Origin of the sequence: Sphingopyxis sp. J-6, from assembly GCF_046603995.1 — a bacterium.
Taxonomy (GTDB): domain Bacteria; phylum Pseudomonadota; class Alphaproteobacteria; order Sphingomonadales; family Sphingomonadaceae; genus Sphingopyxis.
Genome location: NZ_CP145810.1, coordinates 3,448,760 through 3,504,619 on the forward strand (window position 1 = coordinate 3,448,760; position 55,860 = coordinate 3,504,619).

Annotated in this window: 52 protein-coding genes (2 of these 52 only partly in view); 26 read left to right on the plus strand and 26 right to left on the minus strand. The window is 65.9% G+C overall.

What is annotated here, in order from left to right; translation table 11 throughout:
• The 4 genes in view from V6U71_RS16465 to V6U71_RS16480 are tightly spaced (each overlapping or abutting the next) and all read left to right on the plus strand, a layout consistent with a single transcriptional unit that may run on beyond the window.
• A protein-coding gene (locus tag V6U71_RS16465; protein ID WP_411339459.1) for an RluA family pseudouridine synthase crosses the window boundary here: on the plus strand, positions 1 to 461 show its end. 769 nt of this gene lie to the left of the window's left edge; the window shows 461 of its 1,230 coding nt (coding positions 770-1,230); the start codon falls outside the window, past its left edge; it ends in the stop codon at positions 459 to 461.
• Positions 461 to 1,081 carry an FMN-binding negative transcriptional regulator gene (locus V6U71_RS16470; RefSeq protein WP_411339460.1) on the plus strand — a complete coding sequence of 207 codons (621 nt, stop codon included), beginning with the start codon at positions 461 to 463 and terminating at the stop codon, positions 1,079 to 1,081. The genes V6U71_RS16465 and V6U71_RS16470 overlap by 1 nt, the downstream gene beginning before the upstream one ends.
• On the plus strand, positions 1,078 to 1,314 hold the full coding sequence (locus V6U71_RS16475) for a hypothetical protein (protein WP_411339461.1): 237 nt from the start codon (positions 1,078 to 1,080) through the stop codon (positions 1,312 to 1,314). The genes V6U71_RS16470 and V6U71_RS16475 overlap by 4 nt, the downstream gene beginning before the upstream one ends.
• Positions 1,311 to 2,000 (plus strand): ATP12 family chaperone protein, encoded by a 690-nt coding sequence (locus V6U71_RS16480; protein WP_411339462.1) that lies wholly within the window; start codon positions 1,311 to 1,313, stop codon positions 1,998 to 2,000. The genes V6U71_RS16475 and V6U71_RS16480 overlap by 4 nt, the downstream gene beginning before the upstream one ends.
• Positions 2,001 to 2,093: 93 nt before the next feature.
• On the opposite strand, the gene V6U71_RS16485 is transcribed toward V6U71_RS16480, so the two are convergent.
• The 4 genes from V6U71_RS16485 to V6U71_RS16500 form a co-directional block, all read right to left on the minus strand.
• Positions 2,094 to 2,873, minus strand: coding sequence for a crotonase/enoyl-CoA hydratase family protein (locus tag V6U71_RS16485; RefSeq protein ID WP_411339463.1), 780 nt, complete (start codon positions 2,871 to 2,873; stop codon positions 2,094 to 2,096).
• Positions 2,874 to 2,910: 37 nt separating this feature from the next.
• On the minus strand, positions 2,911 to 3,516 hold the full coding sequence (locus V6U71_RS16490; protein WP_411339464.1) for a 2-hydroxychromene-2-carboxylate isomerase: 606 nt from the start codon (positions 3,514 to 3,516) through the stop codon (positions 2,911 to 2,913).
• Positions 3,517 to 3,522: 6 nt separating this feature from the next.
• Positions 3,523 to 5,055, minus strand: a complete 1,533-nt coding sequence (locus V6U71_RS16495; protein ID WP_411339466.1) for an acyl-CoA synthetase — start codon at positions 5,053 to 5,055, stop codon at positions 3,523 to 3,525.
• Positions 5,056 to 5,162: 107 nt separating this feature from the next.
• Complete coding sequence (locus tag V6U71_RS16500; RefSeq protein WP_411339467.1) at positions 5,163 to 5,837, minus strand: winged helix-turn-helix domain-containing protein; 675 nt, start codon at positions 5,835 to 5,837, stop codon at positions 5,163 to 5,165.
• A gap of 126 nt (positions 5,838 to 5,963) precedes the next feature.
• Between V6U71_RS16500 and V6U71_RS16505 the strand changes: the two genes are divergently transcribed.
• Entirely contained in the window at positions 5,964 to 7,508 is a 1,545-nt protein-coding gene (locus V6U71_RS16505) for a class I adenylate-forming enzyme family protein (RefSeq protein ID WP_411339468.1), read from the plus strand.
• Here the strand turns inward: V6U71_RS16505 and V6U71_RS16510 are convergent.
• The 6 genes from V6U71_RS16510 to crtY all read right to left on the minus strand — a co-directional run bounded on the left by V6U71_RS16510 (position 7,484) and on the right by crtY (position 12,827).
• Positions 7,484 to 8,005: an AAA family ATPase gene (locus tag V6U71_RS16510; RefSeq protein WP_411339469.1), complete on the minus strand. Its 522-nt coding sequence runs from the start codon at positions 8,003 to 8,005 to the stop codon at positions 7,484 to 7,486. The two genes, V6U71_RS16505 and V6U71_RS16510, sit on opposite strands and share 25 nt — an antisense overlap.
• Positions 8,002 to 8,571 (minus strand): nicotinamide riboside transporter PnuC, encoded by a 570-nt coding sequence (gene pnuC, locus V6U71_RS16515; protein ID WP_411339470.1) that lies wholly within the window; start codon positions 8,569 to 8,571, stop codon positions 8,002 to 8,004. The genes V6U71_RS16510 and pnuC overlap by 4 nt, the downstream gene beginning before the upstream one ends.
• On the minus strand, positions 8,568 to 9,518 hold the full coding sequence (locus V6U71_RS16520; RefSeq protein ID WP_411339471.1) for a phytoene/squalene synthase family protein: 951 nt from the start codon (positions 9,516 to 9,518) through the stop codon (positions 8,568 to 8,570). Before V6U71_RS16520 ends, pnuC begins: the two co-directional genes overlap by 4 nt.
• Positions 9,518 to 10,099 carry a TIGR00730 family Rossman fold protein gene (locus V6U71_RS16525; protein ID WP_054731063.1) on the minus strand — a complete coding sequence of 194 codons (582 nt, stop codon included), beginning with the start codon at positions 10,097 to 10,099 and terminating at the stop codon, positions 9,518 to 9,520. The genes V6U71_RS16520 and V6U71_RS16525 overlap by 1 nt, the downstream gene beginning before the upstream one ends.
• A 98-nt stretch (positions 10,100 to 10,197) precedes the next feature.
• On the minus strand, positions 10,198 to 11,673 hold the full coding sequence (locus tag V6U71_RS16530; protein ID WP_411339472.1) for a phytoene desaturase: 1,476 nt from the start codon (positions 11,671 to 11,673) through the stop codon (positions 10,198 to 10,200).
• Positions 11,670 to 12,827 (minus strand): lycopene beta-cyclase CrtY, encoded by a 1,158-nt coding sequence (gene crtY / locus V6U71_RS16535; RefSeq protein WP_411339473.1) that lies wholly within the window; start codon positions 12,825 to 12,827, stop codon positions 11,670 to 11,672. Before crtY ends, V6U71_RS16530 begins: the two co-directional genes overlap by 4 nt.
• Positions 12,828 to 12,937: 110 nt before the next feature.
• Here crtY and V6U71_RS16540 point away from each other — a divergent pair, with 110 nt between their 5' ends.
• From V6U71_RS16540 to trmB, 6 genes are all read left to right on the plus strand, one after another.
• Positions 12,938 to 13,672 carry a sterol desaturase family protein gene (locus V6U71_RS16540; protein WP_411339474.1) on the plus strand — a complete coding sequence of 245 codons (735 nt, stop codon included), beginning with the start codon at positions 12,938 to 12,940 and terminating at the stop codon, positions 13,670 to 13,672.
• Positions 13,626 to 14,027, plus strand: coding sequence for a DUF2141 domain-containing protein (locus V6U71_RS16545; RefSeq protein WP_411339475.1), 402 nt, complete (start codon positions 13,626 to 13,628; stop codon positions 14,025 to 14,027). The genes V6U71_RS16540 and V6U71_RS16545 overlap by 47 nt, the downstream gene beginning before the upstream one ends.
• A 33-nt stretch (positions 14,028 to 14,060) precedes the next feature.
• Positions 14,061 to 15,749: an apolipoprotein N-acyltransferase gene (gene lnt, locus V6U71_RS16550; RefSeq protein WP_411339476.1), complete on the plus strand. Its 1,689-nt coding sequence runs from the start codon at positions 14,061 to 14,063 to the stop codon at positions 15,747 to 15,749.
• A 50-nt stretch (positions 15,750 to 15,799) separates the two neighbouring features.
• Complete coding sequence (gene metK, locus V6U71_RS16555; protein ID WP_411339477.1) at positions 15,800 to 17,020, plus strand: methionine adenosyltransferase; 1,221 nt, start codon at positions 15,800 to 15,802, stop codon at positions 17,018 to 17,020.
• 67 nt (positions 17,021 to 17,087) lie between these two features.
• On the plus strand, positions 17,088 to 18,065 hold the full coding sequence (locus tag V6U71_RS16560) for a hypothetical protein (RefSeq protein WP_411339478.1): 978 nt from the start codon (positions 17,088 to 17,090) through the stop codon (positions 18,063 to 18,065).
• Positions 18,066 to 18,127: 62 nt separating this feature from the next.
• Positions 18,128 to 18,871 (plus strand): tRNA (guanine(46)-N(7))-methyltransferase TrmB, encoded by a 744-nt coding sequence (gene trmB / locus V6U71_RS16565; RefSeq protein ID WP_411339479.1) that lies wholly within the window; start codon positions 18,128 to 18,130, stop codon positions 18,869 to 18,871.
• A 16-nt stretch (positions 18,872 to 18,887) separates the two neighbouring features.
• Here trmB and V6U71_RS16570 read toward each other — a convergent pair whose 3' ends face one another.
• Positions 18,888 to 20,702 (minus strand): DUF885 domain-containing protein, encoded by a 1,815-nt coding sequence (locus tag V6U71_RS16570; RefSeq protein ID WP_411339480.1) that lies wholly within the window; start codon positions 20,700 to 20,702, stop codon positions 18,888 to 18,890.
• A 197-nt stretch (positions 20,703 to 20,899) separates the two neighbouring features.
• Here V6U71_RS16570 and V6U71_RS16575 point away from each other — a divergent pair, with 197 nt between their 5' ends.
• Positions 20,900 to 22,147 (plus strand): metal-dependent hydrolase family protein, encoded by a 1,248-nt coding sequence (locus V6U71_RS16575; protein WP_411339481.1) that lies wholly within the window; start codon positions 20,900 to 20,902, stop codon positions 22,145 to 22,147.
• A gap of 208 nt (positions 22,148 to 22,355) precedes the next feature.
• Here the strand turns inward: V6U71_RS16575 and V6U71_RS16580 are convergent, their stop codons facing one another.
• Positions 22,356 to 23,669, minus strand: a complete 1,314-nt coding sequence (locus V6U71_RS16580; protein ID WP_411339482.1) for a spinster family MFS transporter — start codon at positions 23,667 to 23,669, stop codon at positions 22,356 to 22,358.
• Positions 23,670 to 24,027: 358 nt separating this feature from the next.
• Between V6U71_RS16580 and V6U71_RS16585 the strand changes: the two genes are divergently transcribed.
• On the plus strand, positions 24,028 to 25,848 hold the full coding sequence (locus V6U71_RS16585; protein ID WP_411339483.1) for a gamma-glutamyltransferase: 1,821 nt from the start codon (positions 24,028 to 24,030) through the stop codon (positions 25,846 to 25,848).
• Between the two features lie 122 nt (positions 25,849 to 25,970).
• Positions 25,971 to 28,235, plus strand: coding sequence for a TonB-dependent receptor (locus V6U71_RS16590; RefSeq protein ID WP_411339484.1), 2,265 nt, complete (start codon positions 25,971 to 25,973; stop codon positions 28,233 to 28,235).
• 69 nt (positions 28,236 to 28,304) lie between these two features.
• Here V6U71_RS16590 and V6U71_RS16595 read toward each other — a convergent pair whose 3' ends face one another.
• Entirely contained in the window at positions 28,305 to 29,570 is a 1,266-nt protein-coding gene (locus V6U71_RS16595) for a DUF3422 family protein (protein WP_411339485.1), read from the minus strand.
• A 383-nt stretch (positions 29,571 to 29,953) separates the two neighbouring features.
• Between V6U71_RS16595 and V6U71_RS16600 the strand changes: the two genes are divergently transcribed.
• Entirely contained in the window at positions 29,954 to 30,571 is a 618-nt protein-coding gene (locus tag V6U71_RS16600) for a TetR/AcrR family transcriptional regulator (protein ID WP_054731080.1), read from the plus strand.
• Between the two features lie 36 nt (positions 30,572 to 30,607).
• On the opposite strand, the gene V6U71_RS16605 is transcribed toward V6U71_RS16600, so the two are convergent.
• Complete coding sequence (locus V6U71_RS16605; protein WP_411339486.1) at positions 30,608 to 32,017, minus strand: M20/M25/M40 family metallo-hydrolase; 1,410 nt, start codon at positions 32,015 to 32,017, stop codon at positions 30,608 to 30,610.
• Between the two features lie 37 nt (positions 32,018 to 32,054).
• Complete coding sequence (locus V6U71_RS16610; protein WP_411339487.1) at positions 32,055 to 33,650, minus strand: ABC-F family ATP-binding cassette domain-containing protein; 1,596 nt, start codon at positions 33,648 to 33,650, stop codon at positions 32,055 to 32,057.
• 158 nt (positions 33,651 to 33,808) lie between these two features.
• On the opposite strand from V6U71_RS16610, the gene V6U71_RS16615 reads away from it, so the two are divergent.
• Complete coding sequence (locus V6U71_RS16615) at positions 33,809 to 34,234, plus strand: GFA family protein (protein WP_411339488.1); 426 nt, start codon at positions 33,809 to 33,811, stop codon at positions 34,232 to 34,234.
• A complete protein-coding gene (locus V6U71_RS16620) occupies positions 34,231 to 34,797 on the plus strand; it encodes a septal ring lytic transglycosylase RlpA family protein (RefSeq protein ID WP_411339489.1) in 567 nt (188 codons plus the stop codon). Before V6U71_RS16615 ends, V6U71_RS16620 begins: the two co-directional genes overlap by 4 nt.
• Here V6U71_RS16620 and V6U71_RS16625 read toward each other — a convergent pair.
• The 5 genes from V6U71_RS16625 to V6U71_RS16645 all read right to left on the minus strand — a co-directional run bounded on the left by V6U71_RS16625 (position 34,794) and on the right by V6U71_RS16645 (position 42,679).
• Positions 34,794 to 35,765: a magnesium and cobalt transport protein CorA gene (locus V6U71_RS16625; protein WP_411339490.1), complete on the minus strand. Its 972-nt coding sequence runs from the start codon at positions 35,763 to 35,765 to the stop codon at positions 34,794 to 34,796. The genes V6U71_RS16620 and V6U71_RS16625 overlap by 4 nt on opposite strands.
• Before the next feature lie 67 nt (positions 35,766 to 35,832).
• Complete coding sequence (locus V6U71_RS16630) at positions 35,833 to 39,369, minus strand: CHAT domain-containing tetratricopeptide repeat protein (RefSeq protein WP_411339491.1); 3,537 nt, start codon at positions 39,367 to 39,369, stop codon at positions 35,833 to 35,835.
• A 156-nt stretch (positions 39,370 to 39,525) separates the two neighbouring features.
• Positions 39,526 to 41,115, minus strand: a complete 1,590-nt coding sequence (locus V6U71_RS16635) for an MDR family MFS transporter (protein WP_411339492.1) — start codon at positions 41,113 to 41,115, stop codon at positions 39,526 to 39,528.
• A 2-nt stretch (positions 41,116 to 41,117) separates the two neighbouring features.
• Positions 41,118 to 42,230, minus strand: a complete 1,113-nt coding sequence (locus V6U71_RS16640) for an HlyD family secretion protein (protein WP_411339493.1) — start codon at positions 42,228 to 42,230, stop codon at positions 41,118 to 41,120.
• On the minus strand, positions 42,230 to 42,679 hold the full coding sequence (locus V6U71_RS16645) for a MarR family winged helix-turn-helix transcriptional regulator (RefSeq protein ID WP_411339494.1): 450 nt from the start codon (positions 42,677 to 42,679) through the stop codon (positions 42,230 to 42,232). Before V6U71_RS16645 ends, V6U71_RS16640 begins: the two co-directional genes overlap by 1 nt.
• 127 nt (positions 42,680 to 42,806) lie before the next feature.
• Here V6U71_RS16645 and V6U71_RS16650 point away from each other — a divergent pair, with 127 nt between their 5' ends.
• The 4 genes from V6U71_RS16650 to V6U71_RS16665 all read left to right on the plus strand — a co-directional run bounded on the left by V6U71_RS16650 (position 42,807) and on the right by V6U71_RS16665 (position 46,601).
• On the plus strand, positions 42,807 to 43,454 hold the full coding sequence (locus V6U71_RS16650) for a 2-hydroxychromene-2-carboxylate isomerase (RefSeq protein ID WP_411339495.1): 648 nt from the start codon (positions 42,807 to 42,809) through the stop codon (positions 43,452 to 43,454).
• Positions 43,451 to 43,894, plus strand: coding sequence for a GFA family protein (locus tag V6U71_RS16655; RefSeq protein ID WP_411339496.1), 444 nt, complete (start codon positions 43,451 to 43,453; stop codon positions 43,892 to 43,894). Before V6U71_RS16650 ends, V6U71_RS16655 begins: the two co-directional genes overlap by 4 nt.
• Complete coding sequence (locus V6U71_RS16660; RefSeq protein WP_411339497.1) at positions 43,891 to 44,679, plus strand: alpha/beta fold hydrolase; 789 nt, start codon at positions 43,891 to 43,893, stop codon at positions 44,677 to 44,679. The genes V6U71_RS16655 and V6U71_RS16660 overlap by 4 nt, the downstream gene beginning before the upstream one ends.
• Before the next feature lie 74 nt (positions 44,680 to 44,753).
• A complete protein-coding gene (locus V6U71_RS16665) occupies positions 44,754 to 46,601 on the plus strand; it encodes a M2 family metallopeptidase (RefSeq protein WP_411339498.1) in 1,848 nt (615 codons plus the stop codon).
• A 52-nt stretch (positions 46,602 to 46,653) separates the two neighbouring features.
• Here V6U71_RS16665 and V6U71_RS16670 read toward each other — a convergent pair whose 3' ends face one another.
• Positions 46,654 to 46,980: an ArsR/SmtB family transcription factor gene (locus V6U71_RS16670; protein WP_411339499.1), complete on the minus strand. Its 327-nt coding sequence runs from the start codon at positions 46,978 to 46,980 to the stop codon at positions 46,654 to 46,656.
• 49 nt (positions 46,981 to 47,029) lie between these two features.
• On the opposite strand from V6U71_RS16670, the gene V6U71_RS16675 reads away from it, so the two are divergent.
• The 3 genes from V6U71_RS16675 to V6U71_RS16685 all read left to right on the plus strand — a co-directional run bounded on the left by V6U71_RS16675 (position 47,030) and on the right by V6U71_RS16685 (position 49,210).
• A complete protein-coding gene (locus tag V6U71_RS16675) occupies positions 47,030 to 47,512 on the plus strand; it encodes an SRPBCC family protein (RefSeq protein ID WP_054731105.1) in 483 nt (160 codons plus the stop codon).
• Positions 47,513 to 47,643: 131 nt separating this feature from the next.
• Positions 47,644 to 48,240 carry a TetR/AcrR family transcriptional regulator gene (locus V6U71_RS16680; protein ID WP_411339500.1) on the plus strand — a complete coding sequence of 199 codons (597 nt, stop codon included), beginning with the start codon at positions 47,644 to 47,646 and terminating at the stop codon, positions 48,238 to 48,240.
• Between the two features lie 97 nt (positions 48,241 to 48,337).
• Entirely contained in the window at positions 48,338 to 49,210 is an 873-nt protein-coding gene (locus V6U71_RS16685; RefSeq protein WP_411339501.1) for an SDR family NAD(P)-dependent oxidoreductase, read from the plus strand.
• 58 nt (positions 49,211 to 49,268) lie between these two features.
• On the opposite strand, the gene V6U71_RS16690 is transcribed toward V6U71_RS16685, so the two are convergent.
• The 4 genes from V6U71_RS16690 to V6U71_RS16705 form a co-directional block, all read right to left on the minus strand.
• Positions 49,269 to 50,195: an OmpA family protein gene (locus V6U71_RS16690; RefSeq protein ID WP_411339502.1), complete on the minus strand. Its 927-nt coding sequence runs from the start codon at positions 50,193 to 50,195 to the stop codon at positions 49,269 to 49,271.
• A 185-nt stretch (positions 50,196 to 50,380) separates the two neighbouring features.
• Positions 50,381 to 51,151 carry an SDR family NAD(P)-dependent oxidoreductase gene (locus V6U71_RS16695; RefSeq protein WP_411339503.1) on the minus strand — a complete coding sequence of 257 codons (771 nt, stop codon included), beginning with the start codon at positions 51,149 to 51,151 and terminating at the stop codon, positions 50,381 to 50,383.
• Positions 51,148 to 52,632, minus strand: coding sequence for an AMP nucleosidase (locus V6U71_RS16700; protein WP_411339504.1), 1,485 nt, complete (start codon positions 52,630 to 52,632; stop codon positions 51,148 to 51,150). The genes V6U71_RS16695 and V6U71_RS16700 overlap by 4 nt, the downstream gene beginning before the upstream one ends.
• Before the next feature lie 111 nt (positions 52,633 to 52,743).
• A complete protein-coding gene (locus V6U71_RS16705) occupies positions 52,744 to 53,226 on the minus strand; it encodes a peroxiredoxin (protein ID WP_411339505.1) in 483 nt (160 codons plus the stop codon).
• 162 nt (positions 53,227 to 53,388) lie between these two features.
• Between V6U71_RS16705 and V6U71_RS16710 the strand changes: the two genes are divergently transcribed.
• Positions 53,389 to 53,955: a YqgE/AlgH family protein gene (locus tag V6U71_RS16710; RefSeq protein WP_054731118.1), complete on the plus strand. Its 567-nt coding sequence runs from the start codon at positions 53,389 to 53,391 to the stop codon at positions 53,953 to 53,955.
• Here the strand turns inward: V6U71_RS16710 and V6U71_RS16715 are convergent.
• Entirely contained in the window at positions 53,952 to 54,350 is a 399-nt protein-coding gene (locus V6U71_RS16715; RefSeq protein WP_411339506.1) for a hypothetical protein, read from the minus strand. The two genes, V6U71_RS16710 and V6U71_RS16715, sit on opposite strands and share 4 nt — an antisense overlap.
• 403 nt (positions 54,351 to 54,753) lie before the next feature.
• On the opposite strand from V6U71_RS16715, the gene ahcY reads away from it, so the two are divergent.
• On the plus strand, positions 54,754 to 55,860 hold the 5' portion of the coding sequence (ahcY, locus tag V6U71_RS16720; protein ID WP_411339507.1) for an adenosylhomocysteinase. Its footprint extends 309 nt past the window's final position; 1,107 of the gene's 1,416 nt are visible here — the first part of the coding sequence; it begins with the start codon at positions 54,754 to 54,756; the stop codon falls past the right edge of the window.

Consider the following 55,860-nt stretch of genomic DNA (forward strand, 5'->3'; position numbering starts at 1 on the left):
TGGCGGCGATCGGCCACCCGATCGTCGGCGACGGCAAATATGGCGGCAAGGGCGCCTTCCTGACCGGCTCGATCAGCCGCAAGATGCACCTGCACAGCCGCCGGCTGCGCATCGACCACCCCGACGGCGGCGCAATCGATATCAGCGCCGAGGTACCCGAGCATTTCGCCGCGAGCCTCGACGCGCTCGGCTTCGACCTGCTGCTCGGCGAGGTCGGGATCGACGATATCGTCAAGGGCCAGCCCTCCAAAGCGGCAGAAAAGGCGGCAGCGAAGGCGCACAGCAAGCAGATCCGCAAGGCGCGGCGCGGCGAGCGGCGCGGACGCACCGCGACAAGCAAGCCGACCGACCATGTCGGCAAGCCGAAGCCGAAACCGAAGGCCAAAGCGAAGCCGGGCAAGCCCGCAGACAAAAAGCCCGGAACGAAGAAGTCGTCGCCGCGCCCGGCACGGCCCCGCTAATGCACCCCAACAGCGCCTTCCGTCCGAAACAGGACGATCTCGCCGAACTGCTCGTCCGCGAGATCGGCTTTGCCGCCATCTTCGCGGGCACGCCCGACGGGCCGCGCGTCGCGCATACGCCGGTGGTGCTGAGCGACGACCGCGCGACGCTGCAATTCCACCTCGCACGCGGCAACGCGCTGACCCGGCACCTGGAAGGCACGACCGCGCTCGCCGTGGTGCAGGGGCCGGACGCCTATGTCAGCGCAAGCTGGTATGCCGAGGCCGATCAGGTACCGACCTGGAATTATGTCGCGATCGAGATGGAAGGCGCCGTGCGCCGGATCGACGACAGCGCGCTGGTCGCGCTGCTCGACACGCTGTCGGCCGACCATGAAGCGCGGGCCGGCGCCAATCCGCCGTGGACGCGCGCCAAGATGAACCCGGCGCTGTTCGGCAGGATGACCGGCGCGATCACCGGCTTCGAGATGCGCATCGCCGCATGGCGGCCGACGATCAAGCTGTCGCAGAACAAGCCCGCCGACGAACGCGAAAGGGTCGCCGCGGGCGTCGAGGCGACCGGTCACGGCGCGCTCGCACAGTTGATGCGCCACCTTGGCGGCGATAGGGAGGGCGCATGACCCCCGCCGCCGACGCCCTCGCCAAAAAGCGCTTCTTCGCCATCGCCGCGATGCGCGTCATGGGCGCGATCTTCGTGCTCGCGGGCTTCGTGCTGATCCGCGGCGGGCTCGAACTGGCGGGACAGCCCACCGATCGCTGGATCGGAGTCGCCGTCGTACTGCTCGGCGCCTTCGATTTCGCGGTGATGCCGATGCTGCTCGCGCGGCGCTGGCGCTCGCCCAAAGAGCTGTGAAGCGGTTCTGGAAAGAGGTCGCTGCCGTTCGCGAGGACGGTGGCTGGGGCATCGCGCTCGACGGCCGGCCGGTGCGGACGCCGCAGCGCGCGCCGCTGGTGGTCGCGAGCGCCGCGCTTGCCGAAGCGATCGCGGCCGAATGGCAGGCGGTCGGCGAAACGATCGATCCCACCGCAATGCCGATGACCGGCCTCGCCAACGCCGCGATCGACCTTGCATCGCCCGATCCCGCTGCCTTTGCCGAAACTGTTGCCGCCTACGCCGCGACCGACCTTTTCTGCTACCGCGACGACCGCGACGCGGCCTTGCAGGCCGAACAGGCGGCGGCGTGGAACCCGCTGCTCGCCTGGGCCGAGGAACGCTTCGCACTCGAATTCGCGCTGACGCAGGGCATATTGCCGATCGACCAGTCGGCGGAAACCGTCGCCGCGCTGCGCACGGCGGTGTTCGCGCTCGATCCATGGCGGATGACGGCGCTGACCCCCCTGGTCACGATCGGCGGGTCGCTCGTCGCGGGGCTAGCGCTTGCCGAAGCCGCGTTCGATCCCGACCTGCTGTGGCAAGCGGTCAGCCTCGACGAGCTCTATCAGGAACGCCGCTGGGGCGCCGACAGCGAAGCGCAGACACAACGCGCGGCGCACAAGCGCGACTGGGACAATGCCGCGCGTTTTCTGAGCCTCCTGTAAATTTCTTTCCTTCGTCATTGCGAGCGAAGCGAAGCAATCCAGAGTCGCGTAAACCGCCCTGGATTGCTTCGCTTCGCTCGCAATGACGATAATCTAGTCGGTAAAATTCGGCCGGCGCTTTTCCATCCCGGCCATCACCGCTTCGATCTGGTTCGGGGTCCGGATGACCTTCACCTGTTCGTCGCTCTCGGCCTGCAGGATTTCGGCGTCGCTCGCATCGCCCAGCATGTTGCACAGCCGCTTGGCGCCACGGATGGCGTGCGGGTTCTTGTCGGCGATCACCGCCGCCAGTTCCATCGCCCGCGCCAGCGGATCGTCGGAAACATGCGTCGCAAAGCCCAGCAGCTTCGCTTCCGATCCGTTGAATTCGCGGTTGGTATAGATGAGCTCGCGCAGCACATCGTCGGCGACCTGCGTCCGCCACAGCGCCATGCCGGCAACGTCGGGGACCAGCCCCCAGCGCATTTCCATGATCGCGATGCGCGTGTCGGGATGGACGATACGGATGTCGGCGGCCGCCATGATCTGGCTGCCCGCGCCGAACGCGACGCCGTGCACCGCCGCGATCACCGGCACCGGCAGCTCGCGCCAGCCCCATGCCGCATATTGCGCATTGTTCGAAATGCCCTTGGTGCGATCGGCCAGCGTGCCACCGGCGCTGCTCGCGCCCGGGTCGCGCTCGTTGCTGAGGCTCGACAGATCGAGTCCGGCGCAGAAAGCGCGCCCCTCCCCCGACAGTACGACGACGCGCAGCCCCGCCTGGGCTTTCAGCGTGTCGATCGCTTCGACAAGCGCGGCCCACATCGCGGGGTCGAGCGCATTCATCTTGTCGGCGCGGATCAGCCGGACGTCAGCGATGCCGCCATCAAGCATGGTAATCGAAATACGGTCTTGCACGCGGGAGTCCCTTTCAGCGTTTCAACGCGGCTTCGACGAGCGGGAGCTGGTCGTTGCCGAAATACATGTCGGCCCGATCGACGAAGATCGTCGGCGAGCCATAGCCGCCGCGCGCGACGACCTCTTCGGTGTTGGCGCGCAGCCGCGCCTTGACCGCGTCGCTCCCGGCCGCCGCGGCAAGCGCGGCTCCGTCGAGCCCTTCGGCATCGGCGACCGCGGCGAGCACCGCCGGGTCGTCGAGATTTTCCTGCCGGCCGAAATAGCTCGCGAACGCCCCGCGCGCGAAACCGACGAGCGCCGGCTGATCGTCTTCGAGCGCCGCGGCGAAACGCATCGCATGGACGCTCTTCGCCGGATGCCATTGCGAGGGGAAATTCATCGGCACGTCCGCGAGCCGGGCCCAGTCCTGCAGCACCTTCCAGCTATGCTGGAGCCGCCGGTTGTCGGCCTGTTCGCGCGCCGCATAAACGGCGGGGTTCACGGCATTGAACACCCCGCCGACAAGGATCGGCCGATAGATCGCCGCGGCCCCCGTCCGCTCGAGCACGCCCGGCAGGTTATGAAAGGCAAGGCAGGTCCACGGACTCGACAGGTCGAAGAAGAATTCGACGCGCTCCATCACCCGTCAAACCCCTGCCTTGTCTTTCGCCCAATATTGGTCACGCAGCAGGCGCTTGTAGAGCTTGCCCGTATCGTGGCGCGGCAGCGCCTCCATGAAATCGATGCGGCGCGGAATTTTCACGCCCGACAATTTCTCGCGCGCATAGGCGCAGAGTTCGTCGCGGAAGGCGTCGGTCGCATCGGCCATGTCGGCGGGCTGGATAACCGCTATCACCTCCTCGCCCATTTCGTCGTGCGGGCCGCCGACCACCGCGACGTCGGCGACCTTCGGATGGGTGACGAGGTGATTTTCGATCTCCTGCGGGTAGATATTCACTCCGCCCGAGATGATCATGAAGCTCTTGCGATCGGTGAGATAGAGGAAGCCCTCCTCGTCGAGCTTGCCGACATCGCCCAGCGTCGACCAGCCCTTGCTGTTGCGGCTCGACGCGGTTTTTTCGCTGTCGCCGTGATATTCGAAGACATTGTCGCTTTCGAAAAAGACGCAGCCTTCCTCGCCCGTGCCGAGCTCGGTTTCATTGTCCTCGCCGACGATGTGCACCGCGCCGAGGATCGGCCGGCCGACCGATCCCTTGTGGGTCAGCCAGTCCTGGCTCGAGATGAAGGTCATGCCATTGCCTTCGGACCCGGCATAATATTCGAACAGGACCGGCCCCCACCAGTCGATCATCGCCTGCTTGACCGGGACCGGGCACGGCGCCGCGGCATGGATCGCGACCTTCAGCGTACTGTGGTCGTAACGCGCGCGCACCGCCTCGGGCAGCTTGAGCATGCGGACAAAATGCGTCGGCACCCACTGGCTCGCGTTGACGCGATATGTCTCGATATGGGCAAGCGCCGCCTCCTCGTCGAATTTCTTCATCAGCACGACGGTGCCGCCGAGACGATGGATCGTCATCGACCAGCGCAGCGGCGCGGCGTGATACAGCGGCGCCGGCGACAGATAGATGCTGTTTTCGTCGATCTGGAACACTGCGGAGGCGAGCATGACGAGGCTGTTCGTCGCCTCGATCGCCGGATCTTCGGGCAGCGGCACGCGGACGCCCTTCGGCCGGCCGGTGGTTCCCGACGAATAGAGCATGTCGACCCCGGCGCGCTCGTCCGCAACCGGAGTAGCAGGCATGGCGGCGACGGCATCTTCCCAGCTTTCATAGCCGGAAATCGTGCCGCCCATGGCGAAGCGCTTGATCCCCGTCGTCAATTGCTGTGCGGCGGCGGCAAGGCTCGCCGATACGACCAGAATCTGCGCCCCTGAATTTTCGAGAATATAATCGGTTTCGTCCTGCGTCAGCCGCGACGAAATACAGACATAGCGCAGCCCCGAACGCTGCGCGCCCCACGTCAGCCCGTAATAATGCGGCGTGTTGTCGAGCATGAAGGCAACGACATCCTCATGTCCCAACCCGTGCGCGCGAAACAATTGCGCGGCGCGATTCGATGCGGCGTCGAGCTCGCCATAGCTGATCGCCTCGCCCGTCTCGGCAACGATGATCGCGGGCTTGTCGGGGTTGTTTCGGGCATGGACGAAAGGGTGCATCTGGCCATCATCTCCGGAATCGCTGGTTTCTTTATGTCGGAGATCAGTAGCAACCTGAAACTTTCGGTCAAGCAAGCTGGGAGCGGCGACCGGCCAGTTTCTTTCGTCTATTCGGGCCGCGAACGCAGCGCATAGCCCATGCCCTTCACGGTATGCAGCATCGGCCAGTCGAATCCGCGATCCACCTTGGCGCGAAGCCGCGACATATGCACCTCGACCCGGTTGGTGCCGGGATCGAAATCGATGCGCCAGACCGCGCGCAAAAGCGCATCGCGCGATACCGGATGATCGGGCACGCGCGCGAGATTGGTCAACAGGTCATATTCGCGCAGCGGCAGGCGAATGAGCCGTCCGGCACGCTCGACGCGCCGGTCGATCAGATCGATACGCAGTTCGCCCTCGCCGAGCTGTCCCGCCGCGATCCGGCTGCGGCGCAGCAGGCCGGCGACCCGCGCCACCACTTCGGGCAGATTGTCGGTCCAGCCGACCGCGTCGGCGGCGCCGGCGTCGAGCGCCACCATCCGCTCGTCGAGCGAATCGCGATCCGAGACGACGATCAGCGGTCGCCGCCCGACGATCGACACCGCCAGCCGGACGAAATCGAACGGCTCCTGCCAGTCGAGGAACGGGTTGATCAGCAACAGGTCGAAACAACTGTCGATCCACGGACGGAGGTCGTTCGTGTGCGGCGGCAAAAGCTGCGCCGCCATTCCCGCGGCCTCGACCGCATCAACGAGCACCGCCGCCCGCTTTGCCTGCGGATGATAGATGGCGACAAGCAACTTTCTGTCGCGCCTATCCACAATATCCGATGATGCCATCCGCATCCCCCGTCGTCGACGCAACAATTTGTTGCCCCGCCGCCCCACCGGCATTGCACCGCCTTTCGGCTGTGGTACCCCATAGCCATGACCAGTATCGAAATGCTTGACGGCGATTTCGCCACCCTGCCCGACCTTGTCCGTGCCCATGCCGCGGAACGTCCCGATGCCGTAGCGGCTGCCGACCCGTTGCGGCGGTTGAGCTGGTCCGAACTGGATCAATTGACCGACCGAATCGCCGCGCGGCTGCAGCAGGACGGCTTTGCGAAGGGTGACCGCACCGCGATCGCCGGGCTCAACAGCGTCGAACAGATGGCGGTGATCCTCGGTACGCTCCGCGCCGGCGGCGTCGCGGGTCTCGTCACCAACAGCGCGACGGGCGAGCAAATGGCGGCGATGATCGCCGACACCGGCGCGCGCCATCTGTTCCTCGACAGCGCCGCGGCAGCGAACCTCGACGGACAGGTCGTCACCGCGAGCGACCGCATCGCGATGGACGGCAGCGATGCCGGCACCCCGCTCGACGCCTGGCTGGCGCTCGCCGGCGCAAAGCCGGTGCATGTCGAAATCCTGCCCGAAGATGGCTTCAACATCATCTATTCGTCGGGCACCACCGGCACCCCCAAAGGCATTGTGCACAGCCATGCGATGCGCTGGCAGCATATCGTCCGCGGCGCCCCCGCCTATGGCCCGCACGCGGTGACGATCCTCTCGACCCCGCTCTATTCGAACACGACGATGGCGAGTTTCATGCCGACGGTCGGCTCGGGCGGGCAAGTCGTGCTGATGAAGAAATTCGACGCGCGCGGCTTCCTCGAACTCGCCGAGCGTGAGCGCGCAACCAATACGATGCTGGTGCCGGTGCAGTACCGCCGCATCATGGCGCTCGAAGATTTCGGCCGCTTCGACCTGTCGAGCTTCATCATGAAATATTGCACTTCGGCACCGTTTCCTGCGTCGCTCAAAGCCGATGTGCTGAAGCGCTGGCCGGGCGGTCTCGTCGAAATCTACGGCATGACCGAGGGTGGCGCGGCGTTCATCCTCGAGGCGCACCAGTTCCCCGACAAGCTCCACACCGTCGGCCGCCCGGCGCCGGGCCATGTCGCGAAGGTGATCGACGAGGAGGGCAACGAGCTGCCGCAAGGATCGGTCGGCGAAGTCGTCGGCCGCTCGCCCGCGATGATGACCGGCTACAACAACCGCCCCGACGCCACGAAGGCGATGCACTGGCATGATGCCGACGGTAACCTCTTCTATCGCCACGGCGACATCGGCCGCATCGACGAGGAGGGCTTCCTGACGCTGATGGACCGCGCCAAGGACATGATCATCTCGGGCGGCTTCAACATCTTCCCGAGCGACCTCGAAGGCATTTTGCTCGCCGACGACCGCGTCGTCGAAGCAGCGGTGGTCGGGATACCGAGCGAAGAATGGGGCGAAACGCCGGTCGCCTTCGTCGTGCTCAAGGAAGGCGCTGTCGCCGAGGCGGTGCGCGCCGACTGCAACGCAAAGGTCGGCAAGACGCAGCGGCTGAGCGCGATTACCGTGGTCGATGAACTGCCGCGCAGCCCGATCGGCAAGATCCTGAAGCGCGAATTGCGAGATGCCTATTCGGTCAGCCCGGCCGCCTGAATCGCCGCGAGCGCGCTTTCGAGCCGCGCGTCGCCTTCACCCGCTACCCATGCCCATGCCAGTCCTCGCCGATCGAGTTCGCCGATCGCGACCTCCATGAACTGCCGCCGGGCCAGATCGCTGCCGAACAGCCGCGTGCCGTCCTCTTCCCACGGAAGGTCCATTGCCGGTACGAGATAGAGATCCGCCACCGCGCTCCACGCATCGATCCGCGGCAAGCGTTGCCCGAGCAGCATGATCGCCCATGCTTGCGTCATCAGCGGGTCGGTGTCCGAGACGAGCCAGGCGGGATCGCTCGCCATCGCCGCCTCGGTCGCCGCAATATGCCCCTCGAAGATCGCGAGCAGATCGGCAGCGTCGAACTCGGTGCCATGGGCTTCGCTGTAGGTACGGCCATATTCGGGGACGACGACACCGCCGAGACGCGCGGCGAGGCGCGGGGCGAGCGTCGACTTGCCGGTACTTTCGGCGCCGTGCAGACAGATATGGCGCGTCATGCCCGCGTCCGCCGCAAGGCAGCGGCGCGGCGCCACTGGATCAGCCCGTCGATCGACAGACCCAGCAGCACGACATAGACCGCGCTCGTCGCATAAAGGCCGCGCGACGCGAAGAGCGGGATCGCGATCAGATCGACGAGGATCCACAGGTACCAGCTTTCGACGCGGCGCCGCGCGAGCAGCCATTGCGCGGTAATGCTGAGCATCGCGACGGCGCCGTCCACCCATGGCGCCGCGGCGTCCGTATGGCGATGCATCATGGCGCTCCAGCCCGCCCACGCCGCGACGGTCAGCGCGCCCCATACGGCGCGCGCCTGCTGCGTCATCCAGCCGACGGGGACGCCGCTTTCGTCGCGCGCACGCAGCCAGGCGGCCCAGCCGTAAAGATTGAGCGCGAAGAAAAAGCCCTGCAGCAGCATGTCGCTGTAAAGGCGCGCTTCATAGAAAATGACGGCATAAAGGCTGACCGCTACCAGCGCGAACGGATAGTTCCAGACGCTGCGCAGCGCGACCAGCGCGACGTTGATCAGCACCAGCGCCGCGGCGATCCATTCGAGCTGGCTCATGCCTGCCGCGGCCGCGTCCACAGCCCGTCGCGGCTGATCCGGCGCTGCGGGGGACGGCGCAGCACCGACCAGCCGGCGCGCGCGACCCAGCCAAGCTTGGCAAACAGCGAACTGGCGGCACGATGGTCCCACGCATGGTCGCCGCGCGCGCGCACCTCGCGCGCGATGTCGCCATAGATGCCCGCCGCGGCGAGCACCGCCCAGCGGCTACGCGGCGGCAGCTTGCGGGCGCCCCAGCGCGCCGATGCCTCATATTCCTCGGCCATTTCGGCGAGCCATTTCGCCATCACCGACAGGCGCGGACGAAAGGCAGGGTGCATATGCTGGCCGGGTGGGATGTCGAGTTCAACCATCCACTCGACGGGCAGGTAGCAGCGGTCGGCCGCGGCATCCTCGGCGACGTCGCGGGCGATATTCGCAAGCTGGAACGCGATACCGAGGTCGGACGCACGGTCGAGCGTCGCTTCGTCGCCGGGATCCACCCCCATCACCAGCGCCATCGCGACCCCGACCGCGCCCGCGACATGATAGGAGTAGCGGAGCAAATCGTCCTCGCTGCGCGGACGCCAGTCCTTCGCATCGAGTTCGAAGCCCGCGATGATATCGTCGATGACCGCGCGCGGGATGGCGACTTCAGTGAGCAACAGGCCAAGCGCATCGAAGGCGTCTTCGCCGGTCGGCTCGCCCGCGAAGACCCGGTCGGTCTGCGCGCGAATATGCGCGACCGCCGCCACCGGATCATGCCCCGGCTTCATCGCGCCGCCATGATCCTGCCCGTCGGTCAGGTCGTCGGCGGCACGGCACCAGGCGTAGAGCAGCCACACCCGCTCGCGCGTTTCGCGGTCGAAGAGCTGGCTGGCGAGCGCGAAACTTTTCGATCCGCGCGCGATGCTGTCGTGCGCGAAACCGTGGAGGGCGTGCGCATCATAGGCCCCCGCTTCAGCCATTAAAGATCGTCGGCCTTCATCGCAAAAATCGGCGCATGCGGTTCATAAGCCGCCATCTTGGCGAGTAGTTCGTCGAGCCCCGCATCGACGATCATGATCCCGGCGTGCGCCGCGCGGACGAAGCCGACGTCGATCATCTTGCGGTTGAACGCGATGAGGTCGTTATAGAATCCCGCCGTGTTGAGCAGTCCGACCGGCTTGTTGTGATAACCGAGCTGCGCCCAGCTGATCGCTTCCCACAATTCGTCCATCGTCCCGACCCCGCCGGGAATGGTCAGGAAACCATCGCTGAGGTCGGTGAACATGCGCTTGCGCTCGTGCATCCCCGAAACGACGTGCAATTCGGTGCAGCCGCGATGCGCGACCTCGGCGCCGACGAGCGCGTCGGGGATGATCCCGATCACCTCGCCGCCTGCCTCCAAGGCACTATCGGCGACCGCCCCCATCAGCCCCAACCGGCCGCCGCCATAGACGACGCCGATCCCCCGCTCGGCAAGCGTGCGGCCAACGTGGCGCGCGGTCTGAAGATAAACGGGATCCTCGGGGCTGGCGGATCCGCAATAGACGGCAAGGCGTTTCATAAACTCCCCTTACCCGTTCGTGTCGAGCGAAGTCGAGACACCCATCGTCATGGCGGCAAGCCCGATGGGCATCTCGACTTCGCTCGATGCGAACGGAATTATTGGTCCAACATCAAATGGGCCGTCGCCTTGGCGCTGCCGACCACCCCCGGGATACCCGCGCCCGGATGCGTCCCCGCGCCGACGAAGTAAAGGTTCGAAATATCGTCGTCGCGGTTGTGGGCGCGAAACCAGGCGCTCTGCCACAGCAGCGGTTCGAGGCTGAACGCGCTCCCCAGATGCGCCGACAGGTCGCGGCCGAAATCGGCAGGGGTGTAGTGGAAGCGGGTGACGAGATTGGCGCGCAGCCCCGGCAGTACGCGCCGCTCGATCTCCGCGAGGATCGCGTCGGCAAAGCGCTCACCGAACGCACCGTCCCAGTCCGCAGCCGCCTTGCCGAGATGCGCAACCGGCGCGAGTGCATAAAAGGTTGCGTGCCCCGGCGGCGCCATACCGGGGTCGGTAATGCTCGGATGGTGGAGATAGAGCGAGAAGTCGTCGGGAACGACCCCGCCCCGATAGATGTCGTCGAGCAGCCCCTTGTAGCGCGGGCCGAACAAGATGCTGTGATGCGCGATATCGGGATATTCGCCCTTCACCCCGAAATGGACGACGAACAGCGACGGCGACCAGCGCTTGCGCGACAGGCCGCGCGCGACCTTAGCCGCGCGCGGGTGATCGAGCAGGTCGCGGTAGCTGTGCATCAAATCGCCATTGCACGCGATCATCTCAGCCTCGCCGTGCCAGCCGCTTTGCGTCGTGACGCCCGTCGCGCGGTCGCCCGCGGTTGCAATCTTCACGACCGCGTCGCCGAGCCGCAATGTCCCGCCCAGCCGTTCGAACAATCGCACCATACCGCCGACCAGCGCGTTGGTACCGCCGCGTGCGAACCACACGCCGCCTTGCTTCTCGATCGTGTGGATCAGCGCATAGATCGCGCTCGTCGTCATCGGATTGCCGCCGACGAGCAGCGTGTGGAACGACAGCGCCTGCCGCAGCCGCTCGTCCTCGACATAGGAGGACACGACCCCATAGACGCTGCGCCACGCCCGATATTTCATCAGCGCCGGTGCCGCTCTGATCATCGACGCAAAGTCGAGGAATGCGACCGCGCCGAGCTTGACATAGCCCTGCTCGTAAACGCCGCGCGAATAATCGAGGAAGCGGTCATAGCCCGCAACATCGCGGGCGCACAGCTTCGCGATCTCGGCGCGGAGCGCCGCCTCGTCGTTCGAATAATCGAAGTTCGTCCCGTCGGGCCAGTTCAGCCGGTAAAAGGGCATCACGGGGACAAGGTCGACATCGGCCGCCATGTCCTGCCCGGAGAGCGCCCACAGTTCGCGAAGACAGGGCGGGTCGGTGATCACCGTCGGCCCCGCATCGAAGGTAAAGCCCTCCTTCACCCAATGATACGCCCGGCCGCCGGGCTTGTCGCGCGCCTCGACCACGGTCGTCGCCACCCCCGCCGATTGCAGCCGGATCGCGAGCGCCAGCCCGCCGAAGCCGGCGCCGATGACGATGGCGCGGCGCGTCATTTCCAGTCGAAACGCCGGAGCGCCGTCAGCGCGCGGCCGACCGGCACCGGCGGCTTGCCCGACAGGATGCGCAGCTTGTCCATTGTCCGCGACTGTCCGGCATAGAAGCGCGCGATGAGACCCGCCGGCAAGCGGTAAAAGCGCTGGAAGATCCGGTAGCGCTCGTCGGGTTCGGCGGCGCGGAACAGCATGGCGCCGAGCATGCGATAGAAGCGCTGGCGCCGCCAAGAGTCTGCGGCGCGCGCGCGCAGCGCCGCAGCCAGATCGCGGCGGTCGGCGAGTTCGGGCAAGGCCGCTGCCGTCCGCACCGCGCCGGGAAGCGAATAGCCCGTCGTCGCATGAAAGGTCCCGGCGCGCACGCCGATCCGCGCAGTGCGGTCGGATGCCGGCCACAGACGATCGAAATCGCCGCCGATCACCACCGGCAGCACCCCCGTTTCCTCGCGGGTCACCGCCGCCACCTCCCACTGCCGCGCTTCGGCATAGGCGGCGATGCGGTCGCGGATCGCCGCGACGTCGAGCTCGGCGCCGTCGCTGTAATAGGTATCCTCGACGAACAATGTTTCGGCATCGAAGGGCAAAAGATAGACGAAGCGATAGCCGTCGATCTGCTCGACCCCGGCATCCATCACCACCGGGCGGTCGACGCCGTGCCCGCCCGCGATGGTCAGCGCCTGCCCGACGAATTTCTGCCAGCCGCACTCGATCGCCGGGTTTTTCACCGCACCGCGCGCATCGATGACATGGCGCGCCGACAATCGCCCGCCGCGCGCCAGCAACACATGGTCGGGCGCGACATGCTTCGCCTTTTCGGCGATGATGCGATCCTCGGGCAGCGCCGCCGCGACCGCCTCGGCCAGCGCCTCGCCGGTGATGCTCTTATATCCCATCCGCAGCGTGCGGCGATGCGCCGGAAAGCCGACGCCGTATTTTTCCCAATGGTAACGCACCAGCGGCGCGACCAGCCAGCGATCCTTTTTCGCAATGTCGCTGTCGAAGAAGGACCAGACATGGTTGCCGCCGATCGGCCCCGGCTCGACCAGCCGCACATCGAGGTCGGGCCGCTTCGCCGCGAGCGCCAGCGCCGCGAGCCCGCCGGCGAGCCCGCCGCCGACGATCGCGATGTCGCATTTGCCGAGATCCCTCGCCGCCATGCCACAGCCCTAGCCGTCCTGCTGCCCGCACGCAAAGCCATTGCAACGCACCGTGGAGCGGCTAGCCTTCCGTCGTGACCGGTTGGCCGATCCTTTATTCCGCCCTGGCGATGACGGCGATCGTTGGCGTCCGCTATCTGATCAGCAGCGGCGGCTTCGCGCTCGCGACGCGGCTGAAGCACCCCGGCCTCTATTACGGCCTCGAAAAGCAGATGCGGCGCGAGATCGGCTGGAGCCTTGCCAGCGCCGCCATCTACGGCATTCCTGCCGGCATCGTCGCCTGGGGCTGGCAGGCGCATGGCTGGACGCGTATCTACAGCGACTGGAACGCCCTGCCGCTCTGGTATCTGCCCGTCAGCCTCTTCGCCTATCTGCTCCTCCACGACACATGGTTCTACTGGACCCACCGCTGGATGCACCGTCCCGCCCTGTTCCGCCTTGCGCACAGCGTCCACCACGACAGCCGCCCGCCGACCGCATGGGCGGCGATGAGCTTTCATCCGCTCGAAGCGGCCACCGGCGCGGTCGTCATCCCGGCGCTCGTCTTCCTGATCCCTATTCATGTCGCGATGCTCGGCCTCGTCCTTGCGATCATGACGTTGATGGGGGTGGGCAATCATATGGGGTGGGAGATGTTCCCGCGCGCGCTTGTCCATGGACCCGCGGGCCGCTGGCTGATAACCGCGACCCACCACGAACGGCATCACGCCGCCTACCGAGGGAATTATGGGCTCTATTTCCGTTTCTGGGACAAGGCGTGCGGCACGGATATCGGCCTGGGCGACTTTGGGAGCAGCCTTGACGCTGCTCACCGCCGCCGCGAGCGCGCCGCCGCCGAAGGTTGAGGTCAGCGTCACCGGCCTGCGCAGCACCAAGGGGCAGCTCCTCGTCTGCCTGACCACCAACCCCAAGGCTTTTCCTAATTGCAGCAAGGACAAATCGTCGGTGCGCATGGCGGTGAAGGCGGCCGACGCGGGCGACTTCGTCGTCCACGCGCCCGCGACGGGCACCTATGCGATTGCCGTCGTCCATGACGAAAACAGCAACAACAAGATGGACCTCGCGATCTTCCTGCCCAAGGAAGGCTTCGGCTTTTCGCGCAACCCGACAATCACCGTCGGCCCGCCCAGCTTCAAATCGGCGAGCTTCGCGGTGGCGGGCGACATGCGCCAGTCGATCAAGATGAAATATATGCTCTAGTGGGCCGGTGAGCGGACAGCTAAGAGAGCGCGCGTGACCGCGACCTCCTCCCGCATCGCCGCTTTCGCCGACCGCTGGCCAAAGCTCGTCGCCCTGCTCCTCGGCGCCGTTTCGGCGACGGGATTCGCGCCGCTGAACTTCTGGCCGCTGACCCTGCTCGCTTTCGCCGGATGGATGGCGCTCGTCGCGCAAAGCCCGCGCGGCCGGCGTGCCTTTGGAACCGGCTGGGCGTTCGGGATCGGCCATTTTGCGCTCGGCCTCAACTGGATCGCGACCGCTTTCACCTATCAGGCGGCGATGCCTGCCTGGCTCGGATGGGTCGCGGTGGTGCTGCTGTCGCTCTATCTCGCGGTCTATCCGGCACTGGCGGCCTGGGCGGCGTGGGCGGTACAGCGATACGTCATCTCTACGAAGACCGAAGCCGCTGGCGGTTTGCACGACAGCGAAGGTCCAAAGCCGATTGCCCCGACCTTCGCAGGGGTGACCCTATCCTTTGTCTTCGCCTTTGCCGGCTTCTGGATTCTCGCCGAATGGCTGCGCAGTTGGGTGTTCACAGGCTTCGCGTGGAATCCGTTATCGGTTGTGATGCTCAAAGACTTCTTCGGTCCAGCCCTGATCCGGTGGGTCGGCACCTATGGGGCCTCGGGGTTGCTGCTGCTTCAAGTCGGTGCCGTGATGTGGTTGTGGGGTTATTTTCACAAGCCGGACCACCCGACACTGGCACGACGACCCGTCGCCCAATTCTTTATGTGGTGGCTTGCGGCGGGGCTGCTCAATGTGCCCATCGCCCTTCTGGAAAAGAGCAGCCAAAGCAGCGACCATTCGCGTGGCCAAAGTATCCCCGTCACCGTCGTCCAGCCCAATGTCGGCCAGCAGGACAAATGGGAAGGCAGCAAGGCCGACGCCAATTTCGCCAAGCTGGCGCGGCTGACGGCGCCGAAGGACGACCGGCCGCGGCTGATCCTGTGGCCCGAAGCGGCGATCCCTGACTATCTCGAAACCGGATATCCGTCCTATTATTACGACCGTGCGCCGGCGGCGGCGCGCGGACGGCTGACGAACCTGATGAACCCCGGCGACCTAATGCTGCTCGGCGCGCTGAAGCTCGAGTTCGACAAGACGGGAGATGCGGTCGGCGCCCGCAACGCGGTGATGACCGTCCACGCCGACGGCACGCTCGGACCGCGCTACGACAAGGCGCACCTCGTCCCCTATGGCGAATATCTCCCGATGCGCCCGATCCTCTCGGCGATCGGGCTGTCGCGCCTCGCGCCGGGCGATATCGACTTCTGGCCGGGGCCGGGGCCGCACACGCTCGACCTCGGCGCCTTCGGTCGCGCGGGCCTGCAAATCTGCTATGAGATCATCTTCTCGGGTCAGGTCGTCGACCGCGCGCACCGTCCCGACTTCCTCTTCAATCCGTCGAACGACGCATGGTTCGGCGCATGGGGCCCGCCGCAGCATCTGGCGCAGGCGCGGCTACGCGCGATCGAGGAAGGGCTGCCCGTCGTGCGCGCGACACCGACCGGGATCAGCGCGGTGATCGACGCCGACGGCCGCATCCTCGCATCGATCCCGATGCACCGGCCGGGACGGATCGACACCACGCTGCCGCCGCCGCACGCGCCGACCCTTTTTGCCCGCTTCGGCAACCTGCTGCCGGTCGGCTTCGCGCTGCTTCTGCTCGTGGCCGCCATTGCTTTTCGGCGGCGCGGACGCTAACAGCCCCGCACATAAAGCATCCTTTATATTCGCTCCCAAAGAAGGCTCTCATGCGCAACAGCTTCCTCTTCACCTCCGAAAGCGTGTCCGAAGGACATCCCGACAAGGTGGCCGACCAGATCAGCGATTCGATCGTCGACCTGTTCCTGTCGAAGGATCCCGAGGCCCGCGTCGCGTGCGAGACGCTGACCACGACCCAGCTTGTCGTGCTCGCGGGCGAAATCCGCTGCAAGGGTGTGTTCGAGAATGGCGAATGGGTCCCCGGCGCGCTCGAAGAGATCGAGGCCACCGTCCGCCGGACGGTCAAGGAGATCGGTTACGAACAGGACGGCTTCCATTGGGAAAGCTTCCGCTTCGAAAACAACCTGCACGCCCAGTCGGCACATATCGCGCAGGGCGTCGACGAAGCCGCCGATAAGGATGAGGGCGCAGGCGATCAGGGGATCATGTTCGGTTATGCATCGGACGAAACCCCTGACCTGATGCCCGCGACGCTCGATTACAGCCACAAGATCCTTGAGCGCATGGCGGCCGACCGCAAGGCGGGCATCGCCCCCTTCCTCGAACCCGACGCGAAGAGCCAGGTCACGCTGCGCTATGCCAACGAACGGCCGGTCGAAGCGACCGCGATCGTCGTGTCGACCCAGCATGCCCCGGGCTATTTCTTCCACAACGGCGAGGGCGACGAAGCGAAATATACCGAGCTGCGCAAATATGTGCTCGGCGTGATCGCCGACGTGCTGCCTGCCGAACTGCTGACCGCGAACACCGTCTATCACATCAACCCGACGGGCCGCTTCGAGATCGGCGGCCCCGACGGCGACGCCGGGCTGACCGGCCGCAAGATCATCGTCGACACCTATGGCGGCGCCAGCCCGCACGGCGGCGGCGCCTTCAGCGGCAAGGACCCGACCAAGGTCGACCGCTCGGCGGCGTACATCACCCGTTACCTCGCCAAGAACATCGTCGCCGCGGGCCTCGCGCGTCGGTGCACGATCCAGTTGAGCTATGCGATCGGCGTCGCCGAACCGCTGTCGATCTATGTCGACCTGCACGGCACCGGCACCGTCGAGGAAGGCCGCATCGAGGCGGTGATCCCCGAGCTTGTCCGCCTGACGCCGAAGGGTATCCGCACCCACCTCGGGCTCAACAAGCCGATCTACCGGCAGACCGCGGCCTATGGCCATTTCGGCCGCCAGTCGGACGGCAATGCCTTTCCATGGGAACGCACCGACCTCGTCGACAAGCTGAAGGCCGCACTCGCCGGCTGACACAGGGCGACTTGCTATCGCCAACCCGATCTGACAGCTAATGCTTCGGGATCGGGGAGGAACGGCCATGCCCAAAACCAGTCTGTTCATGTGCCTGCTAGGCGCAGCACTGGCCATGGCTTTGCCCGGTGCAGCGTCGGCCCAGCAGCCGCTACCGGTCAACGCCGGGGCAGCATGGGCGCATGCCCATAGCGGCATCGTCATCCCGGCAACGCTCGGCGGCCTCGCGCGCATGCGCGCGACGAGCTTCGCCGAACCCGAACTCGACATCAGCCAGAATTTCGGGTCCAGCGACGGCAACCAGCAACTGACCGTCTATATTTTCCGCAATACCAACGGCGCCGTACCGATCTGGTTTGCGCAGGCACAGCGCGCGATCAGCCTGCGCGAGGATCTGAAAAACCCGGCGCTGGCGATCGCGCCGGTCGCCTTCACCCCGCCCGCGCAGGCCGCAGCAAGTGGCCTCAAGGCAGTGTTCGCCCCCGCAGGGGTTGAGGGCATTCGCAGCACCGGCGTGGCGCTGTTCGCCGTCGGCGATTGGTATGTGAAGATGCGCGCGACCTCGGCGACGCAATCGCCCGGCGAGCTATCGGCATCGATGGAGGAGGCCCTCTCGGAAATCCGCTTGCCGCAGACCGGTGCCGCCGTCGCGGCAGAACCGATCGCCGATTGCGCGGCAAAGCTCGTCTTCACCGGGAACGCCGCCGATACGGCGCTCCCTGCACCGACGCTGACAGCCGGGGTGCAGACGCCGGCCCCACGCCTGACCGCAACCCGCTGGTGCATCGACGGCGTCGTCGGCGGCAATCGCGCCGTCTATCGCCCCGAGGGGACAGCCGACCGCTATCTGCTGGCAATCGGCGACAACGGCAAGGCGGTCGCGGTCCAGCCGCACGCGGCGGGATATTATTCCGCCAATTTCATCGTCGCGGCGCAGACCGTCGCGCTGGTCGCGCAGGACCGCCTGCCCACGCCGCAGCGCGCGCTCGACCTTGTCGAAAAGAAACGCGCCGCCGGAACGACGCCGACATGGCCGCCGCGCTGAGCCCGCCGCATCGAGCCGGGACGCGTTGACCGGAACGCCACCGCTCGGCTAGGGCGCGCGGCATGACCGCTTACAAACCCGGCGATCCGACGACGATCAACCGCCTCTATGGCCGCGCCAAGGGCAAACCGCTGCGCGCGGGGCAGCAGGATCTGGTCGACAAGCTGCTGCCGCAGATCGCCGTTCCTGTGGAAGGCGAAGTCACTGCGGCGCGGCTGTTCGGCGACGCCGAGGGACAGGGGCGCCCCCTGCACTTCGAGATCGGCTTCGGCGGCGGCGAACATATGGCCGGGCGCGCCGACATGCTCCCCGACCATGGCTTCATCGGCGCCGAGCCCTTCGTCAACGGCGTCGCGCAGGCGCTGGTGCATGTGTCGGGCGATCCCCATCTCGCGGAAAAGGGGGGCCAGCGTCTGCCGCTCGCCAATGTCCGCATTCATCACGGCGATGCTCTGGAAGTGTTGCGCCGGATTCCCGACGGTGCGCTGAGCTTCGCCTATCTGCTCCACCCCGACCCCTGGCCGAAGGCGCGCCACGCGAAGCGGCGGATGATGAACGACGGCCCGGTCGACCTGATCGCCGCGAAGCTCAAACCCGGCGGCGAATTCCGCTTCGGCACCGACCACCCTATCTATCTCGCCCACGCGCTGATGATCATGCGCCGCCATCGCCACCAGTTCGAATGGCTGGCACAGGCGTCAGGCGACTTCCTCGTCCGGCCGGGCGGCTGGCCCGAAACCCGCTACGAAGCCAAGGCGCGCGCGCAAGGGCACGAAGTCTGGTATTTTCGCTACCGGCGCCGCTAGCCCTGGCGCCGTTGCATCACTTCTGCTTCGCGGCGATGTAGCGGCCGACCTGTTCGTCGAGCAGATCGAGCGGCAGCGCGCCTTCGCTCAGCACCGCTTCGTGGAACTCGCGGATATCGAACCGCGGCCCCAGTTCGTGCTCGGCGCGCTTGCGCAGCTCGGCGATGCGAAGCTGGCCGACCATGTAGCTCGTCGCCTGCCCCGGCCAGTTGAAATAGCGGTCGACCTCGCGCGCGATATCGGTGTCCGAGACCGAGCTGTTGGCACGAAAATAAGCGATCGCCTGATCGCGCGTCCACCGTTTCGAATGGATGCCGGTGTCGAGAACGAGGCGGATCGCCCGCCACACCTGGAGCGACAGCATGCCGAAGCGGTCATAGGGGGTTTTATACACTCCCATCTCGTCCGCCAATCGCTCCGAATAGAGGCCCCACCCCTCCATATAGGCGCCATAGCCGCCGAACTTGCGGAACTTGGGCAGCCCCTCGAGTTCCTGCTGACGCGCAATCTGGAAGTGATGCCCCGGCGCGCCTTCGTGCGCGGCGATGCCCGCCACCTGCACCTTTTGCGTCTGGTTCATGTCGACGAGGTTGACATAATAGATGCCGGGCCGCGACCCGTCGGCCGACGGCTGGTTATAGAAGGCGGTGGGTGCCGTTCCCTCGCGCCATTTCTCCACCGCGCGCACCTCCAGCGCTGCCTTCGGCAACACGCTGAAATAGCGCGGCGCTGCGTCCATTACCGAGGCGACCACTGCCCGCGCATCGCGCAGATACTCTTCGCGGCCAGCCTCGGTATTCGCATATTTGAACTGGGGATCGGTGCGGATGTGATCGAAAAATTGCTCGAGCGTCCCGTCGAAGCCGACCTCGCGCTTGATCGCTTCCATCTCGCCGCGAATCTTCGCCACCTGTTCGAGGCCGATCGCGTGGATCTGATCGGCGGTCAGGCTGGTGGTCGTCGCGCTTTTGAGCTGATCGGCATAATAGGCCGCGCCGTCGGGCAAGTTCCAGACGCCGAAATTGCCCTTCGATTGCGGCTCGATCTCGTCGAGCGCCGCGAACAGCGTTTCGTAGCCGCGCCGGAACGGCCCCTTCAACGCGTCTCGCGCGTCGGCGAGCAGCTTGTCCTTCGCCGCAGCCGGCGCGTCGAGCGCAGCCACCTTTTTGCGAAAATCCGCCATCAGCGTCGAATCGGGGCCATCGTCGAACGGCGCGCCGGTCACCACCCGGCGCGCGTCGGCGCGGGCCGGCGCGAAATTGACCTTGTTGGGCACGATTCCCGCCGCCGCCTGTTCGCGCATCAGCGCCGCGACCTCGTGCATCACGCGATCGGTATCGCGCAGGCGGGCGATATAGGCCTCGGCGTCGGCGACGGTGTCGATCTTGTGGTTGTTGATGAGCAGGACGGGAATCTCGCCCGCGGGACTGCCGTTCGTCGTCACCGGAAAGCGCAGTTTCCGGAACCGCGTCGATTCGCGACCGCGTTCGACTTCATATTCGAAGAGGCGGTAACTGACGCGCGCGCGTTCGCCCAATCGATCGGGACGGAAACGCGCTTGCATGTCCTTGAGCTGCCGCTCGGCGAGCGCCTGCTCGCGCAAGGCAAAGGCGTCCGTATAATCGTCGAGCCGGTCGTAATCGGTCTTGAACCCGAGCACGGTCTGCGTTTCGGGACGCAAGGCCACCTGTTCGTCATAAGCCCGGTCGAGAAATTCGAGCAGCGCCGCGTCCTCCGCCCCTGACTGTACCGTCTGCGCAAACGCGGGCGTGTCGAACGGGACGAGCGGCAGCGCCGGCAACAGCATCAAGGCAAAAGCTAGGCGCATCATATTCTCCTGTCGCATCATCCGATTCCCGCCCTGTCCTCTCACGGGAAACATGGGCCGTCCAACCAAAATCGAGTGCAGGTCGCATTGCCGTTTCGCCAAGATATCGCAAACCCTATTGCATCGCCGGCAATTTATGACACTTATGTATGAAATATAGCAATGCCCCTGCGGGAAAATTTGCCGACACGGAGATGGCCATGACGATTGCGATCCTTGAAAACGCCCGCCTGTTCGACGGCACGAACGCCGATTGCCCGACAGGCGTGTCGGTTGCCATCGAAGGTGGCACGATCAAGGAGGTGTCCGAGCGCCCGATCGCCGCCGACGGCGCGCGGCGGATCGATGTCGGCGGCCGCACGCTGATGCCGGGGCTAATCGATCTTCATATCCACGCCTATATCTCCGATGTGAATATCCAGCGCGTCGATGCGATGGGGCCTGCCCACCGCACCGCCCATGCCGTGCGCATGCTCGGCCATGCGCTCGATTGCGGCTTCACCACGGTGCGCGATATCGGCGGCGGCGACTGGTCGCTCTGGCGCTCGATCGAGGAGGGCCTCATCCGTGCGCCCCGCTTTCTCTATGCGGGGCGCATCGTGTCGATGACCGGCGGCCACGGCGATATGCGGCCGATGAGCAATGACGGCCACGGCCATGACCACAGTTTTTGCCAATGCGGTCAGGTCAACAGCCTGACGGTGATCGCCGACGGCGTCGACGCGTGCATCGCGGCGGTCCGCGAGGAATATCGGCGCGGGGCGCATACGATCAAGATCATGGGGTCGGGCGGCGTCGCGTCGCCCACCGACCCGATCTGGATGAACCAGTATCGCGAGGACGAGGTCCGGGCGATCGTCAATGAATGCGTCGAACGGCGCAGCTATGCCTCTGCGCATTGCCATCCGACGAGCGCGATCCGGCGCTGCGTCGAATTCGGCGTCCGCTGCATCGAGCATGGCACGCTCATCGACGACGAGACGGCCGCCTTCGTGGCCGAGCGCGGCGCGTTCATCGTGCCGACGATGGCAATCATTTTCGCGCTGCGCGAGCTTGGTCCCGCGATGGGCTTTCCGCCGGAAAATCAGGCGAAGCTCGACGAGGTTTTCGGTGAAGCCCTCTCGGGCATGGACCGGATGCGGCAGGCGGGCGTCAAGATCGGGTTCGGAACCGACCTGCTCGGCAACACCTATACGCGCCAGTGCACCGAATTCTCGATCCGCAGCGAAGTTTTTTCGCCGATCGAGATATTGCGGCAGGCCACGTCGATCGGCGCCGAAGTGCTGCAGATGCAAGGCAAGCTGGGCTGCGTCGCTGCGGGCGCGCACGCCGACCTGATCGTCGTCGACGGCGACCCCTTGTCCGACATCGGCCTGCTCGCGCGGAACGGCGAGGCGCTACCGCTGATCATGCGCGCCGGCGAGATCGTCAAGAACCGGTTGCACTGAAGGCCGGCTTCGCTGCGGCCGATAGTGGACGTTAATCTCCCCTCCCGCAGGCGGGAGGGGTCGGGGGTGGGCCAGCAGCGTTGGGTCTGCCCACCCCGCTGCGGCTAACGAGCAAGCCCCAAGCCTCGCTGCCCCTCCCGCTTGCGGGAAGGGAAATCACCGCTTTCTTGCTATGCCCGCTTCCCACTCCCATTGCGGACGCTGCACATCAAAGCGTCCCGGCGCGCGCAAGATCGCCCGGCAGCGACTTGATCGCCATCCAGAAATGAAAGGCGGCCCAGATTCCGGTAAGCCCCGCAAACGCCAGCGCGATACGCAGCGACTGCGCGGGATCGGCGATATGCGGCGCGATCAGGTCCGACGCGATGCCGATCAACTGCGGCGCGATCGCGAGGTTGGCGATGTTCGCGGTGAACAACACCACCGCGACGGTAACACCGCGCATGTCGGGGCGCACCAGATTCTGGAGCAAGGCCAGCATCGGGCCGACATAGACATTGGTGAACGGGATGAAGAGCCACAGCAGCCATAGCGCCATATTCTTGTCGCTCACGCTGTGCGCAAGCACGCCCGGGATAGTGATCAGAAGCGTGACCCAAGCGAGAAAATGGCATTGCCATTTCGGCGCCATGCGAGCGAGCTTGAAGGTCATCAGCGTCGCGGCGACCAGCGCCGCGGCGCCGCCGACGCCGCTCATCATCCCGACCTCGAACCCCGCCTCGCCGACGCTGAAGCCGTGCGAGCGCGCTAGGAAGGCGGGCGTCCACCAGACCAGGCCCATGCCCGAGAAGGTGGCGATCGTTGCGCCAGCGATGACGTGGACGAGCGCGCGCTGCGAACGGATGAAGGCGATCGTCTCACCGATCCCCGGGGCCTTGGCGGCGGCCGCGGCGACATCGCTCGCACCGCGCTGCGGTTCACGGACGGTCAGCAGGAGAAGGAGCACGGGAATGCTCGCGAACGCGAAGACGATCAGGCCGTGCCGCCATCCGAAGCGCTCGGCGAGCAGGCCGCCGCCGATTCCGCCGATCCCCGACCCGATCGCGATGCCGAGCGCGAACACCGACATCGCGACGATCCGTTCCGACGGCCTGAAATAATCGGCAAGGATCGAATGCGATGGCGGCGTGCCGCCCGCCTCGCCGACCCCGACGCCGATGCGCGCGAGCAGCAATTGCCAGAAATTCTGCGCCATGCCGCAGGCGGCGGTGAACAGCGACCAGATCGAAAGTGCCCACATGATCATGTTGCGCCGGTTGACACGGTCGGCAAGCGCGCCGAGCGGCAGCCCTGCCGCGGTATAGAATATGGCGAGCGCGACCCCGGTCAGGAAACCGACCGAGGCGTCGCTGAGCTGGAACTCCGCCTTGATCGGCTCGATAAGCGTCGAGAGCACGAAGCGATCGGCGATGTTCATCGCATAGACGAGCGTGATCACCGCGAGGGCCCAATAGCGCCCCTTCACGATCGGATGCTGCGAGGGCGCCTCTTGCGGCGCCGAAACCTCGGCCTGTGTCGTCATCGATCGCCCTCCTCAACTCGTCCGGCCGGTTTCAGTCCACCAGCTTTCCCGTAATAATGCATTTAAATGCATATATGTCTATTGAGTATTTCGCTTCGCTGTCGCGCCCCTTAAAAAGTGGCCGCGCAACCGGAGAACAGCGGTATCGCCGCAGATTGGGCGTCTCCGCACTCACTGAAATCAGCGCAGGACGATGTAAAGAAAGGGTTTATCTAGCCATCGAAAGACGCCGGCAAAATCTCGTCCGTGCCTGAAAATGAAGGATTGCATCCCCGATCATAATATAAGACAGTAATGCATATTTCGAGTCTCCCCGCTGAATCGGGCGGAGGCGGCCATCAGAGGAAGGGAGCACCATATGGACATCGACAGACGAACGGCGCTCGGCGCCTTGGCAGCGACGACCGCAATGGCGACGACATCGGCGCTGGGCGTCACGGCAAAGGCCTTTGCGGCCACTTCAGGAGATGTTGATTTGTCACCGAAATCATGGCCTGCGGGCGAATATGCGCGTTACATGAAGGCGCAGGGTGTCGACCGGACCACCGCCGGGTCGGCGCAGGGAAAACAGGGTGCGGTCACCGTGGCCTATGGCGGCCTCGCCGCACGCGCCGGCCTCGAGGCGTTGAAGCAGGGGGGCAATGCGATCGACGCCGCGATGACCACCGCGCTCACCCAGGTGGCGCTCACCATGGGCGCCCCGATCAGCTATTTCGGTATCATGTCGCTCGTCTATTACGAGGCGAAGAGCGGCAAGACCTATACGATGAATGCCGAGTGGAACACGGTTGCGGGCGAAACCGACCCGCAGTCGATCCCCGGCGCGATCGACTTTTCGAGCACCGAGGCGCTGCAGGGCAAGGGCGAGCCGAGCGGCCGCACCGCGCTCGTCGGCGGCTTCATGAAGGGAGTCGAGGCGGCGCACAAACGCTTCGGCAAGCTCCCCTTCGCAAGCATCTTCGAACCCGCGATCCACGTCGCCGAAGAAGGCATGCCCGTCACCGCCCAGCTCGAAACGGTGTTCAAATTCCGTGACAAGGATATCCGCCGCCTGCCCGAAACCCGCGCGACGCTCGTCAAGCCCGACGGTTCGGCCTATGCCGAGGGCGACCTGTTCCGCCAGCCCAAGCTCGCCGAAACGCTGCGCGCGGTGGCGAAGCAGGGCGCCGGTTACATGTATGGCGGCGCATGGGGTGAGAAACTCGTCGCGGCGATCCAGGCCGATGGCGGCAAGATGACGATCGACGATCTCAAAAATTATCAGGTGATCTGGGCCGATCCGCTGGTCGCCGACCTGCGCGGCGGATATTCGATCCATACCAGCCCGGCGCCGAACTTCGGCGGCTTCTCGATCATCGAGGCGCAGAACCTCGCCGACGCGGCGGGCCTGTGCGGCGGCGAGCATTGGACCAAGTCGTCCGAACAGCTCAAAAAGGCGCTTGAGATTACGCAGCTCTTCGGGATTTCGATGTTCCCCAAGGAAGCGCAGAACGCCATCTATCCGGGCATCGATTTCAGCGACGCGTCGCGCGTGACCAAGGCGCACGCCGCCGCGCTGTGGCAACAGATCGAGAGCGGCAAGACCTTCACCAAGTGGAAGCGGACGACGCCGATGCATTCGGACGACGTCGTCGCGGTCGACGGCGAAGGCAATATGGCGGCGATCACCCACTCGATCAACTGCGTGAACTGGGGCAAGACGGGGATCTTCGTCGACGGCATTTCGATCGGCGACCCGGCATCGTTCCAGCAGGCCGCGATCGCGCGCGTCACCCCGGGCGAACGGTTGCCGGCGCCGACCGAGACCGGCGTCCTGCTCAAGGACGGGGTGCCCGTGGTCGCCTTCGCGTCGATGGGCGCGGGTCTCCACCAGCGGACCTTCCAGGGGCTGCTCAACGTCACCTGCTTCGGCATGACGGTCGAGGAAGCGATCAACGCCCCCGATTTCTTCCTGCCCTCGGTCGATCCCGCGACCAGCGAGACGACGCTCGTCGTTCCCGAGGGGCGCTTCGATCACAAGGTCCTCGACGGTACCGGCTACGCTTGGCGCGAAATGCCGCTCGAAGAGGCGCGGCTGGGCGGCGAAGGCAAGTGGGTGGCGATCAGCCGCGATCCGAAGACGGGGCTGCTGCACGCCGCATCGCACAACCGCAACAACAGCGACGCGGTCGCTTTCTGACCGCACTCCGGGGCGCCCGCCGCCGGCGCGGCGTCCCGGCGAGACATAACAGAAAACATGCAGCGGAGCAGCGGACGGCGCCGAGCCTTGCCGCGTGCCCGCAACAACAGAGGGGACACATAATGACCAGAACGCATTTCTTCGCCATCGCTTCGAGCATGGCAGCCATCATCGCCGCGACGCCGGCCAGCGCTCAGGAGAGCGGCGCGGCAGGCGCCGACAACGAGATCGTTGTCACCGCCAACAAGCGCGAGGAAAATCTGTTCGACGTCCCCTCTTCGGTGAGCGCGGTCAGCGACCAGTTTATCGACCGCATCCGCGCGAACAATCTCTCCGACATCGGCGCCTATGTCCCCGGCCTCAACGTCCAGCCGAGCGGCGGGGACAGCAATCGCCTGATCGTCCGCGGTCTCAGCACCGGTTCGCAGGATTTGAGCCCCACGGTCGGCGTCTATGTCGACGATGCGCCGTTCGGGGCGAGCACCGGCCTTGCGCTCGGCGCGGTGTTCAGCCCCGATCTCGACCCGTCCGACCTTGCGCGGGTCGAAGTGCTGCGCGGCCCGCAGGGCACGCTGTACGGCGCGAACACGCTCGGCGGTCTCGTGAAGTTCGTCACCAAGGCGCCCGACCTGTCGAATTTCAGCGGCCATGCCAGCATCGACCTGTCGACGACGCGGCGGCAGGGCGCCGACGATCCCTTTCGCACCGTGCTGCGCGGCGGCATGAACCTGCCAATCGTCCAGGATATCGCGGCGCTGCGGGTGAGCGGCTTTTACGACACGACAAACGGGACGCTCACCGACGTGCGCACCGGCCGCGATTCGCTCGGCGGCAACAGCCGCAAGGGAGTGCGGGCAAAATTGCTCGTCGAGCCGACCGACAATCTGTCGATCACCCTGAGCGGCGCCTATGCACGCAACAATTCGCCCCGCACCCTGTCCTTGACGGCCGACGCGCAGACGCTCGAACCAACATACGGCGACTATGCCGATTACGCCTATTCGGACAGCTATTCGCGGTCACGCTACTATGTCCTCCAGGGCAATATCCGCTATGAATTCGCAAACGGCATCTCGCTGAGTTCGACGACGAGCTATTCCGATTTCAAGGTCGATCTCCAGTCGGATCTTACGACCGTTTTCCAGCCCGCATTCAGGGCATCGCCGTCGACCGCGGCCATCGCGCCCTTCCTGCAATTCTCAGGTCCGGTGCGCCCGGTCGTGAAACGCACGACGCAGGAATTGCGGCTCGCCTCGCCGTCCTCGGGCAGCTTCGAATGGCTCGTCGGCTTCTTTTACGACGACCAGGACAGCAATTATCTGAGCGGGATAAATTCGACCTTCAACTTCGGCGCGGCACCGCCGCCGGCGCTGGCACCGATCGTCGGACTGCTCGCCGATTACCAGACGGTGACGACGATCAACCACTACAAGGAATATTCGGGCTTCGCGAATGCGAAGCTGTCGATCACCCCGACGATCGATCTAGGCGCCGGGGTCCGCTACAGCCATAACAAGCAGGCCTATACGAGCGCCCGCACCGGCTTCCTCGTGCTCGTCGGCGCGCTGCCGGCGTCGGGCGGCGGGACATCCTCCGACGATGTGTGGACGGCGTCGTTCGACGCGAGCTGGCATTTCGCCGCCGACAGCATGCTCTATGCCCGCGCCGCACGCGGTTACCGCCCCGGCGGCCCGACCGCGACGGGAACGAGCTTCGACCCCGACACCACCTGGAACTATGAAGCAGGCGTCAAATCGTCGATGATGGACGGCAAATTGCGCACCAGCCTTGCCGGCTTTTTTGTCGACTGGGACAATATCCAGGTCAATTTCTTCAACGGCACCAACACGGTCATCGGCAACGCCGGCAGCGCGCGCAGCATGGGGGCGGAATTCGAGGGCAGCTATTCGCCGGTCGACGGACTGACGCTGGGCGCCAACCTCACCTATACCGACACCAAGATCACGTCGCTGCTCGCCGGTCAGACGACCGGTGCCGCGCTCGGCGACGAATTGCCCTATGTGTCGAAATGGGCGGGTGCGCTGCGCGCCGACTATTATTTCCCGGTCGCAGGCACCGCGGGCGGCAATCTGGGTGCCAGCCTCCGCTATCGGAGCGCTTTCGACGGAAGCTTCCCGGGCGATACGGGCTCGACCTTCTATCGCCTTCCCGAAACGGCGTTCGTCGACCTGCGCGCCGGGGTCGAGCTGAACGAGGGTTTTTCGGTCAACCTGCAGGTCCTCAACGTGACCGACTCGCGCAAGCTGACCAGCGCGTCGAGGGTATTGGGGACGAGCGAAGCGAACGCCGACCTGTTCGGCCAACCCGCATCGGTCGCTTATGCGCCGGGCCGGACCTTCACTATCTCGCTTGCCGGGAAATTCTGAGGGAAGCTTGTGTCGCCCCCGCGGAGGCGTGGGCGACACATAGGCGATGCCCATCGTTTTGGCGGGCGATCATTCGTGCGCAAACTGCCGCCGGATTCGCCGCATACCGAGCCAGGTCACCGCGAGTGCGATGGGGACGGCGATCGCCATCAGCACGCCGTGCCCCGCCTCGCCGAGCGCAAGACCCTTGCTGGCATAGCCGATCAGCCCGACGAGATAATAGCTGATCGCGACGACCGACAGCCCTTCGACCGTCTGCTGCAGCCGGAGTTGCAGGTCGGTGCGGCGATCCATCGACGCCAGCAGGTCGCGGTTCTGGCGCGACAGCGCGGTATCGACGCGGGTCCGCATCAGCGAGCTGGTCCATGCGAGCCGCTGCGACAGATCCTCGAGGCGGGCGGAAAAGGAGATGCAGGTCCGTACCGCCGGCAGCAGGCGGCGGTCGGTGAAATCGGCGAGCGTCTGATATCCTTGCACCCGCCCGACGCGCAGGCTGGCGAGCCGGTCGTGCGAGATTTCCGAATAGGCGCGCGACGCACTCATCCGGTACCGCGTCTCGGCGACGACGCCGGCGAGTTCGGCGCTGAGCGCCGACAGGTCGCGCAGCAGCGTTTCGTCGGCGCTTTCGCCCGCCGCGATCGCCGACGACAAGGCAGCGAGCCGCGCCTCGAACCCCGACACTTCGGGGGTCAGCCGCTGCGCCATCGGCAGGCCGAGCAGCGCCATGTTGCGATAATTGCCGAGTTCCTGAAGGCGCTGGACGACGAGCGAAGCCTCGGGCCCGGTCAGGCCCTTGTCCGCGAGCAGCAGCCGCCCGAAGCCGTCCTTGTGAATGCGGAAATCGGACCAGATCCGGCCCGCACCGTCGGCGACGTCGCAGACGACGAGGTCTTCGGCCGAAAAATAATCGGCGGCGCGATCGGCGATCGCCGCATCGCAAAAGGCGAATTGCGTCGCCCGAACCACCTTCCCCGGCAGATCCGCAAACCAGCGGTCGGGGATCGCGGCGAAGGCATCTGGATCGAAGGGGTGGTCGAAGGCGCCTGCGCGGATGAACATATAGCTCGAAAACTCGGTGTGCCGTTCCCACACGATGCGCATGTCGCCGCGTTCGCCGAGCAGGAAGTTCGCCCCGTCCTTCGCCTCCGCAGCATCGAATGCGAACAGTTCGGCAAGCTTGTGCCGTTCGAGCGCGATGTCGCCGCGGTCGCCGGACAGCACGACCTGCATCATGCGCGTCGGGGCAGCCATCGGAGGCAGCTTGCGGACATGCATTTCGCTCGACAGCGCCGCCCGCAGCGGATGATCTTCGAGGCCAAAATCGCTGTGCCGCATGTCGCCCCCGAATGCTCGCCCGAACCACCACCTTGAACCGGCAGTCGGGCCGCCTGCCCGCTCCGCCGTTCCCGGCCGCATCACCTATCGAAAATGCGGCCGGGCGCAAGCGATGGCAGCACCGCCGGGGAGAGAAATCGGCCGGCCGCATCCGGATCGCGACGAGGGACCGCCGCATCTTGCTCGTAATTTAATTCATAAATGCATTTAACTTGCAAGGCACGCCCGAACGGCCCTCGCCAGTGCGTTGGCATTTCGCGATGGCCTGCGAAATTATCATGCATCGATGCACGCCGGCTTTGTTGTTTCGCGAAAATATGACATGGGGGAAGTGCGATGTCCGATTGCCCGGACAGCGAGCGCAACGGGGAATATGAAAACCTATGGCTGGACGCACACCGAAAAATACGGTGCAGGACTGGATCGAGGCCGCGCAGCGAACGCTGGTCGACGAAGGCATCGCCGGGCTGAAGGTCGATCGCCTCGCCAACCGGCTTGGCGTCACGCGCGGCGGATTTTATCATAATTTCAAGGATCGCGACGAATTCTTCGAACAGATCATCCGGCATTGGGAGAATAGCTGCCGCTTCCTCCCCGACGATCCGCCGCCGCCGCGCCCGGGCGATGCCATCGAATGGCTCGATCGCACGATCGGCAGGCTGATCGAATCCGACGGCTATGATTACCGGTTCGACCTTGCCGTGCGCGAATGGGCGCGCGCCGACAAGCGTGCCGAATGGGCGGTCGAACGCGCCGACCGCGAGCGGCTCGATACGCTGCAGAAATTCTTCGAGGCGATCGGCTGCGACAAGGAGCATGCGGCGATCCGCGCCCGCGTCTTCTATTACCACCAGATCGGCTATTATGCGATCGGGGTCCGGCAGAGCATTGCCGAGCGCCGCCGCAACGCAGAACTCTATATGGACATATTGTGCGGCGAAGAGGAACTGAAAGCCGCGCGCGCCGCCGCCGCGAAGGGACGCAAGGCCCGCGCCGCCTGACGCACGGGCCCGAGGCCTAAGGCCGGAGCGGAGATATCAGGGCTTGTAGGCATAGGCCTTCACAAGGTCGAACATATAATCGCGCCCGACATAGACCGCCTTGACCTCGACGCGTTCGTTGAGACCGTGGACGCCGTTGCCGTCGGGGTCGCCCCAGATTCCGGGGATGCCATAGGTCGGAATGCCGACCGCACCGAGGAAGGTCGCGTCGGTATAGCCGTTGGCCATCGACGGGATGACCTTCAGGCCCGGCCAATATTTGGCGACGAGCTTTTCCATCGGGCCGATGATCTTCGGGTCGAGCGGCGGTGCCGGCGGCGCGGGGCGCTTGGGCGGCAGTTGGGTAACGGTGACGCCCGGATCGCCGATCACCTTCGCCAGTTCGTCGCGGATGCTTTCGATGCTGTGGCCGGGGAAGATGCGGCAATTGATGTTTGCCCCCGCGCGCTGCGGCAACGCGTTGGGCGCATGGCCGCCGTCGAGCAGCGTCGCGACGCATGTGGTGCGGATATTGCCGTGGAGGAAACGGTCCTTGTCGACGATCGCCAGCGCCGCCTTGTCGGCCGGGTTTGTCGCCAGCGCCGCCATCGCATTGCCTGTCTCGTCGCCGCGCGCCGCGCCCGCTTCGGCAAAGAAGCGCCGCGTCACGTCGGTCATTTCGACGGGAAATTCATATTCGTCGATCTTGGTCAGCGCGCGCGACAACTGGTAGATCGCATTGTCGCGCACCGGCACCGAGCTGTGCCCGCCGGGGTTGCGCGTTTCCAGGCGGAAATTGGCGAAGGTCTTTTCGCCGACCTGCACCGACTGGCCGAGCACCTTGCCCTTCCCGTCACTGTCGCCGCCGCCACCCTCGTTGAGCGCGAATTCGGCGTCGATCAGGTCGCGCTTGTTCGCGGCGAGCCATTCGACGCCGTTGAACGCGCCGTTCGTCTCCTCGCCGCAGGTCAGCGCCAGCTTTACCGTGCGTTTGGGCTTATAGCCTTGCTGCTTGAAACGGATCAGCGTGTCCACCCACACCGCCGCCTGCGCCTTGTCGTCGAGCGTGCCGCGACCGTAGAAATAGCCGCCTTCTTCGATCAGCTTGAACGGATCGCGCTCCCAATCCTCGCGCTTCGCCTCGACGACGTCGATATGCGCGACGAGCAGGATCGGTTTCGCCGCCCTGGCGGTGCCGGGATAGACGGCGACGAGACCGCCCTCCTTCGGATGCTCGGGCGTCGCGAACAAGGTCAACTGGTCGTCGGCAAAACCCGCCGCCTTGAGCCGCGCCGCCATCCGTTCGGACGCGAGCGTGCAACTGCCCGAAGACAGCGTCGTGTTGGTTTCGACAAGCTCGCGGTAAAGCTCGCGGAAGGCCAGTTGATCGGGGCGGGGATCGGCGGCCTGGGCAGCCGCGGGCGCGAGCACGGCAAGCACGGCCGCGGCGGAGATCAGTTTCTTCATGCCACTGGTGTAGCGCGGCGAAACCGGCTGTCATCCCTTAATCGCGGCCGCGCGGCATCGTCACCTCGCGCGTGATTCCGATCGCATCGAGAAAGGCGGCGTCGTGACTGACGACGAGCAGCGCGCCGTCATAGGCCGCGAGCCCCGTCTCGACCGCGGTCAGCGAATCGAGGTCGAGATGGTTGGCGGGCTCGTCGAGGATGAGCAGTTGTGGCGGCACCGGCGCGCCGAGAACGCAGGCGAGCCCGGCGCGCAGCATCTGGCCCCCGCTCAAGGTTCCCGCAATGCGGTCGGCGGCGTCGGCACGAAAGCGGAAGCGCGCCAGCGCGGCGCGGCACGCATTGTTCGTCGTCCCCGGATTGCGGGCGAGGAAATTGTCGGCGATCGACAGCGCCGGGTCGAGCAGGCTGACGCGCTGGTCGAACAGTGCGAAGGGCACGGGCACATGGACGCGGCCGCTCCACGGCGCGAGCGTTCCGGCGACCAGCGCGAGCAAAGTCGACTTGCCCGATCCGTTGGGGCCGGTGATCGCGACGCGTTCGGGACCGGTGATGGTCAGCGACACATCGTCGATCACCGGGCGCCCCGCGACATAGCCCGCGCTGACATGGTCGAGCGACAGCACGATGCGCGACGAAGGCAGGCCGGTCGAGGGCAGGCCGACCGACAGCGGATCGACAACCTCGACCTTCGCGCGCGCGGCGGAAAGCTGTTCCTCGGCCTCGCCGCGCTGGCGTTCGGCGAGGCGGCGGTTGGCGCCGACGCTTTCCTCGGCGCGGCGCTTCAGCGTGCCGAGCAGGATCGCGGGCTCGTCGCCGCGCGCCGCCTTGCGCCGCCCACCGGCATCGCGGCGCGCCTGCCGTTCGGCGGTGACCTGCGCCTGGCGCCGGACCCGGCCCAATTCCTTTTCGGCACCAGCCAGTTCGGCCTCGGCGGCCGCAGCCTCGATATCCTTGCGCGCGCGATAGTCGCTCCAGCCGCCGCCGTAGCGCGCGCCGCCGAGCGTCGTCAGCTCGACGATCGCGTCCATCCCCTCAAGCAATTCGCGATCATGGCTGACGACGAGCGCGCCGCCGCGCCAGCCGGCGAGCAGCGCGCGGACCGCATCGCGGCCCTCGCGATCGAGATTGTTGGTCGGTTCGTCGAGGAGCAGGAAATCGGGCGCCGCGAACATCGCCCCTGCGAGCGCGGCGCGCGTGCGCTGGCCGCCGGAGAGCGACGCCAGCGGCGTGTCGGGCGGCACGGGCAGACCGACATTCGCCAGCGCTTCGTCGAGCCGCGCCTCGAGCGTCCAGTCGGCGTCGGCGATCTCGTCGACGCTCGCCCTGCCCGCCTCGGCCTTGCCCAGCAGGGCAAGCCCGGCGCGCGCGCCGAACAGATCGGCCACCTGCTCGTCCGCCGCGACCTGTACCGTCTGGCGCAGCATCGCCACGCTGCCGTCGATCGCGATATGGCCGGCGGACGGCGTGAGTTCGCCGGTCAGCAATCGCAGCAGCGTCGATTTGCCGACGCCGTTGCGGCCGACGATGCCGACACGTTCGAGCTCGAACTGGAGGTCGAGGTCCGAAAGGACGGCGCGGCCGTCAGGCGTGGACCAGCTGAGACGGGAAACGGTGATCGATGGCATGGACATGGACTTTCCTGGCGGCAAGGCGGGGCTGCGTTGCGGTCAGGTTCCGGTCCATGACGAAGTCTCCAATCGATGAGGCCCGAATTTAGGGTGTCCGGCGGACAAGTGCAAGAACCGCCACGCTTTGTTTGCCGGGCAAGGGATGATATCGGCGATACGCGATGGAACGACGCGCCTCCTGTCACTGCGGCACGCTGCAGCTTCGATGCACCGGCGAGCCGTCGAAAGTCTCGCTCTGCCATTGCCGCGATTGCCAGCGGCGCACCGGCTCGCTGTTCAGCGTTGCGGCCTTTTTCCCGCGCGATTCCGTCAGCCTGGCGGCGGGCGAAGCCAAGACCTTCCGGCGTCCGTCGGCGAGCGGGTTCGATGTTTCTTTCCATTTCTGTCCCGGATGCGGTTCGACTTTGTGGTGGGAACCCGAACGCATGCCGCATCTGGTCGGCGTTGCCGCAGGCAGCTTCGCCGACCCGGATTTCCCGATGCCGGCGCAAGCCGTGTGGGCCGAGGACCGGCATCGCTGGCTGGAACTGCCGCCCGAAATGCCCGCCCATGCCCGCAACCCGGTCAAGACGGCGACACCCGAATGAAGCCTTCGATGCTGTACCGTCCGGCAGGTTTGGCAGCCGCCCTGTTGATGCTCTCGGCCTGCGCGGGCGGCAATTTCCGGCCGGTGAGCGACACGCCGGTGCGGATCGGCAAGCCCTATGCGGTGCGCGGCACCACCTATGTCCCCGCCGCCGCGCCGGCTTATGACATGGTCGGTTATGCGAGCTGGTACGGCAGCGAGTCGGGCAACCGCACCGCCAACGGCGAACAATTCCGCCCCGGCTGGATCACCGCCGCACACACGACGCTGCCCCTCCCCACCTATGTCGAGGTGACCGCGCTCGATACCGGGCGCCGCATCATCGTGCGGGTCAACGATCGCGGGCCCTTTGCCGCCGGCCGGATCATCGATCTGTCGCGCGGCGCCGCCGAAGAACTGGGCATGAAAGCGCAGGGTCATGCGGCGGTGCGCGTGCGGCCGGTCGAACCGTCGGAGAAGGACCGCAAGCGCCTGCGCAAGGGAAAAGCGGCGGCGTCGCTGTCCCCGGTGCCGCAGCGCGAACTCGAAAAATTGCGCCAGCGGCTCCCTGCAAAAGCCCGCTAGAGCCAGCCGATTCTCTTGAACCGCCAGTAAAGCCCGGCGCAGATCGTCGCCATCGCGCCGACGATCAGCGGGTAGCCGAAGGTCCAGCCGAGCTCGGGCATATGCTCGAAATTCATCCCGTAGATCCCGGCGATCGCCGTCGGCACCGCAAGGATCGCGGCCCAGGCCGCGAGCTGGCGGGTGATCACGCCCTGCCGTTGCTGTTCGAGCATGCCGTTGGTCTCGATCACCGAGGCGGCGATGTCGCGCAGCCCGTTCAGCCGGAATTCGGCGCGCTGGACATGGTCCCAGATGTCGCGGAAGAAGGGACGGACCGCGGCGTCGATATTGGGCAGGTCGTCGTCGGTCGCGAGGCTGTTCGCGACCTCCTTCATCATCCCCACGAGGCGCTGAAACCGGATGATCTCGTGCCGCTGGGCATAGAGATGGCGGATTTCGCCAGCGTCGAGCGGCGTGTCCATCACGCTGTCCTCGACGAGCAGCAGCCGGTCCTCGATTGCGTCGATCACCGGGAAATAGCCGTCGACGATGAAATCGAGGATCGCATAGAGGACATAGTCGGGTCCGTGCGCGAGCTTGGCCGGCAGCGTTTCGAGCCGCGCCCGCACGTCGGTATGCGTGCGCGCCGATCCGTGGCGGACGCTGACGAAGAAATGCGGCCCGAGGAAGAAAGCGGTTTCGCCGGGCTGGATCGTGTCACCGTCGAGATTGGCGGTGCGGGTGATGACGAAGAGCTGGTCGCCATAGGCCTCGACCTTTGGCAACTGGTTCGCTTTCAACGCATCCTCGACCGCAAGCGGGTGCAGCCCGAAACGCTTGGCGATCCCCGCCAGTTCGCCCGGCGTCGGCTCGTACAGCCCGAGCCAGAAGAAATCGCCGTCGTCGCAATCCTCGGGGATCGCCTCGTCCGCGCCAAGTTCGCGGACGAGCTTGCCGTCGTGATAGACGCGGGCGGCCTTGATCGGCATCGGCGGAACTCCGTTGGGCAGGCGCCGCTATAATCGGCGCAGCGTCGAAGGCAAATGCCCGCGCCGCTCAATCGTCGCGGTTGGCGATGTTGGTGAACGGCGCCCAGGCGGCGGGATGCGCCCAGCCCGGCTTCCAGCCAGCGATCGCGGTGCCGTCGGCGCGCTTGCCGCTGCGTACCGCCTTCATCCCCGACTGGAGCGCCTGCGCGCGCGACATGTCGGGGTTCGCCTGCCGCGCCATCAACGTTTCGACGGTCAGCACCGCGGTCGCTTCGTCCGACACCCGCCAATGGCTCGCGAGCAGCGCGTCGGCGCCGGCGTATAGAAAACCGCGCGCGAGCGCCGACAGGCTGTCGACGCCGCCCGAATTTTCCGCCGATGCGGTGTTGCACGCCGACAGGATCACCCAGTCGGCCGACAGCGACAGCCGCGCCGCCTCGGTCGCCGTCAGCAGGCCGTCGTCGAGGTCGCTCGCTTCATTGGGCGGAGTCAGCACCAGGCCGGGTTCGCTGAGCCCGAGCGCCGGATCGGGGAGCAGGCCGTGCGTCGCGATCGCGATCACGCGGCTCGTCGCGAGCGCCGCGTCCTGCCGCAGCGCGGCTTCGGTGGCGCCGCGGTCGGTCGTCAGGCTGTCCTTCGGCGCGTCGAACAGGCTGGCCATCGCCGCGAGTTCGACCTTCGTGCCGGGCAGCGGCGCCAGCTTGCGGAGCGCATCGGGGTCAGCCAGCGGCGATCCCGATGCCGAGACGCCATCGAACACGCCGACGCCCGCGGCAGCGCGCGCGCCAGTGTCGCCGCCCAGCAGCACCGGAGCGCCATAGCCGCGGAAATAATTGCCGCGCTTGCCCGAACGCGCTTCGCCGGCGAGCGTCAGCGCCGCGACCGACGGCAGGCTGGTGAAGGCGTAGCGGTCGGCGAGCCATCCCGCGCGCGCCATCACATCGGGGTCGGCTGGGTCCGCGCCCTCGGGGAGCGCAGTCGACGAGAGCATCGCCAGCGGCAGATCGCCGAGCTTGCCCGAGCTGGTCACATAAAGGCGCGTGGTACCCTGCAGCAGCGGTTCGACCGGTTCGATCAACAGCTTGTACAGCGCATTCGCGGTGTCGAGATCGAAGCGCTGGTTGCCCTCGAGCTCCTTCGCCGATGTCGGCAACTGGTCGAGTTCGGCCCGGCGCGCCGCCGAGCAGGTCGCATAGTCGACGTCGCAGCGCAGGTCGGCAATCTGTTTGAGGATGACGTCGATGTCCTTGCCCGGCCGGCTCCAGCCGACCGCGGTCGGGGTGACGACGAACAGATGGAAGGTGTTCGCCGCCTCGGTCATCAGGAGCAGGGCCTCGCCGGGGCGCAGCGCCTTTTGCGCGTCGGCAAGCGCGATCGGGCGCGGCGAGACAAGCTGGCGATAGGCGGGATATTTCTTGTCGATCAGCGCGCTGACGTCGGCAAGCTGCGCGCGGATCGTATCGAGTTCGCTGCGCAGCCGGGTCGCCTCGACCGGCTTGCGGTCGCCGAGCGCGCGGAGCAGATTCTTGTCGATCAGGTTCGCCCGCGCCGCCAGATCCTGTTCCTGCCGGACGGCCTCGGCCATCTCCGGCGTCTTGGCGGCACTCCGCGCCGCCGTCTGCAGCACCGCGCGCCCCGACGCCGAACTGATCGCATCCTGCGCAGCGCGGAACGCGCGATCCTGCAACTTCGACTGGCCGGCGGCGTCGGGGGTGTCGCTCATCAGTCCGAAGGCGACGTTCATGTAACTGGTGAAGGTGGCGCGGTTGGGATTGGCCTGCTGGCGGTCGAGCGCCGAAAGCGCGACCGCATTGCCGCCGGCCGCACTCCGTTCGTCGAGGCCGCGGACGATCGCCACCGCCTTGTCGGCCTCTTGCTCGGCCTCCACCGTCTTGCCCTGCCGCATCAGGTTGAGCGCGAGATTTTCGTGCGCGCGCGCGGTGTCGATATGTGCTTCGCCGACGCTCTGTCGGAGGATCGCGAGCGACTGGCGGTAATAGGGCTCGGCCGCCTTGTCGCCCGCGCCTTCGAGCCCACCGCGGCGGACGAGTGCCGCCGCGACGCTGTTATAGGCGACCGCGGTCAGCGGATGATTTTCACCGAGCAGGCGCCGCCGGATTTCGAGCGCCTTGATCGTCATGTCGGCGCCTTCGGCATGCTGGCCGAGCGACCCGAGCAGCGATCCGAGACTGGTATAGGCCCAGGCGGTTTCGGGATTATCGTCGCCGAACTTGGCCTGGAAAATCCCGAGCGCCTGCCGCATCAGCGGCTCGGCGCGTTCCGGATGACCGTCTTCGTCGAAATTATAGGCGAGGTTGATCAGAAGCGTCGCGTAGGAAGGATGGTTCGGCCCGGCCACGCCTTCCCGGATGTCGAGCGCGCGGCGGTACATTGGCTCGGCCTCCGCATAGCGGCCCTGCTGGTTCAGATTGTGCGCGATATTGCCGTACATCGTCGCAGTGCGCTCGCTGCTTTCGCCGAGCGACGAACGCGTGATGTCGAGCGCCTTGCGGAGCAGCGGCTCGATGGTGCTCGGCGGCATGCCGCTGCTTTCCATGTTGAGCGCGAGATTATTGTAGGCCTCGCCGGTCAGCGGATGCGCCGCGCCGAGCGTCTTTTCGCGGATCGCCAGCGCCTTGCGATAATTGGCGTCGGCATCGGCGAACCATCCCGCGAGATTCTGGCTATAGGCGACCGCGGTGTAGCCGAGCGCCGCCTGCGGGCTGTCGTCGCCCTTCACCGCGCGCCAGATTTCGAGCGCCTTGTTCGCCGCCGTATCGGCATCGGCATAGCGCCCCATGTCGCCGAAATTGACCGCGCTGTTATAGTGGCGCAGCGCCACATCGTCGCTGTTCGCGCCCGCCAGTCCCTCGTCGATCGCGCGTGCCTTTTCGAGCATCGGCGCCGCTTCGTCGAAGCGCCCGAGGCTACGCAGCACGACCGCGAGATTGCCGTAGCCCGACGCTGTCTCGCGATGATTTTCGCCGTGAACGGCAAGGCTGGTATCGAGCGCCTTGCGATAGAGCGCCTCGGCTTCCTTCATATCGCCGAGTTCGGACGCGACCGACGCCAGATTGCTTGTCGCGACGATGGTCTTGGCATCCATCTCGCCCCTGTTCGCGATGCGTGCAGCGAGGATTGCGCGGCGCAGCGGCAGCGCATCGGCCGGCCGGCCCTGCTTGATATAGTTGGAAGAGAGAAAGGCTGTGGCGGTCAGCGTTTCGTCGTCATTCTCGCCCATCACCGCGCGATTGATATCGAGCAGCCGCCGCCAATAATCTTCGGCCTCTTTCAGCCGGTTCTGCTCCTCCAGATTACCGGCAAGCACGCGGTAGCCAAGGCCGGTGATCAGCCCGTCGGCGCCATAGCGCTTGGTCGCTTCGCCGATCCAGCGCCGATAGATCTTTTCAGCATCGGGATATTTGCCGGCGCGGTCGAGGTCCATGCCCTGATTGATCAGGTCGAGCATCTTCTGCTGGTCGCCGTCGAGTTCGCCCGATGCGGCATCCGCGACCGGCGCTTGCTGCGCGAACGCCGCCGGTGCGGCGGTCCACAATGGCGCGGCAAGCACAAGCGCCAGCAACTGGCGTCGACGGTTCGGCATGATCGGCATTCCCCTGTTTCGACCCAACATACAGAATAGATTGGGATATTGTCACCTGCGATCGGGTTAGGCCAGATGCGGAGGCGACGATGTGACAGGGGTCACTACCGGCATTCTTGCGGTTCGACGACGGAATGGAGCGATCGGGCGGGCGCCTCAATGCCCCATATCGGCGGCCGACGCCGCCTGCGCCCCCGGCCGCGGCGGGCGCAGCAGGATCACCAGCGGCACCGATGCCAGCGTGATCCACATCATCAGCCAGAAATCGTCGATATAGGCGACCATCGCGGCCTGCCGGTTGATTTCGGCATTGACCATCGCGAGCGCGGTATCGCCGACGATGCCGAAGCGATCGGCGGTCGACGGGTCGAGCAGGCTGACCGAACTGTTGGTGATATGCGCGGCGAGGTCCTCATGGCTCGTCTGCGTGTTCGCGCCGAGCAATGTGGTGACGACCGAAATGCCGACCGAGGCGCCGACGCTGCGGAACAGGTTGAGCAGGCTCGATCCGTCGGTGCGATATTGCGGCGGGATCGTCGCGAACGCCATGGTGTTGAGCGGGATGAAGATCAGCCCCATGCCGACCCCCTGCACCAGCCCGCTGACGATCACCGGCCAGCTTCCCATCATCAGCGACCAGTGGCTCATCTGCCACAAGGAATAAGCGGCGATGAACAGCCCCGTGCCGACCATCCAGCGCGCATCGACCTTGCCGAGCAACTGGCCCGCGACCCACATGCTCATCAGGATACCGACGCCGCGGACGGCGAGGACAAGCCCCGTATCGATCACCGGCCAGTCGAACAGCCGCTGCAGCATCGGCGGCAGCAGCGCCATTGAGGAGAACATGACGACGCCGATCACGACCATGAAGCCCATCGCGGTGACGAGGTTGCGATCGGCGAGCATCGCGCGGTTGAACAGCGGCGACCGTGCGGTCAGCAGGTGGATAATGAACATCCAGAGGCAGGCGACGCTGACGCCGAGTTCGATCCAGATCTCGGTGCTGTTGAACCAGTCCTGGTTCGCGCCGCGGTCGAGCATCAGTTGCAGCGCCGCGAGCCCCAGCGCGAGCATCGAAAAGCCGAACAGGTCGAAGCGGCGGCTGGTCGTCTTCGTGGCGGGGAGGAGCGCCCACATCATCGCAAGGGTCAAGAGGCCGACGGGCAGGTTGACGTAGAAGACCCAGCGCCAGTTCGCCTGTTCGGTCAGCCAGCCGCCCAAGATCGGCCCGAGAATGGGCCCGACCATGATCCCCATGCCCCAGATCGACATCGCGCGCGCATGGCGTTCGGGCGGGTTGATATCGAGCATCACCGATTGCGACAGCGGCCCGATGAAGGCGGCGCTGATCCCCTGCAGGAAGCGGAACGCCACCATCTCCTCGAGGTTCTGCGCGGCGCCGCATGCCATCGAGGCGACGATGAAACCCGCGACCGCGGCGAGGAACAACTGCCGTCGCCCGATCCGGTCGGCGAGCCAGCCGGTGATCGGCATCGCGACGGCCGACGCGATGATATAGCTGGTGAGCACCCAGTTCACCGTCTCGCTCGTCGCGCCGAGCGACGACTGCATATGCGGGATGGCGACGTTGGCGATTGTCGTGTCGAGGATCTGCATCACCGACGCGCCCATCACGGCAACGGTCAGCAGGCCGCGATAGCGCACCCGTTCGTGCAAGGGCACGCTGTCGTCGACCGGCAGCGCCGCCGCGGCCGACCGCCGTGGGGATGCTCGGGTGGCCATAGCTATTTGGTGAAAACCCGCACTTCCGCCGACAGGCCCGCGATCATCTCGCGCGACGGCTTTTCGTCGAAGGCGATACGCACCGGCACGCGCTGCGTCACCTTGACCCAGTTGCCGGTGGCGTTCTGCGCCGGCAGCACCGAAAATTCGCTGCCGGTGCCGGCGCCGATCGTCAGCACATGACCGCGCACCTTCAGCCCCGGATAGGCGTCGAAGCTGATTTCGGCGCGCTGACCGATGCGCATGTCGGCGAGGTCGGTTTCCTTGAAATTCGCCTCGACCCACGGATGCGCGGTATCGACCAGCGTCACTGCGGGCAGGCCCTGAACCATCATCTGGCCGATCTGCAGCCGGTCGGACTGCGCGACGCGCCCGGCGCTCGGCGCGCGGATTTCGGTGCGACCCAAGTTGACCTCAGCCTGCGCGCGCTGGACGCGCGCCGCCTCGACCTGCGGGTTGATGCCGCTGGCGGGCCCGGCGGCGAGCTTGGTGCGCGCCTCGGCCGCGGCTGCCTCGGCCTGTCGTACCTGCTCGCGCGCCAGCGTCACCGCGTGGCGCGACGCGTCATAGGCGGCTTTGGTGGTAAAGCCCTTTTCCATCAGCGCTGCCTGACGCGCAAAGTTCACCTCGGCGAATTTGACGTCCTCGCGCGCTGCGGCGATGTCGACGCTCGAGGTGTTGGCGCTCGCCGAGAGGTTGCCGACCTCGACCTCGGCCGCATCGATAGCGGCGGTCGCCTGCGCGACGGTCAGCGCATAGGGTTCGCGATCGATGCGGAACAGCAGTTGGCCGGCCTTGACGATCTGGCCATCGCGCACCGCGACCTCGGTGATGCGTCCGCCGACTTCGGCAGCGACCGAAACCTTGTCCATCTGGACATAGGCGTTGTCGGTCGACACCGACCCGCCGCTCGTCAGCCAGTACCAGCCGCCCGACGCGATCAGCACCAGCGGCACGCTGAACATGAGTAGACGGCTCCGCCATTTCGGCGTGTCCTTGACCACCGGTTCGGGTGCGACGGCGGTCTGCGCCGGCGGGACCGGATCGGCCTTCGGCGCGGGCTTGGGCGGCTTCGCTTCCTCGGCGACGGGGCGGGCGGGAGAAATCTGGTCCATCAGGCGGTCTCTTTTTGGTCTTTTTGGCAAATGCGGCGCGACAGGTTGGCGCGGACGCGCTCGACGAGGGCTGTCAACTGATCGCGCTCCGCTGCGCTCAACCCCTCGGTCGCCTCCTCCGCGAGTCTGTCGACGGTTGGCCGGATCCCTTCGAGAAGCGCATCGGTGCGCGGGGTAAGATGAAGCAGCCACGCGCGGCGGTCGGTCGGATCGGCACGCCGTTCGACCAGCCCGGCCTCGACGAGTCGGTCGACCATGCGCGACAAGGTAATGGGTTCGACCTCCAGCACCTCCGCGAGCGGTCCCTGCCGTATCCCTTCGTTACGGCGCAAATAGGTGATCATTCGCCACTGCAGCGCGGTAATCCCACTGTCACGGACACGCGCGTTGAACGCGCGCCGGTACATACGCGCCGTATCGTTCAGCAGGAAACCGATCGTCTCGCTCATGGCAGTCGATATAATAGCAGTAGCTATTATAAGCAATGAAATTGCTGCAACGCAAAAACATCCGCCGCGGCGCAAAATGTCCCGGCAGCGCTTGCGCGCCATCGCCCTTTCCGGGCAGGATGCAGCCATGAGTCTTGCCGCAGACCTGTTCTGGTCCTTTCGTTCGCCCTACTCCTATCTCGCGATCGGCCGCTATCGCGCGCTCGCGGCAAGCCACGACACCGTCATCAACCTGCGCCCGGTCTATCCGCTGGCGATTCGCCAGCCCGATTTCTTCGAGCGCAGCCACCCCAACTGGCTGAGCTATACGATGCGCGACATGATCCGCGTCGCGCAGTTCCACGGCATTCCGTTCGGACCGCCGCGCCCCGATCCCATCGTTCAGGACGTCGCGACCCGCGCGATCGCGGCCGACCAGCCCTATATCTATCGTCTGACGCGGCTGGGGCAGGCGGCGGCGCGGCGCGGCAAGGGACTCGCGTTCGCCGACGAAGCCGCGCAGCTCATCTGGGGCGGTGCGCAGGACTGGCATAGCGGCGATCATCTGGCGGGCGCCGCGCGGCGCGCGGGTCTCGACCTTGCCGAACTCGACGCCGAGGCGGCGGCCGATGCCGAAGCGCTCGACACCGAAATTGCCGCGAACCAGGTCGCGCTCGAGATTGCGGGCCACTGGGGCGTGCCGACATTGGTCTTCGACGGCGAGCCGTTTTTCGGGCAGGACCGCATCGAAATGGCGCGCTGGCGGATGGAGCAAAAAGGCTTGCAGGCTCGATGAGCGACGCGCTGACCGGCGGTTGCCAATGCGGCGCCATTCGCTTTTCGGCGACGCATGCAAACCGCGATGCCTATTGGTGCCATTGTCGCATGTGCCAGCAGGCGCTGGGCAATGTCGCGGCCGCGTTCTGGAATGTCGCGAAGGACGGCGTCCAATGGACCGGGCGCGAGCGCGCGGCCTATATGTCCTCGCCGTTCGGCCGCCGCGGCTTTTGCGGCGAGTGCGGCACGCCGCTGAGCTTCGACTATCCCGACAGCCCGAATATCGACCTGACCGTCGGGGCGCTCGACGATCCGGCGGCGGTGCGGCTGGCGAGCCATTTCGGCGTCGAAAGCCGTGTGCACGGCTGGACCGCAGGCGAAGGCCTGCCCGAGATGCGCAGCGAGGATCATGCGCCGTTGCAGGACCGCTGGGCCCGGGCGCGCGGCGAAGGGGAATGACGATCGAACCGCAATTTTTCGAGGCGCGCGACGGCGTGCGGCTGGCGTGGCGCGAGATGGAACCGGCAACCGGCCCCGAAACCGGCCCCGAAGCCGGCGACGCCCGCCCGCTGATCCTCCTCCACGGCCTGTTTTCGAGCGCCGAGATCAACTGGATCAAATTCGGCACCGCGGCCCGCATTGCCGAAGCGGGCTTCCGCGTCATCATGCCCGACCTGCGCGTCCACGGGTCGAGCGAGGCGCCGCACGAGCCCGAAAACTATCCGCCCGACGTGCTGGTGAACGACCTTCAGGACCTGATCGCGCATCTGGGGCTGGGCGATTTCGACCTTGGCGGCTTTTCGCTCGGCGCGCGGACGAGCGTCCGTGCCGTCGTCGCAGAGATGGCGCCGCGCCGGCTGATCCTCGGCGGGATGGGGCTCGCCGGCCTCGCCGGGTGGCAGCGGCGCGGGCAGTTCTTCAAGCGCGTGATCGCCGAATATGAGACGGCGAAGCGCGGCGACGACACCTGGCTGTCGATCCAGTTCATGAAGACGATGAAGATCGACCGCGTCGCCGCGGCGCTGCTGCTCGACAGCTTTACCGATACTTCGCCCGACATGCTGGCGGCGCTGACGATGCCGGTGCTGCTGGTCTGCGGCGAGCAGGACCAGGACAATGGATCGGCCGAGGAACTGGCCGCCGCGCTGCCCGACGCGCGGCTCGTCACCATCCCCGGCACGCATATGTCGAGCGTGACCGAGCCCGCGATGGGCGAAGCGATCGTTGCATTTGTGACCGCTTGACCCGGCCGCGGCGGCGGTTCAGATTGCGGCCATCGCGCCGCCGAGCGCCTGACAAAATATCCGAGGACGCACCCATGAAAGCCATGATTTCAACGCTGTCGCTTGCCCTTTCGCTCGCGCTCGCCGGCCCCGCCGTCGCCGCCCAGAAACAGAAGGACGCACCGGCCGCCAAAGCGGCGAAGCCGACCGCCGCCGATGCCGACGCCTTCATCGCCGCCGCCGAAAAGGATTTGTTCGACTATACGGTCGAGGGCAGCCAGGTGAACTGGGTCAACGCGACCTATATCACCGAAGACACCGATGCGATGGCGGCGCGGATCAACGCCGTCGGCACCGAGAAGGCGGTCAAATATGCGCTCGAGGCGGCGAAATATGCCGGGGTCGAGGGGCTGAGCCCCGACACCAAGCGCAAACTCGACATCCTGCGCACCGGCCTGGTCCTCCCCGCCCCCACCAAACCCGGCGCCGCGACCGAGCTTAACAATATCGCGACCGACCTGCAGTCGCAGTACGGCAAAGGGCGCGGCACGCTGAACGGCAAGGAAATCTCGGGATCGGACATCGAGGCCGAGATGGGCAATCTCAAGAACACCCCCGCGCAATTCGCCGAAATGTGGACGAGCTGGCACGACAAGGTCGGCGCGCCGATGAAGGACGATTATGCGAAGATGGTCGGCATCGCCAACGAAGGCGCAAAGGAACTCGGCTTCGCCAACACCGGTGCGATGTGGCGGTCGGGATACGACATGTCGCCCGAGGAATTCGCGCAGACGACCGAGCGTTTGTGGCAGGAAGTGAAGCCGCTCTATCTGGCGCTCCACACCTATGTGCGCTGGAAACTCAACGAGAAATATGGCGACGCGGTACAGCCCAAGACGGGGCCGATCCGCGCCGACCTGCTCGGCAATATGTGGGCGCAGGAATGGGGCAATATCTACCCGCTCGTCGCGCCGGCGGGGGCGGGCGACCTTGGCTATGACATCGGCGACCTGCTCCAGGAAAAGGGCAAGGGGCCGCTCGACATGGTCAAGGCGGGCGAGAATTTCTATTCGTCGCTCGGCTTCGCGCCGCTGCCCGAGACCTTCTGGAAGCGCAGCCAGTTCACCAAGCCCGCCGACCGCGAGGTCATCTGTCACGCCTCGGCGTGGGATATCGACAACAAGGACGATATCCGGATCAAGATGTGCATCAAGGTGAATGCCGACGATTTCGTCACCATCCACCACGAACTCGGCCATAATTATTACCAGCGCGCCTATAACAAGCAGCCGTTCCTGTACCTCAACGGCGCCAACGACGGCTTCCACGAAGCGATCGGCGATTTCGTCGCGCTGTCGATCACGCCGCAATATCTGGTCGACATCGGCCTCCTCGACAAGGCGAAGGTGCCGAGCGCCGACAAGGATATCGGCCTCTTGTTGCGGCAGGCGATGGACAAGGTCGCCTTCCTGCCCTTCGGCCTGCTGGTCGACCGCTGGCGCTGGGGCGTCTTCGACGGCACGATCAAGCCCGCCGGCTATAATCAGGCGTGGACGCAGCTTCGCCTGCAATATCAGGGCATCACCCCGCCGGGCGAGCGTCCGGCCGATGCGTTCGACGCGGGCGCGAAATTCCATATCCCTGGCAACACGCCCTACACGCGCTATTTCCTCGCGCGCATCCTGCAGTTCCAATTCTATGAAGCGGCATGCAAACAGGCGGGCTGGACCGGGCCGCTCCATCGCTGTTCCTTCTACGGCAACAAGGAAGTCGGCGCGAAGCTCGGCGAAATGCTCGACATGGGCGCGTCGAAGCCGTGGCCCGACGCGCTCGAAGCATTCACCGGCAGCCGCGAAATGTCGGGCAAGGCGATGGCCGACTATTTCGCGCCGCTGAAGGCGTGGCTCGACGAGCAAAACAAGGGCAAGCCGTCGGGCTGGTAATCCACGGCTCCGGGCTAACCAGATGGCCGGGAAGCTCGCTTCCCGGCCATTTCTATTTGGCTTCCACAGCTTGCTTGAACCGGGCCAGCCGCTCGGTCGCCGCTGCGGCGTGGGGGCCGATCCAGCGGTCGTGGATATCCTGGATCGGCATCGCGTCGAGGTGGTTCCAGCGTTCGCGGCCGCGGCGCTCGGCGATCACCAGCCCCGCCTCTTCGAGCACCTTCAGATGCTGCATCACCGTGCAGCGGTCGATGTCGGGAAAATGGCTGCACAGCGCGCCCGTGGTCAGCGGCTGATCCTTGAGGTCATCGAGGATCTGGCGGCGGACATGCGACGCCAGCGCCTTGAAAACCCGGTCATAATCTTCGTGGATTGACATGTTATAAATTTATAACATAAAATCGCCCCGACTCAAGCGGAGAATGATCATGGAACTGAAATTCAGGGTCGCGGCGCGGATCGCCAAGCCGGTCCACGAAGTGTTCGAGGCCGTCGCCGATCCCGCCAAGCTGTCGCATTATTTCACCACCGGCGGCGCCGAGGGGCGGCTCGAAACCGGCGCAACGGTGACGTGGGACTTCCACGACTTTCCGGGCGCCTTCCCCGTCTATGTGATCGAGGTCGTCCCCGACGAGAAGATCGTCCTCGAATGGCAGGCAAGCGAGGGCGAGGCGCACAATATCGAAGGCAGCGAGCCCAAGGATGCGGACTATCGCACGCGCGTGACGATGAATTTCAAGGGCCTCGACGACGGGCGCACGCTGGTCGAGATTGCCGAAGAGGGCTGGCGCGAGAATCAGGGCGCGCTCGGCGCCTCCTATGGCAATTGCCAGGGCTGGTCGCAGATGCTCTGCGCGCTGAAAGTGTGGATCGAGCATGGGATCAATTTGCGCGACGGGATGTATAAATAGGCGGCTGCGGGTGACGGCGCTTGCGTGCGACAGGGCGTTGGGCCGGTTGCGGCCGACTGCGGACATAAGGAAATGACGTCGCCCCCTTGCACAGCTTGCCCAAGGCGGCCGCCATGGCCTATCGCGCTGCCATGGCAGCGAAGAACGGCAGCGACGGACAGGGCACGCGCGACAAGCTGATCGACGCGGCGTTTCGCGCCGTCGCGCGCGACGGGCTTGCCGATACGAACGTCAAGTCGATCGCCGCCGAGGCCGGGGTCAACCCGGGGCTGCTCCACTATCATTTCGCGAGCAAGGACGCGCTGCTCGAAGCGGCGATCGAAAGCGCGTCGGGGCGCTATATGGCCGAAATCGACGCGCTGATCGCCGCGACGCCGCGCGCGCGGCTGTTCGACGCCTATGTCACCTTCGCCGCGGCGACGCTCGACGCCAATCGCGACCTGTTCCGCGTCCGGCTGGCGCTCGGCGCGCGCGCGATGAACGATGCCCGGCTGGCCGCGCGGCTGGAGATCGGCAACGAAGCGGTGCGCGGCCGGCTCGCCACGGTTTTCGCCGCCGGCGCAGGCCGCGACACGCCAAGCGACCTCGACCGGCTGCGCGCCCGCGCGACCAAGGCGGCGTTCGAGGGCATGATGCTGTCGTGGCTGACCAACCCCGACTTTCCGATGCGCGCCGTGCTCGGCGAATGGGCAGAGGGAATGCGCGCGGTCCTTCACAAGCCGGGCTGATCCCGTCGCCGCGCGGCGCCCCCTTGTACGCTATCCCGTCCGGTGCTATTTGGTTGGTCAACCAACCTATTCGGAGATGGCGGCAATGCATATGGTGATGACGGGCGCGACATCGGGGTTTGGCGCTGATGCGGCGGGACGGCTGGCGGCGGCGGGGCACCGGCTGACGATCGGGGCGCGGCGCCCCGATGCGGTCGACGGGGGCTGGGGCGCCGAAGCGCTGCCGCTCGACCTCGACGATTTCGCCTCAGTCGACCGCTTTGCCGAGGCGGTGGCGAACGGGCCGGCGATCGATGCACTGGTGCTTAACGCGGGGTTGCAGACGTCGAAGCTGGAGGTTGGAGCGGACGGTTTCGAGCGGACCTTTGCGGTCAACCAGCTCGCGCATTTCCGGCTGCTCCACCGGCTGCTGCCGCACCTCGCCGCCGGGGCGCGGGTGATCCTGACGGGCAGCGGGACGCACGATCCCGAGGAAAAGACGCTGGTGACGCCGCCCGCGCACGCCAATGCCGAATGGCTGGCGTATCCCGATAGCGACCCGACACTGCCGCAGAAGGACCAGGCGCAGGCGTTCCGCGCCTATAGTTCGTCGAAGCTCGCCAATATCATGACCGCGCGCGAACTGGCGCACCGCCGCCCCGACCTGGCCGCGATGAGCTTCGATCCCGGCTATGTGCCGTGGACCGGGCTGGCGCGGTCGAGCGGGAAGATCATATCGTCGCTGGTCAGCCTGATCTTGCCGCTGACGATGAAGCGCGACCGCAAGAGCACGATCGCACTATCGGGCCAATATCTCGCGGCGTTGGCCGCGGACCCGGCCTACGCCGAAGCGCGGGGCGATTATTGGTCGGTGCGCAATCCCGCGCTGGTGCGGATCGAACCGTCGGCGCTGGCGCGCGACGATGCCGCCTGCGCGAAGCTGTGGGACGATTGCGAGGATCTGCTGGGGCTGGCGCAGACCGCGCCATAAAAATCCCCCCATCGCCGGGCGATGGGGGGATTGCCGAACGGAGCCAACTCCGCCCGGCTTAAATGCCGTCGACAGCCTTGCTGACGAGGATGTTCACCGCCACGCGTCGGTTCTGCGCCTTGCCTTCGGGCGTCGAATTGTCCGCCGCCGGATCGGCCTCGGCCATGCCGGTCGGGGTCAGCATGCGATAGGGCTTCCAGCCGCACGCCTGCTGGAGATAGTTGACGACGCGGCTGGCGCGCTTTTCGCTGAGTTCCTGGTTGAACTCCTGGCTGCCGGTCGAATCGGTGTAGCCGACGACGAGCAGCAGGGCGTTGTCCATTCCCTGCGCCTGGCTTGCCGCGGCGCACAGGTCCGACTGCGCCTGCGCCGACAGGACCGCCTTGCCGGTGTCGAAATTCACGTTCGTCGTGCCTTTTACATTATACTGGTCGATGTCGCCGACGCGGCCGCGCAGCGCCTCGGTCGCCGCCGTCTGTTCGGCGAAGCGCTGGTCGGTGCCGGTGCGGATCATCGACGCGGTGCGCAGATCCTTGTTCTTGAGCGCGATCTGGTTCGCGACGAGGAGGCCGTTCCACTGCAACGTATCGACGGCAACGGGCAAGCCGTTGAGCAGCGAGTCCGCCGCCAGCTTGTCGCGGTCGAGGCCGAGGAAGCCGCCGCTGCTCTTGATCTTCGTATAGTCGGCGATGGCGATCACCGTGTTATTGCCGTCGGCGGTCGTCACCTGCATCCGGCCGTCGCTGCGCGCCGAGATGATGCCTTCGACCTTGGGGCCCTTGGTCATCTCTTCGGGCGAGGGCAGCGTGCCATAGACGGTCGCCATCGGCTCACCGCCGGCAGTGTCTTGCGCCTGCGCATCCTGCGCCTGCACGTCCTGCGGCGGCGCTTCTTCGGGCTGCTGCGCGGCGACGCTGATGGTTGCGGTCCCTGCCAGCATCGCGGCCAGCAGTAGAATTTTACGATTTTGGGTAATGGCCTTCATATATCGCTCCTCCGAAAATACGGGCGCCCCTCCCGGGAACCCGTGATCGTCGCGTCAACCATTCGCGCGAAAGGAAAGTTCCGGCGAGGCGGTCGCAGAGCCGGGTGATACGAGCCGATCGTGCGACAAACCGATGCAACCGGCGCCGTTCCGGCGGATTCAGGGGGGTTGAGGAAAGCCGCGGCTCAGGCGTTACGCGCCGTCAGGCCGCCGTCGACGGGGATCACCGCGCCGGTGATATAGCTTGCGGCGGGCAGCACGAGGCTGAGCGTCATATGCGCAACTTCCTCGGGATCGCCATAGCGGCGGAGCGCGGTGCGGCGCCGCGCGAACACCGCCTTGTCCTCGTCGGGCACCTTGTCGGTCATGCCGGTGTGGATCGGGCCCGGGCAGATGCAGTTGACCGTAATGGCTTCCTTGCCGAGATCGACCGCGAGGCCGCGCGTCAGGCCGGTGACACCGGTCTTGGCCGCCACATAAGGGGTGTCGCCGGGAGTCGCGCCGAGCCCTTCGGTCGAGGCGATGTTGACGATGCGCGCGGCATCGCTTTTTCGGAGGAACGGCAGTGCGGCACGCACCATGCGCTGGTGCGCGGTCAGCATCACCGCGATCGCACGGTGCCAGATCGCCTCATATTCGTCTTCGGCGTCGAGCGGCGCAAAGCTCGATACGCCGGCATTGTTGATGAGGATGTCGATGCCGCCGAAATGCGCGGCGATGGCGGCGACCGTGCGCTGGATCGCTTCGCCGTCGGCAACGTCGAGCGCGAAGGCTTGCGCGTCGCCGCCGGCCTCGGCCGCCACCGCTTCGCAGGCGGCAAGGTCGAGATCGGTGACCGCGACCCGCGCGCCCTCGCTCGCGAGGAGCAGCGCGGTGGCGCGGCCCATGCCACTTGCGGCGCCGGTGACGATCGCGACGCGGCCGGCGATGGAGCGCGAGAGGGTCGGCCCGCTCAACGGAACGGAGGCTCGTTGAAGGCGCGCAGTTTGCGGCTGTGGAGCTTGGCGCCTTCGTCGCGCAGCATCTCGCAGGTGCGGATGCCGATCTGGAGGTGCGCGGCGATCGCTTCCTCGTAGAAGCGGTTCGCCTGCCCCGGCAGCTTGAGTTCGCCGTGCAGCGGCTTGTCGCTGACGCAGAGCAGCGTGCCGTAAGGGACGCGGAAGCGATAGCCCTGCGCGGCGATGGTGGCGCTTTCCATGTCGATGCCGATGGCGCGCGACTGCGAGAAGCGCAGCGCGCTATCGGTATAGCGAAGCTCCCAGTTGCGGTCGTCGGTGGTGACGACGGTGCCGGTGCGCATCCGTTTCTTGAGGTCGGCGCCGCTCGTCCCCGACACCGCCTCGGCGGCACCGGCCAGCGCGACCTGCACTTCGGCGATCGGCGGGATCGGGATTTCGGGGGGCAGCACGCTGTCGAGGATATGATCGTCGCGGAGGTAAGCGTGCGCGAGCACATAGTCGCCGATCCGCTGGCTGGGCCGGAGGCCGCCGCAGTGGCCGATCATCAGCCACGCTTCGGGCCGCAGCACCGCCAGATGGTCACAGATCGTCTTGGCGTTCGACGGGCCGACGCCGATGTTGACCAGCGTGATGCCGCCGCCGTCGGGAGCGATCAGGTGATAGGCGGGCATCTGGTGCCGCCGCCACGCGCTGTCGGCGACGAGCGCGCTCGCGTTGACGCCCGACTGGTCGACATAGAGCCCCGCCGCCCCGGCGAGCGCGGTGTAGAGCCCCTGCCCGACCTGCGACCCCGCCCAAGCGACGAATTCGTCGACATAGCGGTGATAGTTGGTGAACAGGATGTAACGCTGAAAATGCTCGGGCGCGGTGCCGGTGTAATGGCGGAGGCGCGCGAGGCTGAAATCGGTGCGCAGCGCGTCGAACAGCGCGAGCGGTTGCGGCGCCGCCGGATCGAGCCCGAAGAGTCCGTCGGCGAGCTCGTCGCCGATATCGGCGAGCTCGGTGGTCGGAAAATGGCGCGCGAGTTCGAGCGGGGTGACCCCTCCCATGTCGGAGCCGTCGCTAGCGTCGAGCACATAGGGAAAGGGGATCTGCTGCCCCGTCCGTGTCACCTCGACCCGCACGTCATAATGGCGAAGGAGCAGGAGGAGCTGGTCGCGGAGGTAATCGGCGAACAGTTCGGGACGCGTCACCGTGGTGACGAATTCGCCGGCGCGTTCGATGCGGCCGAAGGCGAGATTGTGCCCCGCCTGCCCTTCGCGCCGCTCGCCCGTCGTGATCAGGCGTAGCGCCGGATAGTCGAACAGCCCGGTCGCGGCGGCGTCGGCGGGCGGCAGGGTGCCGTGCTGGACATAAGCGGCGATGGCGGATTTGAGGGCGGCGACCGAAGCGGCGAAGCGGTCCTGCAGTTCGGCGATGACGGCTTCGACGAGCGTTTCGGGGTCGGCGGTTTCACGGGTTTGCGATGATGATGTCATCGCGTCGCTGTTGCACGAAATTGTGACAAAAGGGAAGAGTGGGCGCTTTGCCCCGCCCTCGCGTACAAAGAAAACGGCGGCACGATCACCGCGCCGCCGTTTTCGTGTCGATCAAAGCTGTTCGAGCATATGGTCGGCGCTGGACACCTTGAATTCGCCCGGCGCTTCGACGTTGAGCTGCTCGATGACGCCGTCGTTGACGATCATCGAGAAACGCTGGCCGCGCTTGCCCATGCCGAACGCCTTGCCGTCCATCGTCAGGCCGACCGCTTCGGCGAAATCGCCATTGCCGTCAGCGAGCATGGTGACGCTGTCACCGGCATTGGCATTCTTGCCCCATGCGCCCATGACGAAGGCGTCGTTGACCGCGGTGCAGACGATTTCGTCGACGCCCTTGGCCTTGAGCTCGCCGGCCTTGTCGACGAAGCCCGGCAGGTGCTTGGCCGAACAGGTCGGGGTGAAGGCGCCCGGGACCGAGAAGAGCGCGACCTTGCGGCCCTTGAAATAATCGGCGGTGCTGACCTGTTCGGGACCGTTTTCGGTCACCTTGACCAGCGTCGTTTCGGGCAGCTTGTCTCCGGTCTGGATTGTCATCTCGGCATCCTTTTCATTGAGGGGATTTGGTCGCGGCAGACATTGGGGCGCGCGGCGCGCGAGTCAAGGACAGGAAGCCGACCGGGAAAATTATCGCCGTGCAGCCGGCCGGGCACCGCAAAGGCGCTGGACCCTTTGCCTGCCGCCGGGCATTGTGACATCATGGAGAGCGCACCCCCCTGGTTCACCGGCCAGTTGCTGTTGGCCCTGCCCGGCATCGGCGATCCGCGTTTCGAACATTCGGTGATTGCGATGATCAGCCACGACGAGGAGGGCGCGATGGGGATCGGCATCGCCGACCCGATCGGCGGCATGACCGTCGGCGCGGTGCTCGACCAGCTCGAGATCGCGCATGACGCCGACCCGCTCGATCAGCCGGTGTTCCTCGGCGGCCCGGTCGAGCCGTCGCGCGGCTTCGTGCTGCACAGCCGCGACTGGGGCGGCGAGGGTGCGGTGCAGGTCGGCGACCGTTTCATGGTATCGAGTTCGCACGACATCTTGCGCGCGATCGGCGAAGGGCGCGGCCCGTCGCGCTGGCTGGTGGCGCTGGGCTATGCTGGCTGGTCGCCGGGACAGCTCGAGGAGGAAATGGTCCGCCACGGCTGGCACCTGACCCCGGGCAGCGACCATCTGTTATTTGAAACGCCGCCTGCTGAAAGGTGGCAGGCGGCGTTTGCGGAAGCCGGGGTGGACGCCCGGCTCCTGACCACGGAAGGCGGCGAGGCTTAGCGCGCGAGCGCGAGCAGCGGTTTGCCCCGATCGAGGTTGGCGCGCGCAGTGCGCGCGGCCCAGCGCGAATCCACATAGCGGCCGCTGGCGAGTTCGACATCGTAGCGGATCGGGCTGTCGATCGCGGCGTCATAGGCGGCCGCCGCATCGGCAGTGCGGCCGAGGCGCGCATAGGCGGTGCCGAGATTGATCAGCCGCGACGGGTCGCGCGCGTCGAGCGTCGTTTCGCCCGTGAGCTTGGCGACCGCAGCCTGATTGTCGCCGGCCCTGAGTTCGGAATAGGCGACCGGCAGGACCTGCGAATCGGCCTGCGGCCCGGTGACGACGATGATCGACTGGGCGGTTGCCGGGCTGGCGAAGGCCAGTGCGATAAGCGGCAGCATGATTTTTTTCATTCTTTGTATCTCCCCGAAAACTTGGGGTGATTTTCACGCTGGGACCATAAAAAGTCAATGTTTTCTGCAGTTTGTAACATTGCTGTCACAAAATCCGATTATGCTGATCGCAAGGCGCATTATAAGTCAGGATTTTCAGAATCTTGGGCTTTGCGACTCGCTGTCACAAAAGTGCGGCGGCGATTGTCACAATCGGACCCGGCGAAATTTTTTTCGCTGCCGGGTGGTTTTTTGGGTCGGCGATTCGCCCCAGGAAGATTCGGGGCGGCGAGCCGGGTTAGGGATATAAAGAAAAGTTTATATTTGATACCGAACGCGCTTTGCGCTAGGGCGCCAGGCATAATTGCTCGACAATTCGGGGCCGCTCGCCTGCGGCCGCAATTCACCTACAGGAGTCTCTACCGTGGCCACTCTTGCCGCCGACAGCCGTGACTATGTGATCGCCGACATCGGCCTTGCCGATTTCGGGCGCAAGGAAATCAACATCGCCGAAACCGAAATGCCGGGCCTGATGGCGCTGCGCAGCGAGTTCGGCGCATCGCAGCCGCTGAAGGGCGCGCGCATCACCGGGTCGCTGCACATGACGATCCAGACCGCGGTGCTGATCGAGACGCTGACCGCGCTCGGCGCCGAAGTGCGCTGGGCGACGTGCAACATCTTCTCGACGCAGGACCATGCCGCTGCAGCGATCGCCGCGTCGGGCGTCCCCGTCTTCGCCGTGAAGGGCGAGAGCCTTGCCGATTATTGGGATTATGTCGGCCGCATCTTCGACTGGGGCGTGGAAGACGGCACGACCTGTAACCTGATCCTCGACGACGGCGGCGACGCCACGATGTTCGCGCTGTGGGGCGCGAAGCTCGAGGCCGGCGAGACGATGCCGGCGCCCGAGAATGAAGAAGAGATCGAGATGCAGCGCGCGCTGAAGGCGTTCGTTGCCGCCAACCCCGGCTATCTGACCAAGACGGTCAAGGCGATCAAGGGCGTGTCGGAAGAAACGACGACCGGCGTCCACCGCCTGTACCACATCGCCAAGAAGGGCGAGCTGCCCTTCCCCGCGATCAACGTCAATGACAGCGTCACCAAGTCGAAGTTCGACAATCTCTATGGCTGTAAAGAGTCGCTCGTCGACGCGATCCGCCGCGGCACCGACGTGATGCTGGCGGGCAAGGTCGCGACCGTCGCCGGCTTCGGCGATGTCGGCAAGGGCTCGGCGCAGTCGCTCCGCAATGGCGGCGCACGCGTCCTCATCACCGAAATCGACCCGATCTGCGCGCTGCAGGCGGCGATGGAAGGGTTCGAGGTCGTGTCGATGGACGAAGCCGTGAAGCGTTCGGACATCTTCGTCACCGCAACGGGCAACGCCGACGTCATCACTGCCGAACATATGGCAGCGATGAAGAATATGGCGATCGTCTGCAACATCGGCCACTTCGACAGCGAGATCCAGATCGCGGCGCTCGCCAATTACAAGTGGACCGAGGTCAAGCCGCAGGTCGACCTGGTCGAATTC

What these genes read in the sequence shown, in the direction of transcription:
- V6U71_RS16640 (WP_411339493.1), bottom strand. Translation starts at nt 42,230, where the DNA reads ATGGACCAGATTTCTCCCGCCCGCCCCGTCGCCGAGGAAGCGAAGCCG.
- V6U71_RS16655 (WP_411339496.1), top strand. Translation starts at nt 43,451, where the DNA reads ATGAGCGACGCGCTGACCGGCGGTTGCCAATGCGGCGCCATTCGCTTT.
- V6U71_RS16485 (WP_411339463.1), bottom strand. Translation starts at nt 2,873, where the DNA reads ATGCTTGATGGCGGCATCGCTGACGTCCGGCTGATCCGCGCCGACAAG.
- V6U71_RS16590 (WP_411339484.1), top strand. Translation starts at nt 25,971, where the DNA reads ATGACCAGAACGCATTTCTTCGCCATCGCTTCGAGCATGGCAGCCATC.
- V6U71_RS16520 (WP_411339471.1), bottom strand. Translation starts at nt 9,518, where the DNA reads ATGGCTGAAGCGGGGGCCTATGATGCGCACGCCCTCCACGGTTTCGCG.
- V6U71_RS16560 (WP_411339478.1), top strand. Translation starts at nt 17,088, where the DNA reads ATGCCCAAAACCAGTCTGTTCATGTGCCTGCTAGGCGCAGCACTGGCC.
- V6U71_RS16510 (WP_411339469.1), bottom strand. Translation starts at nt 8,005, where the DNA reads ATGACGCGCCATATCTGTCTGCACGGCGCCGAAAGTACCGGCAAGTCG.
- V6U71_RS16575 (WP_411339481.1), top strand. Translation starts at nt 20,900, where the DNA reads ATGACGATTGCGATCCTTGAAAACGCCCGCCTGTTCGACGGCACGAAC.
- V6U71_RS16495 (WP_411339466.1), bottom strand. Translation starts at nt 5,055, where the DNA reads ATGCACCCTTTCGTCCATGCCCGAAACAACCCCGACAAGCCCGCGATC.
- trmB (WP_411339479.1), top strand. Translation starts at nt 18,128, where the DNA reads ATGACCGCTTACAAACCCGGCGATCCGACGACGATCAACCGCCTCTAT.
- metK (WP_411339477.1), top strand. Translation starts at nt 15,800, where the DNA reads ATGCGCAACAGCTTCCTCTTCACCTCCGAAAGCGTGTCCGAAGGACAT.
- V6U71_RS16525 (WP_054731063.1), bottom strand. Translation starts at nt 10,099, where the DNA reads ATGAAACGCCTTGCCGTCTATTGCGGATCCGCCAGCCCCGAGGATCCC.
- V6U71_RS16540 (WP_411339474.1), top strand. Translation starts at nt 12,938, where the DNA reads ATGACGGCGATCGTTGGCGTCCGCTATCTGATCAGCAGCGGCGGCTTC.
- V6U71_RS16470 (WP_411339460.1), top strand. Translation starts at nt 461, where the DNA reads ATGCACCCCAACAGCGCCTTCCGTCCGAAACAGGACGATCTCGCCGAA.
- V6U71_RS16670 (WP_411339499.1), bottom strand. Translation starts at nt 46,980, where the DNA reads ATGTCAATCCACGAAGATTATGACCGGGTTTTCAAGGCGCTGGCGTCG.
- V6U71_RS16715 (WP_411339506.1), bottom strand. Translation starts at nt 54,350, where the DNA reads ATGAAAAAAATCATGCTGCCGCTTATCGCACTGGCCTTCGCCAGCCCG.
- V6U71_RS16690 (WP_411339502.1), bottom strand. Translation starts at nt 50,195, where the DNA reads ATGAAGGCCATTACCCAAAATCGTAAAATTCTACTGCTGGCCGCGATG.
- V6U71_RS16665 (WP_411339498.1), top strand. Translation starts at nt 44,754, where the DNA reads ATGAAAGCCATGATTTCAACGCTGTCGCTTGCCCTTTCGCTCGCGCTC.
- V6U71_RS16660 (WP_411339497.1), top strand. Translation starts at nt 43,891, where the DNA reads ATGACGATCGAACCGCAATTTTTCGAGGCGCGCGACGGCGTGCGGCTG.
- crtY (WP_411339473.1), bottom strand. Translation starts at nt 12,827, where the DNA reads ATGGCGGCGAGGGATCTCGGCAAATGCGACATCGCGATCGTCGGCGGC.
- V6U71_RS16600 (WP_054731080.1), top strand. Translation starts at nt 29,954, where the DNA reads ATGGCTGGACGCACACCGAAAAATACGGTGCAGGACTGGATCGAGGCC.
- V6U71_RS16505 (WP_411339468.1), top strand. Translation starts at nt 5,964, where the DNA reads ATGACCAGTATCGAAATGCTTGACGGCGATTTCGCCACCCTGCCCGAC.
- V6U71_RS16630 (WP_411339491.1), bottom strand. Translation starts at nt 39,369, where the DNA reads ATGCCGAACCGTCGACGCCAGTTGCTGGCGCTTGTGCTTGCCGCGCCA.
- V6U71_RS16615 (WP_411339488.1), top strand. Translation starts at nt 33,809, where the DNA reads ATGGAACGACGCGCCTCCTGTCACTGCGGCACGCTGCAGCTTCGATGC.
- V6U71_RS16650 (WP_411339495.1), top strand. Translation starts at nt 42,807, where the DNA reads ATGAGTCTTGCCGCAGACCTGTTCTGGTCCTTTCGTTCGCCCTACTCC.
- V6U71_RS16705 (WP_411339505.1), bottom strand. Translation starts at nt 53,226, where the DNA reads ATGACAATCCAGACCGGAGACAAGCTGCCCGAAACGACGCTGGTCAAG.
- V6U71_RS16685 (WP_411339501.1), top strand. Translation starts at nt 48,338, where the DNA reads ATGACGGGCGCGACATCGGGGTTTGGCGCTGATGCGGCGGGACGGCTG.
- V6U71_RS16645 (WP_411339494.1), bottom strand. Translation starts at nt 42,679, where the DNA reads ATGAGCGAGACGATCGGTTTCCTGCTGAACGATACGGCGCGTATGTAC.
- V6U71_RS16585 (WP_411339483.1), top strand. Translation starts at nt 24,028, where the DNA reads ATGGACATCGACAGACGAACGGCGCTCGGCGCCTTGGCAGCGACGACC.
- V6U71_RS16710 (WP_054731118.1), top strand. Translation starts at nt 53,389, where the DNA reads ATGGAGAGCGCACCCCCCTGGTTCACCGGCCAGTTGCTGTTGGCCCTG.
- V6U71_RS16605 (WP_411339486.1), bottom strand. Translation starts at nt 32,017, where the DNA reads ATGAAGAAACTGATCTCCGCCGCGGCCGTGCTTGCCGTGCTCGCGCCC.
- V6U71_RS16635 (WP_411339492.1), bottom strand. Translation starts at nt 41,115, where the DNA reads ATGGCCACCCGAGCATCCCCACGGCGGTCGGCCGCGGCGGCGCTGCCG.
- V6U71_RS16530 (WP_411339472.1), bottom strand. Translation starts at nt 11,673, where the DNA reads ATGACGCGCCGCGCCATCGTCATCGGCGCCGGCTTCGGCGGGCTGGCG.
- V6U71_RS16595 (WP_411339485.1), bottom strand. Translation starts at nt 29,570, where the DNA reads ATGCGGCACAGCGATTTTGGCCTCGAAGATCATCCGCTGCGGGCGGCG.
- V6U71_RS16620 (WP_411339489.1), top strand. Translation starts at nt 34,231, where the DNA reads ATGAAGCCTTCGATGCTGTACCGTCCGGCAGGTTTGGCAGCCGCCCTG.
- V6U71_RS16680 (WP_411339500.1), top strand. Translation starts at nt 47,644, where the DNA reads ATGGCAGCGAAGAACGGCAGCGACGGACAGGGCACGCGCGACAAGCTG.
- V6U71_RS16675 (WP_054731105.1), top strand. Translation starts at nt 47,030, where the DNA reads ATGGAACTGAAATTCAGGGTCGCGGCGCGGATCGCCAAGCCGGTCCAC.
- V6U71_RS16570 (WP_411339480.1), bottom strand. Translation starts at nt 20,702, where the DNA reads ATGATGCGCCTAGCTTTTGCCTTGATGCTGTTGCCGGCGCTGCCGCTC.
- V6U71_RS16475 (WP_411339461.1), top strand. Translation starts at nt 1,078, where the DNA reads ATGACCCCCGCCGCCGACGCCCTCGCCAAAAAGCGCTTCTTCGCCATC.
- pnuC (WP_411339470.1), bottom strand. Translation starts at nt 8,571, where the DNA reads ATGAGCCAGCTCGAATGGATCGCCGCGGCGCTGGTGCTGATCAACGTC.
- V6U71_RS16490 (WP_411339464.1), bottom strand. Translation starts at nt 3,516, where the DNA reads ATGGAGCGCGTCGAATTCTTCTTCGACCTGTCGAGTCCGTGGACCTGC.
- V6U71_RS16625 (WP_411339490.1), bottom strand. Translation starts at nt 35,765, where the DNA reads ATGCCGATCAAGGCCGCCCGCGTCTATCACGACGGCAAGCTCGTCCGC.
- V6U71_RS16700 (WP_411339504.1), bottom strand. Translation starts at nt 52,632, where the DNA reads ATGACATCATCATCGCAAACCCGTGAAACCGCCGACCCCGAAACGCTC.
- V6U71_RS16610 (WP_411339487.1), bottom strand. Translation starts at nt 33,650, where the DNA reads ATGTCCATGCCATCGATCACCGTTTCCCGTCTCAGCTGGTCCACGCCT.
- V6U71_RS16580 (WP_411339482.1), bottom strand. Translation starts at nt 23,669, where the DNA reads ATGACGACACAGGCCGAGGTTTCGGCGCCGCAAGAGGCGCCCTCGCAG.